The 55855-nt window shown below is 50.3% G+C and carries 64 protein-coding genes, 2 tRNA genes, 1 other RNA gene and 1 other annotated feature (1 of these 68 cut by a window edge); of the genes, 47 read left to right on the forward strand and 20 right to left on the reverse strand.

Going from position 1 to position 55855, the window contains the following annotated elements; genetic code table 11:
* Positions 1 to 33: the beginning of a YaaC family protein gene (locus NST23_RS00215; RefSeq protein ID WP_281869174.1), read on the reverse strand. The gene continues 1017 nt to the left of window position 1, outside the view; the window shows 33 of its 1050 coding nt (coding positions 1–33); its start codon is at positions 31 to 33; its stop codon lies beyond the left edge, outside the window.
* 167 nt (positions 34 to 200) lie between these two features.
* Here NST23_RS00215 and guaB point away from each other — a divergent pair, with 167 nt between their 5' ends.
* On the forward strand, positions 201 to 1661 hold the full coding sequence (gene guaB / locus NST23_RS00220; RefSeq protein ID WP_122966896.1) for an IMP dehydrogenase: 1461 nt from the start codon (positions 201 to 203) through the stop codon (positions 1659 to 1661).
* Positions 1662 to 1750: 89 nt separating this feature from the next.
* Here the strand turns inward: guaB and NST23_RS00225 are convergent, their stop codons facing one another.
* Positions 1751 to 2203, reverse strand: a complete 453-nt coding sequence (locus NST23_RS00225; protein WP_122966895.1) for a hypothetical protein — start codon at positions 2201 to 2203, stop codon at positions 1751 to 1753.
* A gap of 202 nt (positions 2204 to 2405) precedes the next feature.
* Between NST23_RS00225 and NST23_RS00230 the strand changes: the two genes are divergently transcribed.
* From NST23_RS00230 to aceA, 6 genes are all read left to right on the forward strand, one after another.
* Positions 2406 to 3713, forward strand: coding sequence for a D-alanyl-D-alanine carboxypeptidase family protein (locus NST23_RS00230; protein ID WP_173598240.1), 1308 nt, complete (start codon positions 2406 to 2408; stop codon positions 3711 to 3713).
* Positions 3714 to 3822: 109 nt separating this feature from the next.
* On the forward strand, positions 3823 to 4707 hold the full coding sequence (pdxS, locus tag NST23_RS00235; protein ID WP_122966893.1) for a pyridoxal 5'-phosphate synthase lyase subunit PdxS: 885 nt from the start codon (positions 3823 to 3825) through the stop codon (positions 4705 to 4707).
* A 10-nt stretch (positions 4708 to 4717) separates the two neighbouring features.
* A complete protein-coding gene (gene pdxT, locus NST23_RS00240) occupies positions 4718 to 5293 on the forward strand; it encodes a pyridoxal 5'-phosphate synthase glutaminase subunit PdxT (protein WP_122966892.1) in 576 nt (191 codons plus the stop codon).
* A 138-nt stretch (positions 5294 to 5431) separates the two neighbouring features.
* Positions 5432 to 5652: a binding site (T-box leader), on the forward strand.
* 49 nt (positions 5653 to 5701) lie between these two features.
* A complete protein-coding gene (gene serS, locus NST23_RS00245; protein ID WP_173598241.1) occupies positions 5702 to 6982 on the forward strand; it encodes a serine--tRNA ligase in 1281 nt (426 codons plus the stop codon).
* A 498-nt stretch (positions 6983 to 7480) separates the two neighbouring features.
* Positions 7481 to 9088, forward strand: a complete 1608-nt coding sequence (aceB, locus tag NST23_RS00250; RefSeq protein WP_173598242.1) for a malate synthase A — start codon at positions 7481 to 7483, stop codon at positions 9086 to 9088.
* Between the two features lie 33 nt (positions 9089 to 9121).
* A complete protein-coding gene (gene aceA, locus NST23_RS00255; protein ID WP_173599959.1) occupies positions 9122 to 10411 on the forward strand; it encodes an isocitrate lyase in 1290 nt (429 codons plus the stop codon).
* Positions 10412 to 10490: 79 nt separating this feature from the next.
* Here the strand turns inward: aceA and NST23_RS00260 are convergent, their stop codons facing one another.
* Positions 10491 to 10859, reverse strand: coding sequence for a hypothetical protein (locus tag NST23_RS00260; protein WP_340962942.1), 369 nt, complete (start codon positions 10857 to 10859; stop codon positions 10491 to 10493).
* Positions 10860 to 11093: 234 nt separating this feature from the next.
* On the opposite strand from NST23_RS00260, the gene NST23_RS00265 reads away from it, so the two are divergent.
* From NST23_RS00265 to NST23_RS00310, 10 genes are all read left to right on the forward strand, one after another.
* Entirely contained in the window at positions 11094 to 11219 is a 126-nt protein-coding gene (locus tag NST23_RS00265; protein WP_267901892.1) for a hypothetical protein, read from the forward strand.
* 78 nt (positions 11220 to 11297) lie between these two features.
* Positions 11298 to 12269 (forward strand): hypothetical protein, encoded by a 972-nt coding sequence (locus NST23_RS00270; RefSeq protein ID WP_340962943.1) that lies wholly within the window; start codon positions 11298 to 11300, stop codon positions 12267 to 12269.
* Between the two features lie 482 nt (positions 12270 to 12751).
* Positions 12752 to 13849 carry an ABC transporter substrate-binding protein gene (locus NST23_RS00275; protein ID WP_173598246.1) on the forward strand — a complete coding sequence of 366 codons (1098 nt, stop codon included), beginning with the start codon at positions 12752 to 12754 and terminating at the stop codon, positions 13847 to 13849.
* Positions 13839 to 14678, forward strand: coding sequence for an alkaline phosphatase family protein (locus NST23_RS00280; RefSeq protein WP_122966078.1), 840 nt, complete (start codon positions 13839 to 13841; stop codon positions 14676 to 14678). Before NST23_RS00275 ends, NST23_RS00280 begins: the two co-directional genes overlap by 11 nt.
* A 36-nt stretch (positions 14679 to 14714) precedes the next feature.
* Positions 14715 to 15560, forward strand: coding sequence for an ABC transporter permease (locus NST23_RS00285; RefSeq protein ID WP_173598248.1), 846 nt, complete (start codon positions 14715 to 14717; stop codon positions 15558 to 15560).
* Entirely contained in the window at positions 15557 to 16345 is a 789-nt protein-coding gene (locus NST23_RS00290; protein WP_063230261.1) for an ABC transporter permease, read from the forward strand. The genes NST23_RS00285 and NST23_RS00290 overlap by 4 nt, the downstream gene beginning before the upstream one ends.
* Entirely contained in the window at positions 16345 to 17367 is a 1023-nt protein-coding gene (locus tag NST23_RS00295; protein WP_309539282.1) for an ABC transporter ATP-binding protein, read from the forward strand. Before NST23_RS00290 ends, NST23_RS00295 begins: the two co-directional genes overlap by 1 nt.
* Positions 17351 to 18151 carry a DeoR/GlpR family DNA-binding transcription regulator gene (locus NST23_RS00300; RefSeq protein WP_122966075.1) on the forward strand — a complete coding sequence of 267 codons (801 nt, stop codon included), beginning with the start codon at positions 17351 to 17353 and terminating at the stop codon, positions 18149 to 18151. The genes NST23_RS00295 and NST23_RS00300 overlap by 17 nt, the downstream gene beginning before the upstream one ends.
* A complete protein-coding gene (locus NST23_RS00305) occupies positions 18145 to 19143 on the forward strand; it encodes a histidinol phosphate phosphatase domain-containing protein (RefSeq protein ID WP_340962946.1) in 999 nt (332 codons plus the stop codon). Before NST23_RS00300 ends, NST23_RS00305 begins: the two co-directional genes overlap by 7 nt.
* 287 nt (positions 19144 to 19430) lie before the next feature.
* Positions 19431 to 19507, forward strand: a tRNA-Arg gene (locus NST23_RS00310).
* Positions 19508 to 19593: 86 nt separating this feature from the next.
* On the opposite strand, the gene NST23_RS00315 is transcribed toward NST23_RS00310, so the two are convergent.
* From NST23_RS00315 to NST23_RS00325, 3 genes are all read right to left on the reverse strand, one after another.
* Entirely contained in the window at positions 19594 to 20802 is a 1209-nt protein-coding gene (locus NST23_RS00315) for an ABC transporter permease (RefSeq protein ID WP_340962947.1), read from the reverse strand.
* Positions 20803 to 21200: 398 nt separating this feature from the next.
* Positions 21201 to 22082 (reverse strand): ABC transporter ATP-binding protein, encoded by an 882-nt coding sequence (locus tag NST23_RS00320; protein ID WP_173599953.1) that lies wholly within the window; start codon positions 22080 to 22082, stop codon positions 21201 to 21203.
* A 313-nt stretch (positions 22083 to 22395) separates the two neighbouring features.
* Complete coding sequence (locus tag NST23_RS00325) at positions 22396 to 22659, reverse strand: hypothetical protein (protein WP_309539280.1); 264 nt, start codon at positions 22657 to 22659, stop codon at positions 22396 to 22398.
* Between the two features lie 40 nt (positions 22660 to 22699).
* Between NST23_RS00325 and NST23_RS00330 the strand changes: the two genes are divergently transcribed.
* The gene (locus NST23_RS00330; RefSeq protein WP_309539279.1) at positions 22700 to 23839 is read left to right on the forward strand and encodes a hypothetical protein; all 1140 of its coding nucleotides are present in this window, start codon (positions 22700 to 22702) and stop codon (positions 23837 to 23839) included.
* 88 nt (positions 23840 to 23927) lie between these two features.
* Here NST23_RS00330 and NST23_RS00335 read toward each other — a convergent pair whose 3' ends face one another.
* Complete coding sequence (locus NST23_RS00335; RefSeq protein ID WP_167470366.1) at positions 23928 to 24095, reverse strand: hypothetical protein; 168 nt, start codon at positions 24093 to 24095, stop codon at positions 23928 to 23930.
* A 48-nt stretch (positions 24096 to 24143) separates the two neighbouring features.
* On the opposite strand from NST23_RS00335, the gene NST23_RS00340 reads away from it, so the two are divergent.
* A complete protein-coding gene (locus NST23_RS00340; protein ID WP_173597999.1) occupies positions 24144 to 24800 on the forward strand; it encodes a hypothetical protein in 657 nt (218 codons plus the stop codon).
* A gap of 54 nt (positions 24801 to 24854) precedes the next feature.
* Here the strand turns inward: NST23_RS00340 and NST23_RS00345 are convergent, their stop codons facing one another.
* Positions 24855 to 25265 carry a DoxX family protein gene (locus NST23_RS00345; protein WP_122966069.1) on the reverse strand — a complete coding sequence of 137 codons (411 nt, stop codon included), beginning with the start codon at positions 25263 to 25265 and terminating at the stop codon, positions 24855 to 24857.
* Between the two features lie 200 nt (positions 25266 to 25465).
* Between NST23_RS00345 and NST23_RS00350 the strand changes: the two genes are divergently transcribed.
* Positions 25466 to 25813: a winged helix-turn-helix transcriptional regulator gene (locus tag NST23_RS00350; protein WP_122966068.1), complete on the forward strand. Its 348-nt coding sequence runs from the start codon at positions 25466 to 25468 to the stop codon at positions 25811 to 25813.
* Between the two features lie 120 nt (positions 25814 to 25933).
* Here NST23_RS00350 and NST23_RS00355 read toward each other — a convergent pair whose 3' ends face one another.
* Positions 25934 to 26296 (reverse strand): helix-turn-helix domain-containing protein, encoded by a 363-nt coding sequence (locus NST23_RS00355; RefSeq protein WP_122966067.1) that lies wholly within the window; start codon positions 26294 to 26296, stop codon positions 25934 to 25936.
* A 167-nt stretch (positions 26297 to 26463) separates the two neighbouring features.
* Between NST23_RS00355 and NST23_RS00360 the strand changes: the two genes are divergently transcribed.
* On the forward strand, positions 26464 to 26682 hold the full coding sequence (locus tag NST23_RS00360; protein ID WP_122966066.1) for a helix-turn-helix domain-containing protein: 219 nt from the start codon (positions 26464 to 26466) through the stop codon (positions 26680 to 26682).
* A 371-nt stretch (positions 26683 to 27053) separates the two neighbouring features.
* Here NST23_RS00360 and nagE read toward each other — a convergent pair whose 3' ends face one another.
* From nagE to NST23_RS00390, 6 genes are all read right to left on the reverse strand, one after another.
* Positions 27054 to 28493 carry an N-acetylglucosamine-specific PTS transporter subunit IIBC gene (gene nagE / locus NST23_RS00365; RefSeq protein ID WP_173598000.1) on the reverse strand — a complete coding sequence of 480 codons (1440 nt, stop codon included), beginning with the start codon at positions 28491 to 28493 and terminating at the stop codon, positions 27054 to 27056.
* A 151-nt stretch (positions 28494 to 28644) separates the two neighbouring features.
* Positions 28645 to 30354 carry a phosphoenolpyruvate--protein phosphotransferase gene (gene ptsP / locus NST23_RS00370; protein ID WP_340962950.1) on the reverse strand — a complete coding sequence of 570 codons (1710 nt, stop codon included), beginning with the start codon at positions 30352 to 30354 and terminating at the stop codon, positions 28645 to 28647.
* 27 nt (positions 30355 to 30381) lie between these two features.
* Entirely contained in the window at positions 30382 to 30645 is a 264-nt protein-coding gene (locus tag NST23_RS00375) for an HPr family phosphocarrier protein (RefSeq protein WP_063230279.1), read from the reverse strand.
* A 40-nt stretch (positions 30646 to 30685) separates the two neighbouring features.
* A complete protein-coding gene (locus NST23_RS00380; protein WP_063230280.1) occupies positions 30686 to 31183 on the reverse strand; it encodes a PTS sugar transporter subunit IIA in 498 nt (165 codons plus the stop codon).
* A 146-nt stretch (positions 31184 to 31329) separates the two neighbouring features.
* A complete protein-coding gene (gene glcT, locus NST23_RS00385; protein ID WP_340962952.1) occupies positions 31330 to 32190 on the reverse strand; it encodes a glucose PTS transporter transcription antiterminator GlcT in 861 nt (286 codons plus the stop codon).
* A 351-nt stretch (positions 32191 to 32541) separates the two neighbouring features.
* A complete protein-coding gene (locus tag NST23_RS00390; protein WP_063230282.1) occupies positions 32542 to 33039 on the reverse strand; it encodes a ribonuclease H-like YkuK family protein in 498 nt (165 codons plus the stop codon).
* Between the two features lie 285 nt (positions 33040 to 33324).
* Between NST23_RS00390 and tadA the strand changes: the two genes are divergently transcribed.
* Positions 33325 to 33804 carry a tRNA adenosine(34) deaminase TadA gene (tadA, locus tag NST23_RS00395; protein WP_217023333.1) on the forward strand — a complete coding sequence of 160 codons (480 nt, stop codon included), beginning with the start codon at positions 33325 to 33327 and terminating at the stop codon, positions 33802 to 33804.
* A 61-nt stretch (positions 33805 to 33865) separates the two neighbouring features.
* Here the strand turns inward: tadA and NST23_RS00400 are convergent, their stop codons facing one another.
* Entirely contained in the window at positions 33866 to 34585 is a 720-nt protein-coding gene (locus NST23_RS00400) for a pseudouridine synthase (protein WP_063230283.1), read from the reverse strand.
* 159 nt (positions 34586 to 34744) lie between these two features.
* Here NST23_RS00400 and NST23_RS00405 point away from each other — a divergent pair.
* The 3 genes from NST23_RS00405 to NST23_RS00415 all read left to right on the forward strand — a co-directional run bounded on the left by NST23_RS00405 (position 34745) and on the right by NST23_RS00415 (position 36121).
* A tRNA-Ser gene (locus NST23_RS00405) sits at positions 34745 to 34833 on the forward strand.
* Positions 34834 to 35009: 176 nt separating this feature from the next.
* Positions 35010 to 35699 (forward strand): hypothetical protein, encoded by a 690-nt coding sequence (locus NST23_RS00410; RefSeq protein ID WP_340962954.1) that lies wholly within the window; start codon positions 35010 to 35012, stop codon positions 35697 to 35699.
* Entirely contained in the window at positions 35696 to 36121 is a 426-nt protein-coding gene (locus NST23_RS00415) for a toxin-antitoxin system TumE family protein (protein WP_173597994.1), read from the forward strand. Before NST23_RS00410 ends, NST23_RS00415 begins: the two co-directional genes overlap by 4 nt.
* Before the next feature lie 53 nt (positions 36122 to 36174).
* On the opposite strand, the gene NST23_RS00420 is transcribed toward NST23_RS00415, so the two are convergent.
* On the reverse strand, positions 36175 to 36603 hold the full coding sequence (locus NST23_RS00420; protein ID WP_173598004.1) for a DUF4275 family protein: 429 nt from the start codon (positions 36601 to 36603) through the stop codon (positions 36175 to 36177).
* Between the two features lie 293 nt (positions 36604 to 36896).
* Between NST23_RS00420 and NST23_RS00425 the strand changes: the two genes are divergently transcribed.
* The 8 genes from NST23_RS00425 to NST23_RS00460 all read left to right on the forward strand — a co-directional run bounded on the left by NST23_RS00425 (position 36897) and on the right by NST23_RS00460 (position 42222).
* A complete protein-coding gene (locus NST23_RS00425; protein WP_217023302.1) occupies positions 36897 to 37481 on the forward strand; it encodes a sulfurtransferase TusA family protein in 585 nt (194 codons plus the stop codon).
* Between the two features lie 14 nt (positions 37482 to 37495).
* Positions 37496 to 38647, forward strand: a complete 1152-nt coding sequence (locus tag NST23_RS00430) for an MBL fold metallo-hydrolase (RefSeq protein WP_340962957.1) — start codon at positions 37496 to 37498, stop codon at positions 38645 to 38647.
* Between the two features lie 22 nt (positions 38648 to 38669).
* Positions 38670 to 38894 carry a sulfurtransferase TusA family protein gene (locus NST23_RS00435; RefSeq protein ID WP_122966055.1) on the forward strand — a complete coding sequence of 75 codons (225 nt, stop codon included), beginning with the start codon at positions 38670 to 38672 and terminating at the stop codon, positions 38892 to 38894.
* 324 nt (positions 38895 to 39218) lie between these two features.
* On the forward strand, positions 39219 to 40007 hold the full coding sequence (locus NST23_RS00440; protein WP_122966054.1) for a sulfite exporter TauE/SafE family protein: 789 nt from the start codon (positions 39219 to 39221) through the stop codon (positions 40005 to 40007).
* 92 nt (positions 40008 to 40099) lie between these two features.
* Entirely contained in the window at positions 40100 to 40582 is a 483-nt protein-coding gene (locus NST23_RS00445) for a DsrE/DsrF/DrsH-like family protein (protein WP_122966053.1), read from the forward strand.
* Positions 40583 to 40677: 95 nt separating this feature from the next.
* Complete coding sequence (locus NST23_RS00450) at positions 40678 to 40944, forward strand: metal-sensitive transcriptional regulator (RefSeq protein WP_063230289.1); 267 nt, start codon at positions 40678 to 40680, stop codon at positions 40942 to 40944.
* A 21-nt stretch (positions 40945 to 40965) separates the two neighbouring features.
* Positions 40966 to 41355, forward strand: coding sequence for a rhodanese-like domain-containing protein (locus NST23_RS00455; RefSeq protein WP_063230290.1), 390 nt, complete (start codon positions 40966 to 40968; stop codon positions 41353 to 41355).
* Positions 41356 to 41586: 231 nt separating this feature from the next.
* Positions 41587 to 42222 (forward strand): NAD(P)-dependent oxidoreductase, encoded by a 636-nt coding sequence (locus tag NST23_RS00460; RefSeq protein WP_122966052.1) that lies wholly within the window; start codon positions 41587 to 41589, stop codon positions 42220 to 42222.
* A 91-nt stretch (positions 42223 to 42313) separates the two neighbouring features.
* On the opposite strand, the gene NST23_RS00465 is transcribed toward NST23_RS00460, so the two are convergent.
* Positions 42314 to 42622: a DUF4870 domain-containing protein gene (locus tag NST23_RS00465; protein WP_122966051.1), complete on the reverse strand. Its 309-nt coding sequence runs from the start codon at positions 42620 to 42622 to the stop codon at positions 42314 to 42316.
* Positions 42623 to 42863: 241 nt separating this feature from the next.
* Between NST23_RS00465 and NST23_RS00470 the strand changes: the two genes are divergently transcribed.
* Positions 42864 to 43451, forward strand: coding sequence for a class I SAM-dependent methyltransferase (locus NST23_RS00470; RefSeq protein ID WP_122966050.1), 588 nt, complete (start codon positions 42864 to 42866; stop codon positions 43449 to 43451).
* Positions 43452 to 43476: 25 nt separating this feature from the next.
* Positions 43477 to 44133 carry a DedA family protein gene (locus tag NST23_RS00475; RefSeq protein WP_122966049.1) on the forward strand — a complete coding sequence of 219 codons (657 nt, stop codon included), beginning with the start codon at positions 43477 to 43479 and terminating at the stop codon, positions 44131 to 44133.
* Positions 44134 to 44187: 54 nt separating this feature from the next.
* Here NST23_RS00475 and NST23_RS00480 read toward each other — a convergent pair whose 3' ends face one another.
* The gene (locus NST23_RS00480) at positions 44188 to 45078 is read right to left on the reverse strand and encodes an EamA family transporter (RefSeq protein ID WP_280649218.1); all 891 of its coding nucleotides are present in this window, start codon (positions 45076 to 45078) and stop codon (positions 44188 to 44190) included.
* A gap of 226 nt (positions 45079 to 45304) precedes the next feature.
* Between NST23_RS00480 and NST23_RS00485 the strand changes: the two genes are divergently transcribed.
* The 10 genes from NST23_RS00485 to NST23_RS00530 all read left to right on the forward strand — a co-directional run bounded on the left by NST23_RS00485 (position 45305) and on the right by NST23_RS00530 (position 54014).
* Positions 45305 to 47083: an HD domain-containing phosphohydrolase gene (locus NST23_RS00485; RefSeq protein WP_173599722.1), complete on the forward strand. Its 1779-nt coding sequence runs from the start codon at positions 45305 to 45307 to the stop codon at positions 47081 to 47083.
* A gap of 45 nt (positions 47084 to 47128) precedes the next feature.
* An RNA gene (gene ffs, locus NST23_RS00490) (signal recognition particle sRNA large type) lies at positions 47129 to 47393 on the forward strand.
* Between the two features lie 249 nt (positions 47394 to 47642).
* Positions 47643 to 49073 (forward strand): PAS domain-containing sensor histidine kinase, encoded by a 1431-nt coding sequence (locus NST23_RS00495; protein ID WP_122966046.1) that lies wholly within the window; start codon positions 47643 to 47645, stop codon positions 49071 to 49073.
* 129 nt (positions 49074 to 49202) lie between these two features.
* Entirely contained in the window at positions 49203 to 50927 is a 1725-nt protein-coding gene (gene dnaX / locus NST23_RS00500; protein WP_122966045.1) for a DNA polymerase III subunit gamma/tau, read from the forward strand.
* 40 nt (positions 50928 to 50967) lie between these two features.
* Positions 50968 to 51279 carry a YbaB/EbfC family nucleoid-associated protein gene (locus tag NST23_RS00505; protein WP_063230366.1) on the forward strand — a complete coding sequence of 104 codons (312 nt, stop codon included), beginning with the start codon at positions 50968 to 50970 and terminating at the stop codon, positions 51277 to 51279.
* Positions 51280 to 51307: 28 nt separating this feature from the next.
* Positions 51308 to 51904 carry a recombination mediator RecR gene (recR, locus tag NST23_RS00510; RefSeq protein WP_005830525.1) on the forward strand — a complete coding sequence of 199 codons (597 nt, stop codon included), beginning with the start codon at positions 51308 to 51310 and terminating at the stop codon, positions 51902 to 51904.
* 67 nt (positions 51905 to 51971) lie between these two features.
* Positions 51972 to 52466, forward strand: coding sequence for an SRPBCC family protein (locus NST23_RS00515; protein WP_122966044.1), 495 nt, complete (start codon positions 51972 to 51974; stop codon positions 52464 to 52466).
* Positions 52467 to 52516: 50 nt separating this feature from the next.
* The gene (locus tag NST23_RS00520) at positions 52517 to 53491 is read left to right on the forward strand and encodes a CPBP family intramembrane glutamic endopeptidase (RefSeq protein ID WP_122966043.1); all 975 of its coding nucleotides are present in this window, start codon (positions 52517 to 52519) and stop codon (positions 53489 to 53491) included.
* Positions 53492 to 53504: 13 nt separating this feature from the next.
* Entirely contained in the window at positions 53505 to 53735 is a 231-nt protein-coding gene (locus NST23_RS00525) for a DUF2508 family protein (protein WP_063230301.1), read from the forward strand.
* A 12-nt stretch (positions 53736 to 53747) separates the two neighbouring features.
* Entirely contained in the window at positions 53748 to 54014 is a 267-nt protein-coding gene (locus NST23_RS00530; protein WP_063230302.1) for a pro-sigmaK processing inhibitor BofA family protein, read from the forward strand.
* A gap of 9 nt (positions 54015 to 54023) precedes the next feature.
* On the opposite strand, the gene NST23_RS00535 is transcribed toward NST23_RS00530, so the two are convergent.
* Positions 54024 to 54551 carry a hypothetical protein gene (locus NST23_RS00535; protein WP_173598008.1) on the reverse strand — a complete coding sequence of 176 codons (528 nt, stop codon included), beginning with the start codon at positions 54549 to 54551 and terminating at the stop codon, positions 54024 to 54026.
* A 69-nt stretch (positions 54552 to 54620) separates the two neighbouring features.
* Between NST23_RS00535 and NST23_RS00540 the strand changes: the two genes are divergently transcribed.
* Entirely contained in the window at positions 54621 to 54806 is a 186-nt protein-coding gene (locus NST23_RS00540; protein WP_173599725.1) for a hypothetical protein, read from the forward strand.
* Positions 54788 to 55810, forward strand: a complete 1023-nt coding sequence (locus tag NST23_RS00545; protein WP_229049785.1) for a hypothetical protein — start codon at positions 54788 to 54790, stop codon at positions 55808 to 55810. Before NST23_RS00540 ends, NST23_RS00545 begins: the two co-directional genes overlap by 19 nt.
* Positions 55811 to 55855 lie beyond the last annotated feature (45 nt).

The raw sequence follows: 55855 nt of genomic DNA on the forward strand, positions 1-55855 counted from the left end.
AAAATAGCGGAACAGGTTCCATTCAGAGTTCATTGCAACCACCTTTCATTAACTTTCGTGATCTGATTATCTGCACTCGTTATTTTTTTGATTTATCTGTCTAATACACTCTATACCCGAACGTTTTACACATTCCTTGACAGTAAATTATGCCGTTTGTTACACTGTCTTAAAATATTTGCCGAGAGGGGCTTTCTACTGTGCGGGAAGATAAATTTGTCAAAGAAGGACTAACATTTGATGACGTGCTGCTTATCCCAGCAAAATCCGAGGTTTTGCCAAGAGATGTCGATCTTCGGGTAAAGCTCAGCGAGACAGTTAGTCTGAACATTCCTTTGATCAGTGCCGGAATGGACACGGTAACAGAATCAGCACTCGCGATCGCGATGGCCCGCCAAGGCGGCATTGGCATCATCCATAAAAACATGACGATTGAGCAGCAGGCGAGCGAGGTAGATCGCGTAAAGCGCTCGGAAAGTGGCGTCATTACCAACCCGTTTTCTTTGAGCCAGGATCATACAGTAGCAGAAGCGGATGCTCTGATGGGCAAATACCGCATTTCCGGCGTGCCGATTGTCGATGAAGAAAAGCATCTTATCGGGATTTTGACCAACCGTGATCTGCGCTTTGTTCATGACTACTCCACACCAATCAAAGAAGTGATGACAAAAGACAATCTGGTGACTGCTTCTGTAGGAACAACGCTCCAGCAAGCAGAAGCGATTCTTCAAAAGCACAAGATTGAAAAGCTGCCACTGGTTGATGAGAACAATATTTTGCGCGGACTTATCACCATTAAAGATATCGAGAAGGCGATTCAATACCCGCAGGCAGCCAAGGACCCACAGGGACGCTTGCTGTGTGGCGCGGCGGTCGGTGTATCTGCTGATACGTTCGAGCGTGCAGCGGCGCTTGTACAGGCAGGTGTGGATGTCCTGGTGGTCGATACAGCACATGGACACTCCAAAGGTGTAATCGAAACCGTAAAAGCCATTCGCAAAGAGTATCCAAACTTGACGATCGTAGCGGGAAATGTTGCGACAGGACAAGCTACCCGCGATCTGATCGAAGCTGGCGCATCTGTTGTAAAAGTCGGTATCGGTCCGGGTTCCATTTGTACTACTCGCGTCGTAGCAGGTATCGGTGTACCGCAAATTACCGCGATTCACGATTGTGCCCAGGTAGCTCGCGAGTACAATATTCCAATTATTGCCGACGGCGGTATTAAATACTCCGGCGATTTGCCAAAAGCGATCGGCGCTGGCGCTTCTGCGATCATGATCGGCAGTCTGTTTGCCGGAACGGAAGAAAGCCCAGGCGAATTTGAGATTTTCCAAGGCCGCCGTTTCAAGGTATACCGCGGTATGGGCTCGATTGGCGCCATGAAAGCAGGAAGCAAAGACCGTTACTTCCAGGAGAACGAACAAAAGCTTGTTCCAGAAGGAATCGAGGGCCGCGTTCCTTACAAAGGGCCGTTGGCAGATGTGACCTACCAACTGATTGGCGGTTTGCGTGCAGGGATGGGTTACTGCGGAGCGAATACGATCGAGGACTTGATCCAGAACTCCCAGTTCGTCCGGATCACGGGAGCCGGCTTGCGTGAAAGCCATCCACATGACGTGCAAATTACCAAGGAGTCGCCGAACTACTCGATTTCTTAGTTTATAAGAAAATCCCCCCTTCTAGAAAGAAAGGGGGGTTATTTAATTTGTAGGCAAAAATTTAAAAACTGGTCGCAGTTAACGTACAGCTATCTTCTATAAATAGCGATTTCTCCGTCAGAGGCAATATTTCCTACTATCTTGAGGCGATAGTTCCCTGGGACGACAGATACTGGGTCGGTATAATCAGTATTGCCTTTTGGCGCAGTTAATCTTCCTAATTTAATTGTTTTCTCTACTTTTCCATTCTCGCTTAATTTTTCGATGTAAACTGTTACATCGCAGTTACTATTTGAAGCATCTAATCCAGCGTTAGCCTTTCCAAAGAGATGGAATGTGTCACGGCCAATATATGTACCTCCCTGTGTTACGCTGAAAGACCTCCAGTCAAGTTCAATGCTCATGGTACTAATATCCTTTTTAGTTTGCTGTTCCACTAGGGAATCGGTGTTCCTTTTTTCGACTGCGGCATGAGCAGAAACTGGATTCATAACAACCAAACCAAGAGCGAGTGAAGCAAAAGTGTATAAAACCTTATTCACGAGATAAGCCTCCTTAAATATTGAATATATTGCCATTTATACCATAATATAATTTAATTTCAATTATATTTTATATATCCAATCAATTACCTACTAATGAGTCTATTTGGACTTCAATGAGATCGTAATGGTATGTTAAACTTACACTTGGTGCTCAATTACCGTATGAATTTATGACAGAATTGGAGAGTGAGAAGAAACTATGAAGCGAACAACATGGAAAAAGCGACTGACAGGTCTGATCCTTTCTCTCGCAGTGTTTGCAACCGCAATGGGAGGAGCGGCGACGAAGGCCGATGCAGCACCTGCAGCCGATCTACAACTGGCAGCGAAATCTGCCATTCTATTAGAGGCATCAACAGGAAAAATATTGTACAGTATGAATCCAGATGCCTCACTGCCACCTGCCAGCATGAGTAAGATGATGGCGGAATACCTGGTGCAAGAAGCAATCAAGGAGAAGAAAATCAGCTGGGATGAGAAGGTGCCCGTAAGTGAGTATGCCTTCTATGTGGCAAGAATCTCCGATACGTCTGGCGTATACCTAAATCTAGGTGAGTCCTTCACAGTCAGAGAGCTGTACAATGCGATGGCTGTCGTTTCTGCTAATGACGCAACTGTACTGCTTGCTGAAAAGATTGCGGGCAGTGAAGCAAACTTCGTGCAGATGATGAACAAGAAGGCTGCAGAGTTTGGTATGAAAAACACGTCTTTCGTAACATCTAGCGGTTTGCCAGCCAACGAGTTGGGACCATATTCCGTTAAGACAGATCAAGTGGAAAACCTGATGTCTGCTCGCGATTCGGCCATCCTCGCTAGAAACCTGATTCGTGATTTCCCAGAAGCTTTGGAAGTATCCAAGATCCCACGGTTTACGTTCCGTCCCGGTTCTAAAAATGAGCTGAAAATGGCGAATAACAACTGGATGCTGCCTGATCTCCCGAATTACTATCAAGGTGTAGACGGATTAAAGACTGGTTATACCCAAGCAGCAGGCAATTGTTTTACTGGTACGGCCGTTCGTGATAACATGCGCTTGATTTCTGTTGTCATGGGAACAGACAGCAAAACAAAGCGCTTCGTAGAAACCAAAAAGCTTTACGACTACGGTTTCAGCAATTTCAAATTAACCAAGCAGTTGGACAAGAATGCTTCTGTAAAAGGCTTTGAAACTGCACCTGTAAAGAACGGGGTAGAACTGACAGTACCAGCAGTAACAGGCAGCGAAGTAAACGTACTGACCAAAATTGGCGGGGAAGCAAAATTCACCCCAACAGTTACCTTCCAAGACTTGAACGCGCCAATCAAGCAAGGCCAAGTAATCGGTAAGCTCGTACTGAAAGAAGAAGGGGCAAAAGACACCGATTACCTCCAGCCGGAAGACGCGGCAAAAGCAGGCGTGGATGTAGTGGCAAGCCAAGAGGTGGAAGAGGCGAGCTGGATTCGTTTGTTCTTCCGCAGCATCATTCAATTTTTCAGCAACTTGTTCAGTAGTGGAACAGGAAATTAAATAATAGTTGTTTTCCCCCTCATCTATCGTTTACAATGACGGTAACAAGGAACCATAACAGAGCATAACAGTTACGGTTCTGACTTCATGATGTAGGGGGAATTTTCATATGGTACAAGTAGGAACGTCCCGCGTAAAAAAAGGTATGGCTGAGATGCAAAAAGGCGGCGTTATCATGGACGTCGTAAATGCTGAGCAAGCAAAGATTGCTGAAGCTGCTGGCGCCGTAGCTGTTATGGCGCTGGAACGCGTACCTTCTGATATCCGTGCTGCTGGCGGAGTAGCCCGTATGGCTGATCTGGGCATTGTGGAGGAAGTTCTGAACGCTGTTTCTATCCCTGTTATGGCAAAAGCTCGTATCGGACATTTTGTCGAAGCCCGCGTACTGGAATCAATGGGTGTAGATTACCTGGATGAAAGTGAAGTTTTGACCCCAGCCGATGATTTGTACCACATCAACAAAAAAGACTTCACTGTGCCGTTCGTATGTGGTGCGCGTGATCTGGGCGAAGCGCTTCGCCGCATCGGAGAAGGAGCTTCCATGATCCGCACAAAAGGTGAGCCAGGGACCGGGAACATCGTAGAGGCAGTTCGCCATATGCGCACGATGATGGCTCAAATCCGCAAAGTGCAGGCGATGTCTTACGATGAGCTGATGGCAGAAGCGAAAAATCTCGGTGCTCCATACGAACTGCTGGAACAAGTACATCAAACTGGCAAACTGCCTGTCGTGAACTTCGCGGCTGGTGGCGTAGCTACCCCGGCAGATGCGGCACTGATGATGCAATTGGGCTCTGACGGCGTATTCGTCGGCTCAGGTATTTTCAAATCGGAAAATCCGGAAAAATTCGCGCGGGCAATTGTCGAGGCAACTACCCACTACACAGATTACGAGCTGATCGCACGCGTATCAAAAGGCTTGGGCAGTGCGATGACGGGAATCGAGATTTCCAAAATCCGCGAAGCTGATCGCATGCAAGAGCGCGGCTGGTAAGGTGAGTCAAATGAAAATCGGTGTACTCGCGCTGCAAGGGGCTGTGGCAGAACACTTGCGCATGCTGGAGGAAGCAGGGGCGACAGCCGTTCCTGTCAAAAAAGCAGAGGAACTCGCAGACCTCGACGGATTGGTTCTCCCAGGCGGAGAGAGCACGACGATCAGCAAGCTGATGCATAAGTACGGATTCATGGATGCGCTTCGTGAGTTCGGAAGCGCCGGAAAGCCAATCTTCGGCACTTGCGCGGGAGCGATTCTCTTGGCCAAGCAGATTCAGGGGCAGGATGAGTGCCATCTGGGGCTGATGGATATCAAGGTGGAGCGGAACGCGTTTGGTCGGCAAAAAGAAAGCTTCGAGGTCACAATGCCCGTAGCTGGTGTCGGTGCAGATTACCCGGCAGTGTTTATCCGCGCTCCTTACATCGTAGAAGTCGGAGAAAATGCTGAGGTGCTTGCCAAGTACGATGAAAAGATCGTCGTTGCCCGAAACGGTCACTACCTGGCGGCTGCTTTTCACCCGGAATTGACCGAAGATGCACGGCTGCACAAATATTTCCTCGAAATGGTCAAAGAGTACAGAAGCTAAAGCCAATCAATAAACATCCTCGAAAGAAGATCGGCATGAACAAGATGCCGGTCTTTTTTTGTATGAAGATCATCGCGGAGTAGCCTTTACATACGTATAGAACCTGTAGTACAGTTAACAATAGAAGTATGCATGAATGAGAATGCGATGATGAGAACAAGTACCTCATGAAGAATCTGGTGCAGAGAGTCGGTGGTGGGTGCAAACCGATCCGGTCTGTGGGGGAATCCATCTCGGAGTGGCAAAGGAATGAACTTTGTCCGGAACCGTCCCGTTACGACGGATTGAGTGGATACATGTGCAGTCTTGGCGTGTATCAACGAGGGTGGCAACGCGGGTATACAACACTCGTCCCTTATGGGGACGGGTGTTTTTTGCATTTTATTATCGATTCGGAGGGATTCGAACATGTTGGACGTAAAAGTATTGCGTCAGGATTTGGAAGAAGTAAAACGCCGTTTGGCGCATCGCAACGAAGATATTTCCGCTCTGGATCAGTTTGCAGAAGTGGACGAAAAGCGCCGTCAAGTCATTCAGGAAGCGGAAGCTCTGAAAAATAAACGCAACACGGTATCTGAGCAAGTAGCCATCATGAAACGGAACAAAGAGAACGCCGACCATTTGATCGCGGAAATGAAAGAAGTAAATGAGCGCATCAAAGCGTTGGATGAGGAACTGCGTGGGCTGGATGAACAGCAAGAACTGATTTTGCTGAGCCTGCCTAACCTGCCACATGAAAGCACACCAATTGGTACTTCGGAAGATGACAACGTGGTGGCTTGGACGTGGGGCGAGCCTCGCAACTTTGGTTTTGAGGCGAAACCACACTGGGAAGTAGCCAGCCAGGCAGGGATTCTCGATTTTGAAACGGCAGCGAAGGTAACCGGAAGCCGCTTTGTCTTTTACAAAGGACTGGGAGCGCGTCTGGAGCGGGCGTTGATGAACTTCATGATGGATCTCCATTCCAATGAACACGGATATGAAGAAGTCATCCCGCCATTCATCGTGAACCGTGCGAGCATGACCGGAACCGGACAATTGCCTAAGTTTGAAGAAGATGCTTTTAAACTGGAAGGTCCTGATTACTTCCTGATTCCTACCGCAGAGGTGCCAGTGACGAACATGCACCGCGACGAAATCATGGATGGAGCAGACTTGCCTAAATACTATACGGCGTTCAGTGCTTGTTTCCGTTCGGAAGCAGGTTCGGCAGGGCGCGACACGCGCGGTCTGATTCGTCAGCACCAATTCAACAAAGTCGAGCTGGTGAAGTTCGTCAAACCGGAAGATTCCTACGATGAGCTGGATAAACTGGTGAAAAATGCGGAGAAGGTGTTGCAGCTGCTTGGACTGCCATACCGCGTGCTGAGCATGTGTACCGGAGATCTCGGATTTACTGCGGCGAAGAAATTCGACTTGGAAGTTTGGATTCCAAGCTACAATACGTACCGGGAAATCTCGTCGTGCTCGAACTTCGAGGACTTCCAGGCTCGCCGTGCCAATATCCGTTTCCGCCGCGATACAAAATCGAAGCCGGAATTTGTGCACACTTTGAACGGATCGGGTCTTGCGATCGGCCGTACAGTAGCAGCCATTTTGGAGAACTACCAGGAACAAGACGGTTCCATCACCATTCCGGAAGTTTTGCGTCCGTATATGGGTGGAGTAGAAAAAATCTCCCCGAAATAAGCGAGCAAAGAAACGCATAAAAGCATAAAAGCATATGGAAAAGCAAAGCAGCCTTCTGATTCTGACGGGTCAGGGGCTGCTTTGTTTTTGCCAAAAAGAGCTGTAAATCAAGGACAAGGGCATGTTTTGATAAAATGTGTTCTAATACAGTGTGATTTTTTTGAAAATTGTGTTGCGCTGTATTAGTGTCTGTTATATAATAAAAACAAATTTAAAGAATATTGTTTTAATACAGATATGGAGGGAAAGAAAATGGACTGCTATCGGTGTGAAGGAAACGGCGAACAAAATTGCCCAAGATGTGGAGGCGTTGGTCACGATGACAACGGAGCGGCTTGCCATCATTGTTTGGGAGATGGGCATGTGAGTTGCAGTCATTGCAGCGGCAGCGGATATCAGGATTAGATCATTTTTTTTGCACCCACTGTACTATAATAACTTTTCGAAAACGAATCTGTACCATAATAATTCGGACGTTATCAAGGATGGTGACCAGTTTTGACTACGATTCCAACTAATCCATATCCGCTGGAGATTCAGATCACTGGCGAGATGCATTCCGGCTATCAGGACATCCTCACGCCAGAGGCGGTTCAATTTGTGATCAAGCTGGAACAAAAGTTTGGCGACAGACGGCAGCAACTGCTTGCCGATCGCAAGGAACGTCAGCTGAAAATTGATGCGGGACAACTGCCTGACTTTTTGCCGGAAACAGCCGAGATTCGCAACGGAGATTGGACGGTTGCTCCACTGCCGCATGATCTTTTGGATCGAAGAGTGGAGATCACCGGGCCATCTGGCGACCGCAAAATGGTGATCAATGCGCTGAACTCAGGCGCTCGCATGTTCATGGCCGATTTTGAAGATGCCAATTCGCCTACATGGGAAAACTCGATCCAGGGACAGATCAACATGAAGGACGCGGTTCGCCGCAACATATCATACACCAGCCCGGAAGGAAAACAGTACACCCTGAATGAGAAGACGGCTGTATTGATCGTACGGCCGCGTGGCTGGCACCTCGATGAAAAACACATACTCCTTGACCAACAGCCGATTTCCGGCAGCCTGCTCGACTTTGGGCTTTATTTTTACCACAACGTCGATGCCTTGATCGCGAACAAGACGGCCCCGTATTTTTACTTGCCGAAACTGGAAAGTCATCTGGAAGCGCGCCTCTGGAACGATGTGTTTGTTTTCGCCCAGGAGGAACTGAATATTCCGCGGGGGACGATTCGTGCGACGGTGCTGATCGAAACGATTCTCGCTGCTTTTGAAATGGATGAAATTTTGTATGAGCTGCGCGAGCACAGTGCGGGATTGAACTGCGGGCGTTGGGATTACATTTTCAGCTACATTAAAAAGCTGCGCAATAGCCCGGATGTCATTACGCCTGACCGGGCACAAGTGACGATGACGGTTCCGTTCATGAAAGCCTACACCACTTTGGCGGTGAAGACTTGCCACAAACGCCAGGCACCTTGCATTGGCGGAATGGCAGCGCAAATTCCGGTGAAAAACGACCCGGTCAAAAATGAAGAAGCGATTGCCAAAGTACGTGCCGACAAAGAGCGGGAAGCATACGACGGGCACGATGGTACATGGGTAGCTCATCCGGCATTGGTGCCAGTTGCCATGGAGGTTTTCAATCGTTTGATGAGAGAGCCGAACCAGATCTGGTATAAGCGCGAGGACGTGCAGGTGCAGGCGAGCGACCTTCTGGCTGTACCCGAAGGCACGATCACAGAGGAAGGCGTTCGTACCAACATCAGTGTCGGTTTGCAATATATCGAGGCATGGCTTCGTGGCTTTGGGGCTGTTCCGATCCACAATCTGATGGAGGACGCGGCGACGGCAGAAATCTCCCGTGCACAAGTATGGCACTGGATTCGTCATCGACATGGCGTTCTTCAGGATGGCAGAAAGATCACGGAAGGCTTGGTGAAACAGTGGCTGAGTGAAGAATTGCAAGCGTTGAAACAAGCGATTGGCCAGGAGCGTTATGAAAACAGCAAATTCCAGGTCGCGGGCGAGCTTTTCTTGAGGCTGGTGACGGAAGACGATTTTGAAGATTTTCTGACTGTGCCGGGCTATCGCTATCTCTAAATAAAACAATAAAAATGGGTGGGGGAAACGTAAATGAGCAAACAAACAAAACAGGAAGCTATTCAACAGATCGAGCAAAGCTGGCAGGGCGAGCGTTTTCAAGGGATTACCCGGACGTACACGGCGGAAGACGTTTTCCGGCTGCGTGGTTCGGTTCAAATCGAGCACACACTGGCTCGTCTCGGAGCGGAGCGGCTGTGGAACTTGCTGAATACAGAGCATCATATCAAGGCGTTGGGGGCATTGACCGGGAATCAGGCGATTCAACAGGTAAAGGCCGGCTTGAAAGCCATTTACCTGAGCGGCTGGCAAGTAGCGGCTGACGCGAACCTTTCCGGACAAATGTATCCTGACCAAAGCCTTTACCCGGCGAATAGCGTTCCTCATGTTGTGAAAAGAATTAACCAGGCATTGCAGCGTGCTGACCAGATTGATCAGTCCGAAGGCGGCACAGATACGTATTGGTTTGCTCCGATTGTCGCTGACGCCGAAGCGGGCTTTGGTGGACCGCTGAACGTGTTTGAATTGATGAAAAGCATGATTGAAGCGGGGGCAGCAGGTGTGCATTTTGAAGATCAGCTGGCTTCCGAGAAAAAATGCGGACATATGGGCGGAAAAGTTTTGATCCCGACGCAGGCTGCTGTCCGCAATCTGATTTCGGCCCGTTTGGCAGCAGATGTCATGGGAGTGCCGACTATCATTGTAGCTCGTACAGACGCTAACGGCGCATTCCTGATCACGAGCGACGTTGACCAGCAAGACCAGCCGTTTTTGACAGGCGAACGGACGCCAGAAGGATTTTTCCGTCTGCGTGGCGGGTTGGATGCAGCGATTGCCCGTGGACTCGCCTATGCACCTTATGCCGATCTGATCTGGTGCGAAACGTCCGAACCAAATCTGGACGAAGCACGCCGATTTGCCGAAGCGATTCATGCCCAGTACCCAGGCAAGCTGCTCGCTTACAACTGCTCGCCTTCGTTCAACTGGAAGAAAAAACTCGACGAGGAATCGATTGCACGCTTCCAGGAAGAGCTGGGCGAGATGGGCTACAAGTTCCAATTCGTGACGCTTGCGGGCTTCCATGCGTTGAACTACGGCATGTTCGAGCTGGCACGCGGCTACCGCGATCGTGGAATGGCTGCTTACTCCGAATTGCAGCAAGCTGAATTTGCCACAGAGGTGAACGGTTATACAGCTACTCGTCATCAGCGTGAAGTTGGTACCGGCTATTTCGATGAGATTGCACAAGTGATTGCCGGCGGAACTTCCTCGACCACAGCACTGACTGGTTCGACAGAAGAAGAGCAGTTTGCGCACCAGTAATCAATGAAACAAAAACGGACTAGGGGGAATGCCTCCTAGTCCTTCATTTTTTGCCGATAGGTTTGTGTGCCTCCCCATTTTATTTTAGGGTAAGCTCGATTTGCTGGTTGTCTGGGCCGCTACGCGACGAACTGCTTTGCCGCACGGACATTCCCCCTCCAGAGGATGGATTGGAGACTTCCAGTGCGATCCGGCTAGTTGTTTCGTTGAGGTCGATTTGCAGTGCTTCTACGCTACCCGCTGGAATGAGCACTGTCTGATCGATGGGAATGCCGTTTGTGTATGCGATGAGTGGTTCTTTTGTATCTGCGTCTTCCACCCTCAGGTTAAGGCTGCGATCGTTAGCGCTCCGGTTGTTAATCATGATGGTCAAAGAGGAATCGGTCCCTCTTCGCGACAGAACGAAGCGCGTTGTCGAGTAGTTGGAGGAATGGTTCGTCGATGCCATGTTTTGTCCCTCTCCTTCCTTAAACGACTTCAATTGTTGGAATGATTGTTTTGCTGCAAAAGATTGAGGATGGTTTCGCGATTTTGCGTTTCTTTCTCCAGCAATTTTTGAAGCAAAGATTCGAATGAGCTGCCCCCTTCGATACAACCACAAGGAGAAGCGCTGCTTCCGCCTCCCTGGTTGGGTGGGCAAAAGCATTTGACTAACTGTAGCAATAACAGGAGCAGAACGGTGTTGTCGCTGAAGTTAATCAAAGTGCTGTTTCCTACCGTGAAGGAATTTCCGTTGGATATCGTATTGGCGGAGTTGTTGGCAGAGCTGGCGATCCCGTTTGCTGTGCTGGTCAGAGCGCTGTCGTGATTAAAAGTATTATTGGAAGTGCTCAGGTTGGCCGAGTCATTGCGGGCGCAGCTGGTAGAATCAAGGGTACTGTTGGCGTTGCTGTTGTTGTCATTTGTGGAAGAGTTATCTGCCGAACTGGTATTGGTCGTTGTGTTGTCGCCTGTAGTGGCTGTGGCATCGGTATCCGATGTATTGTCCGAGTCGCTGGTGCTTGTAGATGAATTGTCGCCCGTAGTGGAAGTGCTTGGCCCGGCGGAAGAGGTTGCATCGGTATCGGAAGAGTTGGTGGCATCGCTGTTGCTGGTGGACGAATTGTCGCCCGTAGTGGAGGTGCTTGGCCCGGCAGAAGAAGTCGCATCGGTATCGGAAGAGTTGGTAGCGTCGCTGTTGCTGGTGGACGAATTGTCACCCGTAGTGGAGGTGCTTGGCCCGGAGGATGAGGTCGCATCTGTATCCGAGTTGTTGGCGGAATTGCTGTTGCTGGTCGAAGTCTCGGTAGCAGTAGAGCCGCTGTCGGTGTCGGAATTGTTGGTAGAATTGCTGTTGCTGGTGGAGGTTTCGGTAGCAGTAGAGCCGCTGTCAGTGTCGGAATTGTTGGTAGAGTTGCTGTTGCTGGTGGAGGTTTCGGTAGCAGTAGAGCCGCTGTCGGTGTCGGAATTGTTGGTAGAGTTGCTGTTGCTGGTTGAAGTTTCGTTGGCAGTAGAGCCGCTGTCAGTGTCGGAGTTGTTGGTGGAGTTGCTGTTGCTGGTTGAAGTTTCGTTGGCAGTAGAGCCGCTGTCAGTGTCGGAGTTGTTAGTAGAGTTGCTGTTGCTGGTGGAGGTTTCGGTAGCAGTAGAGCCGCTGTCAGTATCGGAGTTGTTGGTGGAGCTGCTGTTGCTGGTCGAAGTTTCATTTGCTGTAGCTTCGCTGTCCGTATCAGAGTTGACAGTGGCATCACTGGAGCTGACCGATTTGTCGATGGATTTGGCAATGATACAGCGGAAACGCCGCCTCCTGGAACGACATTTACGCCGCCGTCGCCTTTTGCAGCGATATCGCGATTTCAAACATTTAACCCTTCTTTTATGACACTTGCACTTCCTGCGGCATCGTCTTCTTCGTTTGATTCGGCACCGTTTGGAAAGCTTTCTTTTCGCCAATGGTTGTCTCACCTCACATGGCAAAAGTATGGTTATACGAGTAGTATAGGTTGGCAAGGCAAAATGGGAACGGCGTTTGTCCTACTAGAAACGCACACATTTGATGGACATCAAAAATGTGGGTACGGATTGTAGCGCGTTGCCGAGAGCACAAAGCAAAACGCATGGCACTGATCAAGCTGAAAAAAGTCAGCGACTGTTTTGCGAAAGAGTACGATCCAATTGCAACTCTTGTTTTTATGCGGTTCTCTAGCAGTCAGAGAGCCGCTTTTTGCGTTCCCTTCGCTTTTTCACACAGTCTTAATAGCTTCTTAACAACCCATTTATATCAGTTTCATTTTGGTTGTTTACGATTAAAAGCGAAAAAACCAAAAGATCAAACACAAATAAAAACGAAAAGGGGCCTTAAAGATGAGAGGGAACCAGTTGAGCTGGAAACGAACCGTTGTTGTCATGACATCCTTTTTTCTGCTTGCCGGATGCGCCACCGAGACGAAATCAGACACTGCTCTGGATGCGTCGCAATTGACCCTGGATCAAATCGTAGAAAAAGCGAAGAAGGAGGGCGAAGTCAACTCTGTAGGGATGCCGGACACGTGGGCAAACTGGGGGGAGACTTGGGGCAATCTCCAGAAGGAATACGGCTTGAAGCATATGGATACCGACATGTCGAGCGCAGAAGAATTGGCCAAGTTTGAAGCAGAAAAAGATAATGCCACAGCAGATATCGGCGATGTGGGCATCGCTTTTGGACCGTTAGCCAAGCAAAAAGGGCTGACGCTTCCTTACAAAACCTCTTACTGGAACGACATTCCCGCCTGGGCAAAAGATGACGAAGGACACTGGGTGCTAGGCTATACCGGAACGCTGGCTTTTCTCACCGACAAGACAAAAGTGCAAAATCCTCCGAAGTCCTGGGCTGATTTGAAAAGTGGAAACTACAAGATCGCGATCGGCGATGTCATGAAGGCAAATCAAGCGCAGTTTGCCGTGCTGGCTGCTGCTTATGCCAACGGGGGAGACGAGAAAAATATCCAACCAGGCGTCGACTTTTTCGCTGAACTTGCCAAAAACAAGCGACTCAGCACGAGCGACCCTAGCCTGGCCAACCTGGAGAAGGGCGAAGTCGAAGTCGCTATCTTGTGGGACTTCAACGCACTCGGGTATCGGGACAAAATCGACAAAAACCGTTTTGATGTCCTCATTCCGGAAGAAGCATCGGTCAGCAGCGGGTACGCTACTTTGATCAATAAATACTCCAAGCATCCGCACGCTGCCATGCTTGCTCGTGAATACATCCTCTCCGACGCAGGCCAGTCCAATTTGGCTCGTGGCTACGCTCGACCTATCCGCGCGAACGCCAAGCTTGATGAATCTGCCAAAGCGAAACTGCTCCCGGAAGATATGTACAAAAATGCCCGTCCTGTAGGTGATCTGGCTGCGTGGGAAGCGACGGCCAAAAAACTGCCGCAGCTTTGGCAAGAGCAGGTGTTGATCCATGTCCGCTAACAACAAGCTGGCCATGATTGTGCTGGACGGACTGAGATTCGACACAGCTGTCTCGCACATGGGGTATATGCATCATCTGGTCGAGTACGGCATCGCGGCCCGCTTTCAGGTACGCTCGGAATTGCCGAGTCTCTCTCGTCCTTTGTACGAAGTTCTGTTGACGGGAACTCCTGCGTGGAAAAATGGAATTTCCAGCAATCAGGCGGCGCGGCTTTCGCACCAGGAGAGCCTTTTTCACCTGACGCGGAAAAACGGGATGTCCAACGCGGCTGCCGCTTATGGCTGGGTAAGCGAGCTGTACAACAAAGCGCCGTTCAGTCCGTTTCACGACCGAATCCAGCTGAACACGGACAGTCCGATCCAAAACGGGATGTTTTACTGGGAGGATCATTACCCGGATACACACTTGTTTGCTGACGCCAACTTTTTGCTGAATGGATACCGTCCGGATTTTCTCTACGTCCACTCCATGAATATCGATGATGACGGTCACAAGTATACGGCTGATTCTGCGCAATATCGTAACCGCGTTCTGGCGGCAGATTCCATCCTGGCAAATGTGCTTCCTGCGTGGATGGATGCGGGCTACCAAATCATCGTGACAGCCGATCACGGGATGACAGCGGATGGGAATCACGGCGGCACCTCCAGCGCTGACCGGGACGTCCCTCTGTTTGTCATCAGCAACCAAGTATCTCCCGGCATTCGCGAGGAGGTCATCCCGCAATTGCAGGTGGCTCCGCTTGCCTGCCAGTTGCTAGGCATCTCCCCTTCGGAAGCGATGCAGCCATTGACCGTATGCGGGCAGAGTAGTAAGACGTCTCCCTGAGGGGGCGTCTTTTCCTCTCAGAAAGGAGCTTTTGCGATGAAACGATTTGCCAGCATGCTTTTGGTCACGACAATTCCGTTCTTTGCGATGATCGCTCTGTTTCTGCTCGTCCCGTTGCTTTCCATGATCGAGGGGAGCTTTCAGGCCGAGGGGGGCGGCGGTTTTACGATCAGCCACTATCAGGAGATTTTTTCTAATCCATATTACTTGCAGGCTTTTGAAAACAGTGTGCTCATCTCGTTCCTGTCGTCTCTTATCGGAATCATCGCTGCTGTTTTCGCTGCCTATGCGATTACCCGTTTCCCGCAGTCTCTGCAACAGCGAGTGCTTGTCATTACCAATCTAACCTCGAACTTTGCGGGGATTCCGCTCGCTTTTGCCTTTATTGTTCTGTTGGGGAATAGTGGTCTGTTTGTATTGCTTGCGAAGCAGCTGGGGATTGATTTTGGCCAGTCTTTTACTCTGTATTCGTGGAGCGGTTTGACGCTTGTTTATGTTTATTTTCAACTGCCTTTGGCAGTGATGCTTTTGTATCCTTTGTATCACGCCATTCAGAAGCAGTGGATGGAAGCGGCCGAGCTGCTCGGGGCAAGTCCCTGGCATTTTTGGCTGCGAATCGGTTTCCCGGTACTGTTTCCGGGCATCGTCGGCACATTCAGCATTTTGTTTGCCAACGCAATGGGTGCCTATGCTTCGGCCTACGCGCTCACGGGCAGCAACTACAACCTTGTGCCGATTCGGATTGGCGCGCTTGTCTCCGGCGACATTTTTGCCAGACCGGAGCTGGGTAGCGCTCTCGCCGTACTGCTCGGCCTGACGCTTGCCGCCGCCCTGGTCGTGAACGAGTGGCTGACGCGGAAGATTCGGAGGGATTTGTCTTGAAGCGAATTGGTTTGCCATCCTTGTCGTTTGCGTTGGTCATGCTGTATTTGTTTTTGCCTGTAGCGGCTACCGTACTTTATTCGCTGGCAACCGAGTGGAACAGCACGGTTTTGCCGGAAGGGCTCACGCTAAAATGGTTCGCGGAGCTGTATGGCGATCCCCGATTTTTGCAGGCATTCGGGCGCTCTTTTGTGCTGAGCTTTTTGACGACAGTTGTTGCTGTCGTGATTATCGTCCCGGCTGTTTTCTCCATTGTCGTTTACGCTCCCCGGATGGAGAAACTGGTTCAGCTTTTTGTGATGCTGACCTACGCTGTACCTGGCGTCATTATGGCGGTCGGCTTGATTCGTACTTATTCAGGCAACGGGATTCCGATGATCGTTATTACAGCCGGGGCGTATCTGGTCGGTCTGCTTCCGTATCTTTATCAAGGAACGCGAAACAGCCTGCTTGCCCTGCACGCCCGTTCATTGATGGAGGCGGCCGAGCTGCTGGGTGCGAGTCGCTGGCAGGCGTTCGTCCGGATTATCGTGCCGAATATCATGTCCGGAATTTTCGTGTCGGCGCTCCTGTCGTTCTCCATCCTGTTCGGTGAATTTGTCCTGATCAACATTCTCGTGGGAGGAAGATACGAGACCCTGCAACTGTATTTGTACAACAAGCTATCGGCAAGCGGGCATGTCGCCAGCGCGATTACTGTCACTTATTTTGTCCTGATGGCGATCATCACCAGCCTGATTGTCAGATTCACACGCCGAAGCTTCGCACGCAAGGAGGTCTCCTGATGAGCTACGTCCAAATCGAACACATGTCCAAAACTTTTCACGGCCAGCACGTGTTGAAGCAACTCGACCTTGCGATTGAAAAAGGCGAGCTGGTTGCGTTGCTTGGCCCTAGCGGGTGCGGCAAAAGTACGCTGTTGCGCATCCTCAGCGGTCTGACTGCCCCTGACACGGGCAAGATTTACATTGACGGCAAAGATGTGACTGACGTGTCGCCAAAAAACAGGGAGATCGGCATGGTGTTCCAATCGTATGCGCTTTTTCCCAATCTTACGGTCAGTCAAAACATTGCCTTTGGCCTGGAAATGAACAAAGTCCCGAAAGCGGATATTCGGCTGCGTGTCCAGGAAATGATCGAGCTGGTCGGGCTTGCGGGAAAAGAGCAAAACTATCCGCGCGAACTGTCTGGCGGCCAGCAGCAGCGTGTAGCCCTCGCCCGTTCGCTGGTTACCCGGCCAAAAGTGCTTTTGCTCGATGAGCCGCTCAGTGCCCTGGATGCCCAGATTCGCAAAAACTTGCAAAAACAGCTGCGCACCATCCAACGCGAGCTGAACATGACGACTGTGCTGGTTACGCACGATCAGGAAGAGGCCATGGCTGTCAGTGACCGCATCTACATCATGAACGGCGGCCGTATCGTGCAGCACGGCAGTCCTCATGAGATTTACACCCAGCCACACTCTGAATTTGTCGCTCGCTTCATTGGAAATTACAACGTGCTGAGCGCCGAGCAGCTGAACCAAATCGCGCCTGATCTGTCCATTCGGGAGGTAGCCGAGCGGTTCGCCATCCGGCCCGAGACATTTCGTGAACAGCCTGTAACTGCGGAAGACATCCGCTTGACCGGGAAGATTGCTCATGTATCCATGCTCGGCAACGTTACCCGTTACGAACTGAACATTGGCGATGTTTCTGTACTGGTGGACACGCTGCACATGTCCTTCGAGTCCGAGCAGACAGGCACAACCAAAACATTGTATTTATGTCCCAAGGATGTGATTCCGCTCTATGACACTATTGCCTGAAGAACGACAGCAAGTGATTCTGGACGAACTGAACCGACACGGTAAAATTCAGGTGATGAATCTGGCAAAAAGCCTGGCAGTAACACCAGAGACCATTCGACGCGATCTGGACCAGTTGGAACAGCAACGCATGCTAAAACGGGTGTACGGCGGAGCGATCCCTTATCATTTGCCAAAACGAGAGCCGCATTTTGAAAAGAAACAAGCGATCCAACAGGCGGCAAAAACGAAAATCGGCCAAATCGCGGCAGAGCTTTTGGCTGACGGAGACACGATCGCGCTCGATGTCGGAACGACAACACTGGAGCTGGCACGTGCCATCAAGGGCCTCAACCAACTGACGATCGTCACCAATTCGCTCCCTGCTGCCGCTTTGTTGAACGAGTTGCTGGAAGCAAATCAATTCAACGGCCAGGTGATTATGCTGGGGGGTCTGACCCATCCGGCTCAACAATCGGTTGCCGGGGCGTTTACTTGCGAGCTGCTCTCGCGCTTTCATTTTGACAAAGCTTTTATTTCCTGCGGAGGAATCACCGCTGATGGCTTCACCGACTACGACATGGAAGAAACTTTGTGTTCGACCATGATGGTACAGCGCTCGGAGCAAGTTTATGTTTTGGCAGACACATCGAAAATCGGCCAAACGCAATTTTCCCGTATATGCGGCTGGCCGGATGTCAGCGCGGTCGTTTGTGACCAGCCGATGCCGGATGAATGGCTTTCGTCAGGCATTCAAACTACCTGGATAAGCGAACATCCGCTAAGGAGAGACTTCACATGCTGATTGACTATCATCTTCATCTGGAAGAAGGGCCCTATTCACTGCGCTGGCTTGACCGCACCAATGCGGCCCTCGATCACTTTCATCCATTAACTCAACCTCGACATACCCGTGCCTGGCTGCTGGACAGCATGGCGCGATTAAATAACCGCTTGTCTCGCGGGGCATACGACCCGGCCTGGATCGATCTGTATTTGCGTGAGGCACTGAACAAAGGCTTGAAAGAAGTAGGGATTGTCGATCATTTATACCGTTTTCGCGAAGCACGCCCTTACTTTGAAAGGTACATGGAGCTGGGCGATACCGATTTGGGTCGCTTGCAGCGCACTTGGCTTGATCAGGTATGCACGGAGAGCCTCAGCGACTTTTGCACGGCGATTGAGGCAGCAAAGCCGCATTGGTCGGCAAGCGGCGTGGAGTTGCGGCTGGGGATCGAAGCGGATTATTTTATCGGCGGGGAAAAAGAGTTGGAAAGCTTGCTGGCTGGCGCTTCGTGGGATTATGTGATCGGCTCTGTCCACTTTTTGCACGGGTGGGGCTTTGACAATCCCGAGACACGCCAGTTGTTTGAGCAGCATGACCTGAAACAGCTGTATGCGGACTTTTTCCACACGGTTGAATGTATGATCAGGAGTGAGCTGTTTGATTTTGTCGCCCATCTGGACAATTTGAAAGTGTTCTCCTATCGGCCTGTGGAAGCGGAGCTTGTGCCCCATTACAACAGGATCGCGACTGCTTTGAAAGAAACGAATACAGCGACCGAAATCAATGCGGGCTTGTATTACCGCTATCCCGTTCAGGAAATGTGCCCCAGCCCGGCTTTTCTGGACGTTCTGGTGGCGCATGGCGTGCCGCTGACGCTCTCGTCCGATGCGCATTTTCCCGACGATATTGGAAAGTATGTGGCAGCGAATTTGGATACGATTCGTTCGCTGGGGGTGGCGGAGGTTGCTACTTTTTCTGGGCGTCGACGGATTATGAAGGCGGTTAGGTAAGCGGCAGGTATTGCAGGCTGCAGGTGAGAGTTGCTTGTAGGAGTTGGAATGGGACAGATGGGATAGGTTGGTGTTTTTGGTTTGGGGTGGTCGCTGGTCGTATATATTGTCTGGATATGACTGGCGGCATGTTTTGATCAGGAGCATTTTCGGGATGCGAAAAAACCTTGGAAAGCCAAGGTTTTTTTGCGTGGAATTTGCCAAAAGATGTGTACCTGCATATAATAAGAGGGTAGGTGAGGTGTCAGAAGAGGGTTCTTTGCCGCTTTTTGAAACAGCCCATACTTGTCCCCGTAGCTCAGCAGGATAGAGCAACGGTTTCCTAAACTGTAGGTCGGAGGTTCGAATCCTCTCGGGGACGCCATGCAGATGAAAAGCCTTGATTTCTCAAGGCTTTTTCTTTTTGAACATGCTATGTCGGTTAAATGCTCACCTCAACTCCTGTAAAACCTACCGCCTAACCTGCCTTCCCCGCCCCCAAACAACCAACACAAGAAGCCCAACCGTCACCATCAAAAAAACATAAGGCACCCCCGCCTCAATCGTCCCGTCAACAACGCCCATGAAATCCATCCACTTCTCCTTGTTCAACGTACCAGTAAACATAATCAGCAAATAAAACGCCTCAAATGCCTTATTACTGCGGGTCCAGACACCCATTGCAAGAGCAAGCGAGGGAATAAACAATGCACCAATTCCCCAGGCCAACAACCCGCTCGCATCGCCTTCCACCATATATCGCACGGCAAGACCGCTGCCTGTCAAAACAGCAACGATCAACCCCGCCAGCCACGAAACAGGGATTTGCCTTTGCAGAGGGGCTGGGCTGGAAAAAATGATATCCCTCGTGTTGTAGCGTATCTCTCTAACCCCCATGTTCGACCAAAGCAACACGGGCCAAAGCCAAGCGAGGGGAGCGATGATTCCTTTTGCCAATGGAAGCGGTGCAAACAGCGTAAGAACAATGAACAAAAAGGCAATGGCATACCACCACAGCGGTTGGCCTTTGAGCATGAGCTTTAACTCTACCTTCAACATATCCCATGCATGAAACCGCATCGTTACCTTGCTTAAAGCAGCCACGCGCCCATTTGACGATTCAATCCATTTATTTTTGTCATTTTCCACATAGCTGCTGACTTCCTTGCGAGAGAAAAAGCCAAGCTGCCATTTGCCCGATTTTCTTATTGGTTTATCGAAGCCACGAAATGCCACAGCAGCCAGCAGGAGCAACGGAATGGCGATGATGATCCAAAAAATCCGGCTGATAAAAATATCCCAACTCCAGTTCACGCCGCTCCAGAGGAATGTTTGTAGCGGCTCCTCTACTAACACGACGCCGTCTGACAGAACTCCTGGCGTTTGGGGAAACAAGTGCTTATAAGATTCACTGATGCTGTCTTTAAAAATTTCTCTTCCGGTAAAGCTGCTGACAGGGAGGCCGAAAATATCAAAGGTGGGGATGCTGATCAGCACAGTAGGAGCCCAGATGCAGAAGAAAAACAAGATGTTCCCAAAGCCGGTTCGAAGCACGGGGAGTGTTTCGAAAAGTACGGCAAGTGCGGATAAAGCAAACATGCCAGGCAAAATGATAATGACCATCGGCAAAACAAACGAGCCAAGGTCGATAGTCAGGTCTTCCTGACGCAGCAGCTGCATGACGATGGCCATCGTAAACGTCAAAATGACAATGATCGTCAGTATCGCAAAGTTGCTCAGAAACTTGCCAGCCATATAGTCAAGCTTGCGGAGCGTTGTCGTTGAAATGATTTGGCCGACTCTAGTTTGCCGATCGCGCTCGATCGTATTTTTTATCAAAAAGAAGCCAAACATCGTCAAAAAGCTCATGACGGAAATGGAAACGGCTGCTCCGATCCAGGCAGAATTAAGGACACCGCGATATTGGTCTATTAACAACACGGCGTATGTCGCCTGACTGTTGGGAACGAACAGAAAGGCGCCGATGATGGAAAGAAACAAGGTAACCAAAAATCCATAGCCGCGGGTGCGCTCTAACAGGTCAGCTCGTGCGATATGATAAACTTTGCGAATCCTGCTCATTGCCGCACCTTCCCGTGGTTGGAAATGCAGTGCAGATAGGCGTCCTCCATACCGGGCGAAACTAACTGGGCGTCATTCGACGGCGACTCGTCCGAGACAATGCGGAGCAAAACACCGCCACCAGAGCGAACCGTACTGCTGATCATCCATTTTTTGCGCAGCTCCTGAACTTCGGACGAGCTAACGTTCCATTCCCATACCTTGCCTTGCACAGTTTCCAGCAGCTCATCCGGCGAGGAATGATGCAGGAGGTGTCCTTTTGACAAAATCGCTATGGATTCGGCAGTAGCCTCCACATCGGACACAATATGCGTGGAGAAAATGACGATGCGATCACCGGAGAGGTCCGACAACAAGTTTCTGAAACGTACCCTTTCAACGGGATCAAGCCCGACAGTCGGCTCGTCTACGATTAAAATTTTCGGATCATTGAGCAGCGCCTGAGCAATTCCGATACGCTGCCGCATTCCTCCCGAATAGCCCCCGATTGCCCGTTTGCGCACATCGTACAAGTTAACGACGTGCAGCAATTCCTCAATCCTAGTCTTGGCTTCTTTCCTGTGGACCCCTTTGATCGCTGCCATGTATTCGAGAAATTCCACGGCATTGAGGTGAGGATACACGCCGAAATCTTGCGGTAAATACCCGAGATTTTCACGAATTGCATCAGGATTTTGAAAAATATCGACGCCGTTCCATAAAATCGTGCCGGTCGTTGCGCTCGTAATCGTCGAGATGATGCGCATCAAAGTGGACTTCCCCGCACCGTTTTCACCAAGCAGCCCGAGCACGCCTGGTTTCAACTGCAAACTGAAATCTTTAAGTGCCCAAAAATCTTGGGAATACTGCTTGCCGACACAATTCAATTCCAGTTTCAAGCTCCGATCCCTTCTCTCTGTATACTCTCCACTCCAAAAGACATTTGATCGATAAAAAACAAAGTATTCAGGGTTGTTTTTAATGATATGACAAAGCTGTTTTGCAAGCAATTGAAAACTGAAAGGGCGTTGTTTTTGTTTGTCATGGTAGAGGAAAACACAATTATGCAAGTTTTGTAAAAATATGTAGTGTTACGTCGGAGGGGGATGGTAATATCTTCTTGTTCTAATATGAATGACAAGTTTTGGTCTGGAAAGGCAGGCATTACATGCGAAAACAGATGATAGTAATGTTGGCGGGAGCACTTGTGGGTCAATTAGTCATCGCGGACGGGTACGCGGCAGCAGGGTCGTCTTCTTCTAGCAGAAGTTCCAGCTCCTCGGGCAGCAGCAGTTCTTCAAGCAAAAGTTCCAGCTTCTCGGGCAGCAGCAGTTCTTCAAGCAAAAGCCCCAGCTCCGCGAGCAGCAGCACCTCCAGCAAAAGTTCCGGCTCTTCAAGCGTCAAATCATCGAGCAACAGCAAAAGCTCGTCCTCGAAAAGCACAAAAAGCTCAAAAAGCACCTCTAAATCGAGCAAAGTAAAATCCAAAACATCGAAGAGCGCAACTCCTTACTACGTGGATCACGACGACGATGATGATGACGACGATAATTACTACGAATACAACGCGGAGGAAGATACAGGGGAAGAAGAATGGAGCAGCGAAGAGGAGAGCGAAGCCGATGCTAATGCCGACGCCAATGCTGCTTCCGAAGAAAGCAGCTCCGCCTCCAATAGCCAACCAGCACCTCCTGAGGAAGCGGTCAGGAAGGATCTGATCCAGTTACTGCCTGCGAATCCCCCTTTTTCTATAGACATGCAGGCAAATATTTTGGCTGACATGAAAAAGCATCAGTTGCTGCCGAACCAGATTTACCGTATCTGGATTGACGGGCAACACCGTTACTTTTTGCTGCAAAAGAACGGGAAGGTCGAAGAAGTGAGTGGAAACCAACTGCAAAAGCGCCAGCTTCCGGTATACGATTTGGCACTTTTGTCTGCGTCATTGCTCGATTATTACAGGGACAAGTTCACCAGCCACAACCTCCCGACCAACCAAATTTACACAGTGGAAGAGGATGGCGGGCTAAAAGCCCATCTGTTCCTGCAATCGAACGGAGCGCTGGCATTCTTTCCTGCGTATGAAGCTGTCAAAAAGAAAGTTCCGATCGTGGAGGCGTCTTCGCTGCTCGTTTCCGATGAAATCCTTTATTCGTACATCAAGGAGATGAGGGAAAATCAATTCCCGCTCAACATGGCTTACCGCAAAAAGATCGGCTCCATCGAAAGATACATCTACCTCGACGAAAATGAAAACGCCAAGCTGATCAGCACCACAGAAGCGAAAAAGCACCAGGTGGCAGACTACGAGCAGATGCTGATTCCCCAGGCAGCCATAGAGAGCAGCAAGCTTGCCATCATGCAGTCAGGAGTCCCGGTGCAAAAAGTTTATGCCATGCAAGTGAACGGCTTGCCCAAGCTGTTTCATTATAAGGACAACCAGACGGTAGAGTTGATCACCAGAAGTAACGCAAGCAAGTATGAAACTATACCATTCGATCAGGCCGTCCAGACGGTTCAGGAAGAAGAAGAGAAACAACTCTTCTTCGAGAGCGTAAAAAAATGGTCGATGTTTGGTCTTTTTGTCCTTCTTCTTGCACTTATCGGGCTTGTGCTTTTCTTGAACAAAAAAGGAATCGTTGCGCGCAAGAAATAAACGCGATGAAGCAGCGCTTCCCAGTAAAAAAATGGGACTTCGTTCATCTCTGTGCTGGTAACGGAACAAGCATTTACAGCGTCTTACTTTACATAGGATCATCGCGATTTCTTGGGTCGTAGCCCTCGTCGATCGAGTGATTTTTGTCCTTGTCGATGAGCAAGGTTTGTTTCTTCCTTTTTGCACGCCAGTCAATCAACACTCCAACCAGCAAGATAGCCACACAAATGATTGTGAACAGCAGCCAGAAACGCATTGGTATCACCTCAATTTTTTATGTGAAGGAATACAGGAGGAATGGCAGTTGAAACGATTTATTTATGTGGCGATTGCAGCGAGTATGTTGGTAATCGGCTGTTCGCCCGGGGCAAGCGAGCCTGTCGCATCGAAAGACACACCGCCAGCAGGGAAGCAAGAGCAACAGCCGAATCCGGCCCCTCAAGATGAAGGGACAAAACCGGAGCAGGGATCAGAAGAAGCAAAAGAAGGAAATGAAACAACAACAGATGACGCACCGAATGGCTCCAAAATCATTATCGACGGCAACTTTTTGAAGCAGCTCGCCAGTAACGAAATCAACGGTTTCGACATAGCGATCGGGATGACCAAGCAAGAGGTCATCGAGCTTTACGGGCGTGTAATCAAAGAGGATTATTACGATGGCGGACGTTATCAAGCTTTTGAAAATCTTTCCGGCGGCATTGTTTATTTTGATGGGAAAAACCGCGTCTATGCGATCGATCTGGCCGGGGAACACTTGAATCAGACTAACCTCAATGTGATTCGCCAGCAGCTGGGAACGCCTGTTGCTCAAGGGCAAAGCATGGTAGACGAAAAATTTGACCTGTACTATGAAGCGGGGGAAAACTCCGTATTTATCAGTGCGAAGGACGAACACTCGCCTGTAGAGAAAATCAGGATCATCAACAAAAAAATGCTCGATGAGTCTCCACAGGATTAGGATAGCAAAAAAAAGCAAAGCCAGCAGGAAGCAGTTCTTCCGCTGGCTTTTTCATTATTCTACAGATCGTTTTCCAAACAGAATGTGATCGAGCCCAAACTTCGAGCTGCCGCTAATGCTAAGCGCAATCAAAATCGCAAAGAGAGCCAGCTCCAGCTCATAGCCAGCGCCACTTTCTCCGCCCATGAAGCCGGCCGCCAGCTTGGCTTTGGCAATGGCACCGATCATGACAACAGCCAAGGCGGCAGAGAAGATACGTGTGCCAAGTCCCGCAATCAGGGCAATCCCGCCGACAACTTCAAGGAACGCGACCAGGTAAGCGATAAAGGCAGGCAGACCGAGGCTGCCAAAGAATCCGGCGACATTGTCCAAGCCCATTTGGAACTTGGCAATCCCGTGGATAGCAAAAGTAAGACCTACCACAATTCGTAAAATCAAAGCGCTCCACTCAAAACGATTTTCCATGTATAATGACCTCCGATTTAGTTTATATCAGTAACGTAGTTACTTTTCGTTAGTAAGTATACATTAATTATTATTTATGTCAATACGATCTGGAAAATTTACAAACGTTGGAAAGTGCAGATTATTAGGTACAAAGTAATCATTCATTTTGATGGAATGCAGAAAGAGCGGTATACTGAAAGGAGAATGAGGTGATACCAATGAAACAGTCTTCCCTCTGTCCTAAGTTTGAAAAAGGGATGCAGCTGCTGGGGAAACGGTGGACAGGGCTAATCTTATACCAGCTGCTTTCTGGACCACAGCGCTTCTGTGCGTTGGAAGGGGCCTTGCCCGTAAGCGGAAGGCTACTTTCTGAACGGCTGAAGGACTTGGAGAAGGAAGGTCTTGTACATCGGCAAGTGTTTACGGACTCAGCTCCGGTGCGGGTAGAATATTCGTTGACGGAGATGGGGAAGGCTCTGGAGCCAGTGATCAAAGGGATCGAATCGTGGGCCCAGAGCTGGATCGAGCTTGATGCCGCAGATATGGCAGATCACAGCGTAGAGTAGAGCAGAATATACACAGTTGCAAAGCAAGACCTTGTCCAAGCTGTTGACGGGGTTCAGGTTGCACTTACCGAGATACATGCAAAAAACCCCTGAATCCAGGGGTTTTCTTCTTATGTGCGTCTAGTTGTCTTCTTGTGTCTCACTTTGTCTTGACTTCCACTTTATAAATTCGATGTGCCGTTTGATCTCAACAAGCTCCTCTTCCGTTAGCCCGTCAATATCCAGAAAAGGGACGGGCGTCTCCCGAACGGATGCTTGCCGCCAGAATGGCGTCGGGTTATCTGTTCTTCCATGAAGGTAATCGGTCGAGACATCAAACAGGTCAGCGACTTTGGAAATCAAGTGAAAATCTACGCCTTTCTTTTCGCCCGATTCAATTCGCGACAAAACTGTGTTATGGATGCCGAGCTTTTCAGCCAATTGAATTTGTGACCATTGCCTTTGCTCGCGCAGCCACTTTATGCGTTGACCGACTATGGACATCGTGAAACCACCTTTTTGTTTTTGGCAATTTCATTCTAACAATTTTCCATAACGGAAAAAACAATATTGCTAAAATGACAAATAATGTGTTGACTTTGCTGAAATTGAAACGATATCATGTAACTATAAATATTTGCCATTTCTGCAAAGAAGGAGGGAAGCTGGATATGGAGCGTCTGAACCTCCCCTTTATCGCAAAACGACGAAGTGAGTGTAAGCTTACGCTACAAGAAATGGCGGAATCACTTGGTTTTCGCAATGCTTCCACGTATTTGAAATACGAAAAAGGCGAATACGACTTCAAGGCGAACCATCTGCCTATTTTGGCAAAGAAACTCAAGTGTGGCTTGCACGAGTTGTTCATGATTATCTTTTTGTTGTTTTAGCAAAGATACATTAGATAAGGGGTGGGTAGATTGGAAGCGTGGGAGGCGAACAAGAGGCAGCTGGAAGTATGGAAAAAAACGCTGGAGTACGAAATAGAGATGATGGCACCTTACAGCAAGTCGGCGTGCACAGCGTTTATGGATCGGTTGGTACGATTTGAGTTGGAGCTGGAGCAACAAGCGATGTTCCCCCCAGAGAAAGTGCTCGTTAGCTCCAATGTCCCACATTATTAAAAAAGATGTGCCTCTTGTGTCGGGTTCATAAGGCAGGACTTATCAGACTTCATCATTCATACGAGGAGGCTTCATGCCCATAATAAAAAGCCCGGTACGGCAGATGCCAGCCCCGGGCCTATTTTATTGGTTCGACGTTACAGTTTCTTGATTTCGTCCTTCAACAGCTCGGACTGTGTTCCGAATACGACTTGCACGCTGCCTTGACCCAGCTTCATTACGCCTGCTGCGCCAATATCTCTCAGCCCTTTTTCATTGACGATTTTGTCGTCCTTCAGCACGAGACGCAGGCGGGTAATGCACGCGTCAACACTGATGACGTTTTCTTTTCCGCCGATCAGAGCGAGTACCCTTTGCGCCTTGTCTTGCGTCGAATTGCTGCTGGCAGTTGTAGTTTCAACGGCGTCATCGTCTTCTCGTCCCGGCGTTTTGATGTTGAACTTGACGATCAGGATGCGGAACAGGAAGTAGTAGACGACGGCGAACGCCAAGCCGATCGGGATGATCGACCAAGCATTGGTGGAAAGCGGGAAGTTCAACCCGTAGTCAATCAGACCAGCGGAGAAGCCAAATCCGTGCTTGATTCCCATTGCCGTTACGATATACCCGGAAACCCCGGTCAAAATCGCGTGAAGCACGTACAGCGCTGGAGCAGCGAACATAAATGCAAATTCAAGCGGCTCGGTAATCCCTGTCAGGAACGAAGCGAGCGCGGTACCGATGAAGACAGAAGCGATTGCTTGGCGCTTTTCCGGCTTGGCAGAATGAATGATGGCAAGCGCGGCTGCTGGCAATGCGAACATCATGATCGGGAAGAAGCCTGTCATGAACATGCCGGCAGATTTGTCTCCGGCGAAGAAGCGATGCAAGTCGCCATGTACGACTTTGCCAGTTGCATCGGTAAAATCACCGATTTGGAACCAGGCAATGGCGTTGAGTACGTGGTGCAGACCGAATGGAATAAGCAAACGGTTAAAGAAGCCGAACAGACCTGCTCCAAGAGCGCCAAGGCTTACAATCCAGTTACCCATACTGTTGAGCGCGTCCTGAATCGGCCCCCAGATGATCCCGAAAACAAGACCGATGACGACCATGCTAAGCGAAGTGACAATTGGTACAAAGCGTTTGCCGCCAAAGAATCCGAGCCATTCCGGCAGCTTGATGTTATGGTAGCGGTTGTAACAATAGGAAGCGACTCCGCCCGCCAAAATACCGCCAATGACACCCATGTTCAGCTTGACGTCGTCTGCGATGAACGGCATGGCTGCAGGGACTTTGGAAAGTACGGTGGTCAACACCATGTAGGCGATCACAGCAGCCAGGGCGGCTACGGCATCCCCAGCGAGTCCGATCGCAACACCGACAGCGAAGATCAGCGGCAAGTTGTCAAAAATCGCAGATCCGCCTGCAAACAAAAATGGCGCGATATACTGGTTCAAAAATCCACCAACCGATTCTCCGAGATGAAACTCGGTCACGTAGTTGATGGCGCCGAAGCGGAGCAAAAGCGCCGCAGCAGGCAGTGTGGCGACTGGAAGCATGAGTGCTTTCCCAATCCGTTGCAAAAAGGCGAGCATAGGAAAAACCTCCTTAGAATGAGATGTCTATCAAAAAGCTGCTCTCCGGATGAATGCAAGAGATGAGGGCACGAGAATTGGCCGGAGAGAAGCTGTTCTGATCAAGAAAATGAATTTGAAATCGCTTTCAAATAGGCAGGGACAAAACCGTTTATTCGGTTTTGTCTTGCAAAAGCGCCACAACCTCTTCCACAGTCGCAAGAGCAAGAACTTGCTCCGCCAGCTGCTGCGCTTTTTCCATACTGGTGTTGCGAATGCGCTCTTTGACCTTCGGCATAACCGAAGCGGCACCACTGAACTCGTCGAGGCCCATGCCAAGCAACAGCTCGGTAGCGAGCGGGTCGCCAGCCATCTCTCCACATAGCCCCGTCCAGATTCCTGCCCGGTGGGAAGCGGCGATGACGTTGGAGATAAGCCGCAGTACCGCAGGGTGGTAGTAGCTGTAGAGATCGGCAACGTTCGCGTTCATTCTGTCGACCGCAAGCGTGTATTGCACGAGATCGTTGGTGCCAATGCTGAAGAAATCGACTTCTTTGGCAAAAGCGTCAGCTTGCAGGCAGGCACCGGGAATTTCCATCATCATGCCGACTGAGATTTGCTCGTTAAAAGCGACGCCTTTTTCCCGCAGCTCGGCTTTTGCCTGTTCAAGCAAACGTTTGGCTTCCCGCAGTTGCCCCAGGTGGGAAATCATCGGGAACATGATCAGCAGCCGTCCAAAAGCACTGGCGCGCAATAGCGCTCGTAGTTGAACCAGGAACAGTTCCGGGCGGGCCAAGGAAATGCGCATCGCTCTGAAACCGAGAAACGGATTGTCTTCCTGGGGAAGCTCAAGCGCTGGCAAATGCTTGTCGCCGCCAACATCGAGAGTACGAATAATGACCGGCTTGTCGCCAAAGGCTACAGCAACTTGCTTGTAGGCGGCAAACTGCTCTTCCTCGTCGGGCAAAGTGCTGCGATCCATGAACAAAAACTCGGAGCGGAACAGGCCGATGCCTTCTACGCCAGATGCGGCAAGCGCGTCTGCTTCTTCGGGAACCGCCATGTTGGCCATCAAGTGAACGCGGTGTCCGTCAGTCGTTTCCGCAGGCAAATCCTTCAATGCCGCGTAGGCAGCGCGTTCAGCTGCTTCCTTGGCGGCCTTTTCCTCGTAGCGCGCCAACGTTTCCGTGTCGGGCGAAACAATCAGGTCGCCTGTGGCACCATCGAGGATCAGCAAGCTTCCGGCAGAGACTTTTTCCATCAACTGTTCTCCGGCTCCCATGACCGCCGGAATCCCCAAAGAACGAGCCAGGATAGCCGCGTGCGAGGTCGCGCCCCCTTTTACCGTGACGATGCCTCGTACAGATGCGAGCGGGAGTTGAAGCGTCTCCGAAGGGGTGACATCCCACGCCGCCAAAATAAACGGTTCCTCCGGGAAAACTGCCTCCTCGTCTGTGCCTGAGAGGTTGCGGATCAAGCGGCGGCTTACATCGCGGATATCGTCTGCCCGTTCTTTCATATAGGCGTCATCCATGCTTTCGAACAGGCCGACGAACTGGTCAGATACTTGCTGCACAGCAGCGGTGGCAGCCAACTGTTTGTTTTCGATCAGCGAGGACATTTCCCCGACAAAAGCCGGGTCTTCCAGAAAAGCCATATGCGCGGAAAGAATCGCTGCTTTTTCTGCGCCTAATTGCTCTTCTGTTTGTTCTCTCAGCTTTTCCAGCTGCTCGCGTGCTTGCTCGACGCTTCTGGCGAGCAGCTCCATCTCTTTGCTCGTGTCTGCTGGCGCAGTTTGCGCGGGAGCGGACGGGGCAGCGTGTGCCAAAATGACGACTGGGGCGATCGAGATGCCGGAAGAAACCGGGATTCCTTTTAACATGTTTGCTTCACCTTCTTTCGCTGCGAATTAGCTCTGAAAAGATTGCTCAAACAATTGCTGAATGGAAGCTGCCACCGTTTCCTCGTCAGCGCCGTCCACGGATACGAGCAGCTTGTCGCCCTGGGTTGCGCCCAAGGTCATGATCCCCAAAATGCTGCGGCCATCCACCTGTTTCTCCCCTTTGTTCAGGGTGATTTTTGACTGGGTTTGCGCCGAGCGATTGACCAAAAGAGCGGCGGGACGAGCGTGAAGCCCGCCCTCGACCGTGACTGTTACTTCAAACTGAATCATGTGTACCTCCCCCAAACAGATGCTTCTTTGTCCAATCCGGTTATTTCAGGACGACTGTCATCAGCGGCTGCTGACCAGCTGCGACATTTCCTTGCGCCACGACGTTCTTTTCCGCAACGACATCGCCGTTAGTAATGACAATCGGGGTAACGATCGGGCATCCGGACTCTTGCAATACGGCGATATCAAATTGAATCAGCTTGTCGCCCGCTTTTACCTGGTCGCCGACAGAGACGAAGGGGGTAAAGCCTTTGCCCTGCAATTTCACGGTATCGATCCCGATGTGCATAAGCAGCTCCAGACCGCTGTCGGTCGACAAGCCAATCGCATGATGGGTAGGGAAGAGATGGGTGACTTTTGCGTCAACCGGAGCGTACAAGACGCCCTCAGTAGGCAAAATCGCAGCGCCGTCGCCTACGACTTTCCCGGCAAATACGGGATCGGGTACTTCTGACAAAGGGACAACACTTCCGGTCAAAGGAGCCAGGAAGGTGATTTCTTGTTGTTGTTTTTTACGGGAAAACAGATTGCGTAGCATAAGTTCCTCCTTTTGCGTCTGAACGAAAATAGGCATGAGACGGTCTGAGCATACGACGACATACTTACTATGTCCGTATGATCTCACCGCTCATGCCTAGTCGAGCTAGTAACACGCAGGATTATCATCGATTTTGAGTTGTTGATTCAAGGCTGTTGCTGCAACAACCGATAAACATGCAAGGCCATGTAGCCGACTTCGTCTTCCGGGACTATGACTTCCAGCCGGTTCGAGATATAGGCAGCCAACTCGGACGCTAGTTCGTACGCTTCCGGAATCGTGGTTTGGACCCGGTCCAGCAAGGGGTTGTGAATGGTCTTTTGCTGGCGAATGCGCTCTACAGCAAAACGCAGATGAGTAATGAGACGGACGTAATCGACCGTGCTTCGCTCGATGGTTCTGTCTGTCCGCTGCTCGATCATGCTGACCAGTTCGCTGATCACATTCGTGAACTGAACGGCCTTTTTCACTGGCAGGTAGCTGATCGCCGAATGAATGTGCAAGGCGAGAAAACCGATTTCGCTATCTGGAATATCCAGGTCGAATGCCTTCTTGAGCATGTCCGCAGCCCGTTTTGCCAGCGTGTACTCTTTGGTGTAGAGCGTCTGGATTTCAAACAGGAACGGGTTCACGATCTCCATGCCATTCCGCAGGCGGTAAATGGCGAACTGGATGTGGTCGGGCAGGGCGACGTGGACGTGTTCGTTAAGTTGCGGGGTAATTTCACTGGCGATAAGCGCGATAATCTCTTCGGCTATTCCTACCACGGCAGGATCGACCTGACTGAGTATCGTTTGGTACTGTTTCTGATGGTTTTCATTTTCCAGCCTGAAGCGCTTCTCCACACGCGGGTCATGGGCGGGGATGGTGTTCCCAGGCTTTGCGCCAAATCCGATTCCTTTTCCGAACAGCACAATTTCCAGCTTGGTGCCGGGTTCTTCCACAAGTACGACATTATGGTTCAACACACGCGTAATCGCATATGTTTTTTCCTGTTCACGGGACAAGCCATTCCACCACCTTTAAACAAAAAAGAGCCGAAAAAACCTTTTTAACAATTAAAAAGATCTTCTCGGCTCATGCCTGCATTACCAGTAACACGCCTTGTGAAAACGCTTCAATTAATGCTTATAATAGCTCAGCTTCACAAGCGTTGTCAATCACCCTGTTTGCATCGGAAAGTTATGGTTGAGTATAGAAGAGAGTATATGTATTTTCGCTGATTCTGGCAGCAGGATTTCCCCCTGCTTGTCCAGAAGTACGTGAACCGCCTATGGAAAAGAACTCAAACAAAGCGGGCGGATGCGTCCGAAGCAGTCCGCCTGCACGCTTTGTTCAAGGAAGAATCAAGATCTTCACTACTTGGTAAACTTGTCGGCAATCGTGGAAGCACAGAAAGAATTTGGCTTGATTTCCGCCCGGAAGTGATTGGTTTCAGCCAAACTCAGCAACGCCTGGATAAACTTGCGGGTAGGCCCGTTGGCACCGATGTCAAAGTGCAGACGTATCGGAGTATCGAGTTGATGATCGCGCAAATATTGGCGGACTTCAGTTGCCAAGCCTACCGCGTACATGGCTTCCTGGAAAATGCGCTGCTGCAAGGATGAATAACGGCGTTCCTGAAACTTGTGATAAAAGAAGGTCCCACCGTGTCCGGGTCGAATAACCGTGATGACCAGGGCGAAAAAGGTTCCGCGACTTTTCAGCTGGGAATCGGCACCCACAATAATCTCGAATGGACCTGCCATCGACGAGATGGTTTGTTCAATGTGGGAAAATACGTCTTCTTTTGCCAGCTGTCCTCTCGTCGGACTGTGAAAACGATCAAACAACGTGCTTGCAGAGGTTAAGCCCACTCGCATCCCTCCAGATAGAGGCTATCTGTGAATTACAAACATCTTCCGTACATCATTAATGTATGTAATCTGGCAGAGAGTATGTGAACAGGTATGGACAAAAACTTCGCGAATCAACATTTTGATTGGCACGCGTCTGTTTTTATGCGGCGAATGTCTGGTGAATGGAATCGCGCTTGTGGCGTTTTGCCTGCGAGCAAGCTGAGAATTGACCGGGAAAAAGAAAGCGGCTATTATGTGTGACTGCAATCGGAAAACATCTATAAAGGAGTTTTTACAATCGTGATGGAATCAGGTAAACACGAAGAATATATGAGAGCGGCGATGGAAGAAGCACAAAAAGCAGCGGCGATCGGAGAAGTGCCAATCGGGGCAGTCATCGTCCGCAACGGGGAAATCGTCGGCCGCGGCTACAATTTGCGGGAAACGCAAAAAGACCCGACTTTGCACGCGGAAATGATCGCGATCCGCGAGGCGAGCGAGCGACTGGGCGGCTGGCGGCTGATCGGCTGCACACTGTACGTCACGCTGGAGCCTTGCCCCATGTGTGCGGGTGCCATCGTGCAGAGCCGCATCGAGCAGGTCGTGTACGGCGCAGGCGATCCCAAGGCAGGATGTGCCGGGACATTGATGAACTTGCTTGCTGAGCCGCGCTTCAATCATCAGGTTCCGGTGGTGGAAGGAGTCCTGGCAGACGAGTGCGCCCAGATGCTCAAAGATTTTTTCCGCGGCTTGCGCAAAAAAAGACAGTCAGATCAAAAGTGATCCAACTGTCTTTCGGGCATCGCCCGGTACTGTTTCTTACGTAACATGCCGGGCAGACGTATTATTTGTTTACATTTTGCAGCAGGTTCAGTTCTTCTTCGGTCAGCTCGCGGTATTCGCCGGGAGCGAGTGCCGGGTCGAGATGGAGCGGGCCCATGCGAATGCGTTGCAGATAGGCGACATGCAGACCGAAGGCGGCAAACATCCGTTTGACCTGATGAAATTTTCCTTCCATAATGGTGACGCGAATCTCGGAGACTTCACCGGACGAGAGAATTTCCAGCTTGGCAGGCAAGGTAGTGAAATCCTCCAGTTCAACGCCTTTGGCAAATTCCCGGACGTGTTGCTCGGTAACGACGCCATCAATGCGGGCAAAATACTCCTTGTCCACTTTTTTCTTCGGGGAGAGCAGACTGTGGGAGAGCTGTCCGTCATTGGTCAAAAGCAAAAGGCCCTCTGTGTCGATGTCCAGTCTGCCTACCGGGTGAACCTTGACCGCCCACTCGTAGGGAAGCAGGTCGACTACAGTTTGATGCACGTTATCTTCAGTAGCGGAAACTACCCCAGGGGGTTTGTTCAGCAGGACGTACACCCAGCGCTTGAAATTGATCGGCTCTCCGTCCACGGTAATTTCCTGTTCTTCGGCTACGACGTGCATGCCAGGATCGGTTGCGACTACGCCGTCCACAACAACCAGCCCTTGCTTCACCAGCGCTTTCACTTCCTTGCGCGTGCCAAACGCCATATTCGCCAGCACCTTGTCCAAACGTTCTCGTTTCATGTATGTTCCTCACTTTTCCTCTGGTCAAAAAAACCTGACTCGTGTTGTTAATAGTTTGGCCTAATGCGGCGAGCAAATCAAGGGGAAGCGTACAAGTTGAGTCTTGCACTTTTCGCGCAGATTTGCTATAGTTAATAATGTTTCTGACAAACCATTCATGGAGAGATACCCAAGTGGTCATAAGGGGACGCACTCGAAATGCGTTAGGCGTCGTGAGGCGTGCGTGGGTTCGAATCCCACTCTCTCCGCTTACAAGTGGCTCAACGGATAATTCCGTTGGGTCATTTTTTGTTGTCAAAAAAGGCAGTGGAGAACAGGGATAATTGCGCAAAGCCTTGACTATATTGAGAAAAGAAGGTTGCAGTTGTGTTGCAGTTTTTCTTGTAGTTTACTTGCAGTTTGATTAGAATAGGGGGTGAGTGAGGTGACGTATATGGCTATAAGTGAAGCAGAAAGAAAAACATTTGAACGTGTTATTGCAGAGGTAGGCAGCGATCCGGAAAAAGCTGAAGCTACTCTCAAAGTGCTGTTTAATGTCATAAAAAAAACGACACCAATATCGGTTGAGCTCCAGAGCCAGGTAAAGAAAATTCTCGACCAATATCCGAATCAGACAATTCATGCTGAAATACAAAAAGATTTGCAAAAGCTTGGGGCAATATTGATGCATGTTGCTCAAGAAGAAGAATTTGGGAGAACGTATTCAACAGGCCAGTTGGCGAAAATTTTCGGAGTCAGCATTACGACAATAAATAACTGGATTTACGCAGGGCGTTTTATCGGCGTAGAACGCTCTCAGAGAAACAAGCAAGCTCGCATATCTGAAAACACATTGTGGGTCTCACCTTCAGAAGAAAGAATACCTGTACGGGAATTTGCAGAGATTTATGAGCAAAAAGAACAAATAGAAAAGACGTTGACATCCATCCAAGATGGAAATTTGCATCGCATCCGTTTTATCGTAGAGACGATAGATTTTTATGAAAAACGTTACGGAAAGCCGTATCACGAAGTAGTTGTCGAAAAAGGAAATCCAGATGATTCCGAGGATTGGATTTGGGCGAGGGAAGGGAAAGAATGGAAGTCTCTGCTTAAAGAGATTGGGGATTTATGATCGGCAACCCTGCTACAAATTTGGAGGTGCTAAAAAAGACTTTCGGTCATGCGATACAATTCATACGGAATACCGACAGTACAGGCATGCCAAGTTCGATATACGCCCAACGAGCAACCATTGTCTTCTCTGACAGCTCCAAATTATATGTAACGGAAAAGCTGAATAAACAACAGTGCATCGAAGAATATTGGTACGATTGGATTGCCGCGGACGATAAAACAGTATTGGGTAAGTATCATGGCGAGCCACACGAAGATGAGTCGTATCAGACAGCAACGGAACCGTATCATGTCCACCCGCCAGAGTATGCCAAATTGACCAATCAAACACGTTTCCCCAATTATTATTACAACGATTTGTTCTCCATCGTTGAGGGAATTTTTTTATTTTATTTATTGCCCAATCGATCTCAAATCTAATGCTTTTTAAAGGACAGAAAGACAGTGAGTTCAACACTGTCTTTTTTGCATCATCATCTCCTGCAAAAATAAGGCCCGCACCATTCCTTTTCATGAGTCCTCACATACGTCCACGTAAACTGCTTGTCGACGACATACACATCGCACTCCTCTGCCAAATCCTCTACAGATAGCTGCGACGGGCTTTCCATGATCCACACCTTGTTGGAAAGCTGATAGAACACATAACAAGACTCGCCGGACACCTGGCGAAAAGCTTGATCCGCTTCTTCCCGCTGAAGACAGTCCCGCATCCGATAGCTGAACAAGTGCCACAGATAGCCTTGGAAGCCGCCACGACGGTTCAGGTTAATCCTTTGCTTTTCTTCCTCAGACAAATGCGAGGCAAAATGATTCTCCCATTCTTTGCGCAAATAAGGCCCCCATATTTCCAATTCCGTTGCTTTTAGCTTCTTTTCCTTAATGCAGTCCGTCAGTTTCATCGTGTGCCTCCGTGGAAGTAACTGAAACATTTTTGCCGTTCTAAAAAGGGGACGACTAGACCACCTGCTTTGTCACACAAAGAGATTCACGTATAGCCAGCCGGTATCCGCCGCATGCCAACCGCCAAACAACCTGGAAAGCAAAGCATCGACGAAGAAGAAGAAGTTCAATTGCCTGTTGACAAAGAGAAGCTCGCTACATACTATAATACCTATAGGGGTATATGTATAAAACAAAAAACACCGACCATCCCATTGCAATACATCGCAAATCTTTTAGGAGGGAACACAACATGTCTGCGACACAACCGAGCTTTTCCGTTGATAAAATGTTGGACTGCAAAGGCTTGGCTTGCCCGATGCCTGTCGTTCGCACCAAAAAGGCGATGGAGCAACTCGCTCCCGGCCAGGTTCTGGAGGTGCAAGCGACTGACAAAGGCTCGCTGGCTGACATGAAAGGCTGGGCAAACAGCACAGGGCATCAGTATTTGGGCACCGTTCAGGAGGGAGAAGTCTTGAAGCATTTCCTTAGAAAAGCAAGCCAGCAGGAGACGAAGGCCGAGACGAAATATCCGCATACGATCACGAACGAAGAACTTCAAGCGAAGCTGCAATCCGGCGAGCCGTTTACGCTTATCGATGTGCGGGAGCCTGCCGAATATGCCTTCGAGCGTATTTCTGTGGCCAAATCGATACCTATGGGGGTATTGGAGCAGCGATTGGCTGAGTTGCCGACCGATCAGGACATTTTTGTCATCTGCCGTTCCGGCAACCGCAGCGATCTCGCTTGCCGGCTGCTTGCCGACAAAGGCTTTTCGCGAGTAAAAAACGTCGTGCCGGGCATGGCCCGCTGGGTTGGCCCGGTAGAAAAACAGTGAGGAGGAGATAAGCAATGAGCAACCAACAAGGAAAGGTACAAAAAATGTCGGCGCATGATTTGACTGAATTGCTGTTTGCCCAGGAGGAGCTGTTTATTCTTGATGTGCGCAACCAGGAGGATTACCAAGACTGGCGCATCGAAGGCCATCGGGTAGACTCCATCAATGTGCCGTACTTCGAGCTGATCGATGGAGTCGAGGCTGTCGTCGGGAAGCTTCCTGCCAGCCAAAAAATACTGGTCGTTTGCGCCAAGGAAGGCTCCTCGCTTTTTGTAGCGGAGCAACTGGCGGATGCCGGACTTCATGACGTGTACTACCTCGAAGGCGGGATGAAGCAGTGGAGCGAGCATCTCGCGCCTGTCAAAGTGGGGGATTTGCGCGACGGCGGGGAAATTTATCAATTCGTCCGGATAGGCAAAGGCTGCTTGTCCTACATGATCGTCTCCGGTCAGGAAGCAGCTGTCGTTGACTCGGTACGCATGACAGACGTGTACGAAGCTTTTGCCAAAGAGCGTGGCTTGTCCATCAAACATACGATCGACACCCATTTGCATGCCGACCATATTTCCGGTGGCAGAAAGCTCGCCGAAAGCACAGGAGCTACTTACTGGCTGCCGGAAAAGGACGCGGAAGAAGTCGTTTTTGCCTACGAAAAGCTGGAGGAAGGAAAAAGCATTCAAGTCGGCAGCACGAGCATCTCCATTTTGCCGCTCTATTCCCCGGGACATACGATCGGGAGTACGTCGTTGATTGTAGATGACACCTACTTTTTGACAGGCGACATTTTGTTTGTGGCATCGATCGGGCGGCCGGATTTGGCTGGCAAAGCGCAAGATTGGGTGGGAGACCTGCGTGACACCCTGTATAATCGTTATCAGGAGCTGTCAAAAGATCTCCTGGTACTGCCCGCGCATTTTGGCAGCTATGTGGAGCTGGGAACAAACGGCGTTGTCTCAGCACGTTTGGGCGATCTGTACCGCAACAATCCAGGGTTGAACATCGCCGATGAAGGCGACTTCAGACGCACGGTTACCGAGGAGCTGCCGCCGCAGCCAAACGCCTATCAGGAAATTCGTCAAGTAAACATGGGCAGATTGAAGCCTGATGAAGAAGAACAGCGCGAGATGGAAACGGGACCGAACCGTTGCGCGGTTCACGATAAATAAAATCAACAAGGGGGAAAACGACATGGCAGATGTTGTTGTGGATACAAAAGGTCTTGCTTGCCCGATGCCGATTGTCAAAGCGAAGAAAGCGCTGGATACGTTGCAGCCAGGACAGACCATGGAAGTGCTCTCTACCGATAAAGGGTCGCTCCATGATTTTACGGCATGGGTGAAGCAGTCGAAAAACGAACTGGTGTCTCATGAGTTGGAGAACGGCGTATACAAGTTCCTGGTGAAAAAGCTGTAAGAAAAAGACTAAGCGGGCACGATGCAGAAGTGTTCGCTTAGTCCTTATTTTCATATACAATGCGAACGCCGAGGTCGGGGTAGGTTTCTTCGCGAAAATGGCCGTTCGGGCAAATCTTTTCACAAAGCAAGTGGCTTCGCACAGAACGCAGAGGTTCTTTGCAGACAGGGCAGCGATGTTGAAAAATGGCTTTTAAATAACGAACCATTTAAATCACCTTAATCATAGTTATTTACTTGGTTTTTATTGTACCTGAAAAATGCGCATTTGAAAAGTGGCTACGGCATTCTTGTGCGATTTGGGCGGAGAATGCGGGGAGGGCATATGGACGTCTTGCTGTATTTACTCATGATTTCTCTAGGATTTGTCGGTTCCTTTTTCTCCGGGATGCTGGGGATTGGCGGAGCGATTATCAATTATCCATTGCTGCTGTTTGTTCCGGCAGGCCTTGGATTGGCTCATTTCTCCGCTCAGGAGGTGTCGTCGATCTCGATGTTCCAGGTCTTTTTTGCTTCGCTGTCAGGGGTAATCGCTTTTCGCAAGCGAAATGGCAAAGGGTCGCCCCTGGTGCATAAAGGACTGGTCAGAGATATGGGAATCGGCATCCTGGCAGGAAGTTTGTTGGGTGGCCTGGCTTCCAAATACATGTCTGGTGACAGCATCAACCTCGTTTACGGTATATTGGCTGTCGTAGCGGTCATTTTGATGCTGAAGAAAAACAAAGGGACTCAGGAGCAGGCAGCAGAGATCGTCTACAATCGGTTCGTCGCCATCCCGATCGCTTTTGTGGTAGGTGTTGTCTCCGGAATTGTCGGAGCGGGGGGTGCCTTCATCCTGATCCCGATCATGCTGACGATCCTCAAGATTCCTACGCGCGTCACGATTGCCTCGTCACTCGCTATCGTATTCATTTCCGCCATCGGTGGTGTCGCAGGCAAATTGTACGCGGGACATATTCCGTTGGTTCCGGTCCTGTTTACGGTCATTGGCAGTGTCCTGGGTGCGCCTTTGGGCAGTGTGGTCAGCGCCAAGATCGATGTCAAATATTTGCGGTACGGTCTGATTGTGCTGATCTGCGCTACGGCGATCAAAGTGTGGAGCGATATTTTGTAAGTGAGAAAAGAAGCATGGAGAGTCGAGAGCGGCTTCTTTTCGCTCATTTTTATACCTATAGGAGTAACAGTATTTAACGGGAGGGCTTAACGATGGAAAACCAGAAAGAGAAAACGACGATTGTTCTTTTCAGCGGCGATTTGGATAAAGCGATCGCGGCTTTTATCATAGCGAACGGGGCTGCTGCCTACGATCACGACGTCACGATCTTTTTTACCTTTTGGGGCTTGAACACGATGCGCAAGGACGAGATCGTCAAAGTCAAAAAAGGCTGGCTGGAGAAAATGTTTGGCTGGATGATGCCGAGAGGGGCGCAGAAGCTGGGGTTGTCCAAAATGAATATGCTGGGGATGGGCCCGGAAATGATCAAGCATGTCATGAAAAAGCACAATGCCCTGACGCTGCCCCAACTGATCGAGCTGGCGCAGGAGCAAGGAGTCAAGCTGGTTGCTTGCACGATGACGATGGATTTGCTGGGCTTGCAGCAGGAAGAATTGCTGGACGGAATGGAGTACGCGGGCGTGGCAGCCTACTTGGGCGATGCGACACAGGCGAAGGTGAACCTCTTTATTTAAGAGGTGAAAAGCAGACAGGCTTGCTTGACAAAGCCTGTCTTTTGCATAATATACCTGTATACGTATCCGCGATCCTAAAAACGGGAGGACTTCACATGGATTACAACTACGGTGACGATATTAAAAGACGTTTGCGAAAAATTGAAGGACAAATCCGTGGCGTGTTGAGAATGATGGACGAGCAAAAAAGCTGCAAAGAAGTAGTCGCCCAGCTATCTGCTGTCCGCAACGCGTCTGACAAGGCAATCGCGCAGATCGTAGCGGAGAATTTGCAGCGCTGTCTGTTGGAGGAGCAGGCACTCGGAGGCGACACAAGCAAGATGGTAAAAGAAGCGGTAGAGCTGTTGGTGAAAAGTCGCTAATTCACTAGGAAGGATGTTCAAATGGACTTCACGACGATTTTGCTTATTATTGTGTATGCATTGACAACTTGGTATTTGATTTCCCGCTTCATGCCTGTAAAAGGGCTGGAAAACCTGCGAGCCGAGCAATTCAAGGAGCGGGTGAATCAAAAAAGCAGAGTGATGCTGATTGACGTGCGCGAGCCACACGAGTTCAAGAAGGGTCACATTCCTACAGCCGTCAACATCCCTCTGTCCCAGTTGAACAGCCGGGTGAAGGAAGTTTCCCCGAAAAACGATATTTTGTTGTACTGCCGCAGCGGGATGCGCAGCAAGCAAGCGGCGAAAATCCTGAAAAAACACGGCTTTACGCAAATGGCGCACCTTCAGGGTGGACTGGTCACCTGGCAAGGACCGACCAAACAAAAGTAACGAAAAAAGAAACGAGCATCTGCGAAAGCGGGTGCTTTTTCATTTGCACAAAAAATACATGCTTGACAGATGACTTGGTTGTAACTAAAATGATTACAACAAGACGAGCAAGCCCAGGCCATTATTTTTTTGCAACCGATGTAACTTGTTTAGTTACAACTAAAGTGGCGGCCTATCATTCATAACCCGAGTTTTGGTGACTCAATCTAAATACATGGAGGGAATAGAACAATGAAAATCGCAATCGTAGGCGCAAGCGGCAAAGCAGGAAAATGGATCATGAAGGAAGCGTTGGATCGCGGCCATCAGGTGACAGCGGTTGTTCGTGACGCATCCAAAATCGACGAACCGAAAGCAGCTGTTCTGGAAAAAGACGTGTTCGCTCTGACAGCAGCCGATTTGAAAGACTTTGATGCAGTAGTCAATGCATTTGGCGCTCCTGCCGGAAAAGAACACCTGCACGTCGAGGCTGGCAACGTATTGATCGAAGCGATGAAGGGAGCACCTTCGACTCGTCTGCTTGTGGTAGGGGGAGCAGGGAGCTTGTTCGTAGACGAAGCGAAGACGACTCGTGTCATGGAAACTCCTGATTTTCCGGGAATCTACCTGGCAACAGCGCAAAACCAGGGAGAAAACTTGCGCATTTTGCAAGAAACGACGGGGATTCAATGGACCTTTATCAGTCCATCCGCTTTCTTTGATCCAGAAGGAGCCAGAACAGGCACTTATCAGCTTGGCAAAGATCATTTGCTCGTCAATGCAAGCGGACAAAGCTATGTCAGCTACGCGGACTACGCCATTGCCGTTCTTGATGAAATCGAAAATCCGCAACACCTCAACCAACGATTCACCGTTGGGTCCAACTAACAAAATAGAGTCAGGCATGCAGAAAAGACCAGCCATCCCGGATCGGGCGCGCTGGTCTTTTTTTGTGTGCGAAACGGCTGTCTCGCTGTCCTTATCTGACAATAGAGCCGATAATTGGGTAATGGAACGGTCGTCCTTGCAAGGAGTAGATGATCCCTTTGATCGGGTAGTAAAGCGCCATCAGGCCAAATACGATCAGGAACGGGATTCCGATCAGCACGAAAACGAAAAACCAGGAGATGCTGATGAGAATACTCATAAACAGATGGAACAGCAAGGCTTGGAGAGCCATATTTTTCGCCTCACGATCTTGCATCAGCAGCCAGACTACGATTGGCACTAAAAACGGTGCGAAGAATGCACTGGCGTGGGTAATTGCTTTTACACCTCTATAATCCATAGAATAGTCCTCCTCGTCGTGTATGACGAATGATGTTGTTGAAGCTATTGTAACGCACAAGCAGAGCTGTTCGTAACCATCAAAAGCGTGATCTCTTGCTCCGACTATAGACGGAGGTGTTTTGATTTCCAATCGTTTACTGTTATAGTATTAAGAAAATCTTTCGTTTTTGGAAAGATAATTCTAAATGTTTTTTGGATATGATGAATGATAAGCATACAACGAAGGGAGCGTTTGAAACATGATGATCGATTGTCATCATCCGGTTAGCATCAAGGATCGGTTGATGTTCTTCTACAACTTTTTACAGTCACCTGGGCAAGTAGGCAGCATCACACCTAGCTCCCGAGCGTTGGCAAAGCAAATGATGAATCCGATTGATTGGAGTCAGGCCAATACGATTGTGGAGCTGGGCGCGGGCACAGGTATTTTTACGACCTGGATTGAGCAGATGAAGCGACCGGAGGCCACACTGGTTTCCTTTGAAAAAGAGAGCAAGATGCGCCAAAGGCTGGAGACGCTTTTCCCTAACGCCCTTTTCCATGAGGATGCCGTCGATTTGACGCGTGTACTCGCCGATGCCGGCTTGGGCAAAGCGGACTGTATCGTGTCGGGGTTGCCTTTTGCCAACTTCCCGCAGGAGCTGCGCGATCAAATCATGGCAGAGGTTTACGCTGCGCTGAAGCCGGGCGGGGTATTTGTCGCCTTTCAATACTCTCTCCAAATGAAGAAGCAGCTGTCCACCGTCTTTGAAAACGTGACAGTAAAGCTGGTGCCTCTCAACCTTCCGCCGGCATTTGTGTATGTATGCCGCAAAGAGCGCGGGTAGCCTGCCCGTATAGGAGGATAACGTGATGATCGTGGATATGCTGACTGAATCAGTTGGTCAGTTTGGGTATTTTGCTCTTTTTTTCATGCTCTGGCTAGGAATTGTCGGTATGCCGATTCCTGACGAAGTGATTGTCCTGTCTGCGGGAGTATTGACCTCGCTCGGGATTTTGCATGTTTTTCCGGCTTTTGTCGCGACTTATCTGGGGGTTGTTTCCGGGCTGTCGCTAGGATATGTGCTGGGGAGATGGCTCGGTGCTCCGGCATTGAACTGGATTGGCAAGAAAAAAGGAATGAACAAGTACGTGGACCGGGCGCAGGCGCTGCTCGACCGTTATGGCAGCTACGCCTTGTGCATCAGCTACTTTTTGCCGGTCGTCCGACATGTGGTTCCGTATTTGGTCGGCATTGGCAAGATGACGTTTCGCCGCTACGCGCTGTTTTCCTACACGACCGGGCTTGTCTGGACACTGGTTCTGTTTTTTGCCGGGAATTTGATGGGCAACAATGTGGAGAATCTCAATGCATTTGTCGGGATGTTCAACCAGACGATGGTCGTCACCGCAGTGGGACTGGTCATACTGGCTGCCATCAGCTATTACGGGTATACGCTTTGGAAAAGGCAAAAGAGCGAGGCTTCAAGCGCGCGCTCGCTGACGGTCGAACGCGAAGGGAACGAATGAGAAAACCCATCCACTTGCAGAAAAAGGCTGCAAAGGATGGGTTTTTTGGCATGCTTAGCTGAGCGAAGACTTCAGGCGCTTGTGACGTTGGCGCAACCATTCCGGGAGGATCATGCCCAGCAGGATGACGACCACACCTGTCACTTGCAGCGCCGACACGGTTTCACCGAGAATGATGAACGACGAGAATACAGCCATCGGCAACTCGGCAGCTCCCAAAATCGCGGCCATTCCCGGCCCTGTATGCGGAACGCCGAAGTTGAAGAAAACAGTCGGAATGAAGATCCCGAAGAAAGCGAGCAGGAAGACGTAAGGGAACAATCCGTCCAAGAGTGCGCCGTTCCAGAGGAACACGGGCGTGTAAACCAGTCCAGCCAGCAAAAAGGAGCCGGTAGACATGCTCGCGCTGCGCACCCAAGGATTGAGGCCGATCGCCGCCTTGCCGCTAAACAGCAAAAACATGGTGTAAGAGACGGCAGACAGCAGGCCAAGCACGACACCCGCGATATGAAACTGGGCGATTCCGTCTGTTTCAAAAATTCCGCCGGCAAGCAATGTGCCGAACAGGAGCAGCACGAGCGAGAGCAGCGTAGGTTTGTCGGGCATCTGTTTCGTCATGATCGCCTCGGCCAAGACCCCCATCCAGGTGAACTGGAACAACAAGACGATGGCGATGGACGCCGGAATGAACCGGAGGGCATTGTAGTACAAAATCCCCGTCGAACCGATAGCCAGACCGACGCTGACTAAAAGCAGCAGTTGTTTTTTCCCCGGTTTTGTCCGCAAGAAAAAGAGAGCAGGTATCCAGGTGAGCACAAGCCCGAAGAACATTTGTCCGCCGATGACCTCTGCTGGCGAGTACCCCTGCCCGTAGGCAAGCTTGACAATCGTCGACAAAATCCCGTAGCTGCACGCTCCTAAAAATACGAGAAGGATATATTTCATTCATGTATCTCCTTACATATAAGTAAATGACCCTTAGCTAGGATAATATGTGCAGGACGACTTTGTCCATTTGTCCAGTGTAAAGAAAAGCGGCAAAAACCCCAAAATAAGGTTTACCATTGGTCCTAGCGCGGTAATAGGGAAAAGGACACGAAATAAGCATACCCAACAGCAGAAGGTATAGCTTTGACGAGCGCGATCAACCAGAGGAAAAGGGGGGAGGCTTGTGTTGTTGAAGTTGAAAGACCGATTGTTTGCGACCTTTTTATTGCTGAGTCTGTTCCCCATCCTGCTCATCTGCTTCCTGTTTTATCAGGAGGCGCAAAAGGCCGTTCTAGAGCAGTATGAGACGAGCATTGGGGGGCATCTTGATTCCGTTGACAGGCGGCTGAATACTTTGTTTCAAACGATCCAACACGATACGAATCAGTTGGCAAACGACCCGGTCTTGCGAATGACAATGCCCAAGTCTCTGGAGAATCGGTTGGACCCTCTCGCCAAAAGCGAGTGGACAGCTCATCAAAGCAAGATACGCGATGCTTTTGATCATTTTACTTACTTCCGCGACCTGATCGGCAACGTTCATTTTTTGCGCGATGATTCGCAAGTGATATCGTTGCGAAAAGAAGCGGGTTGGGACGAAAAGGAACGGCCGATATCGCTGCAAAAAGAGCCGTGGGGAAAAGGCGAGGGCCAAATCTGGCTGCTTAACCGTTCCGATGAAAAAGGCAATCCGAAAGCGTTATATTTTTCGCAGCGAGTTGAGGATGAAACCAAGCAATCGTCAGGTCTTTTGCTGGTGGAGCTAAAGCTGGACGCACTGGCTAACTGGTTGAACAAAAGCTCGCTCCCCAAGTACAACAATCTGATGGTGGTCATGCCTTCCGGAAAAATCCTGATTCACCCGGATGCGGATCGGATCGGGATGAACGTATCCGCTACTCCTGACCAGGAGATTCTGAACAAGCACTTACTCGGTTTCGAGGAGGAAACGGTGTTTGCCGCCACAATCAACAGCGAGAGTGTCTATGCGTACCATCAGACTTCTGCGGCGAGCGGGATCACCTATCTGGAATGGTTGCCGGGCCAGGATATCGCCAATCGGCTGGACCGGATGAAGTTTATTTTATGGTGCACGATTTGTCTCGTCGTCATCTTCTCCGGCTATGTGGCTCACCGCATTTCCCGGTGGATTGCCAAGCCGATCTACACGTTGGTTGATGCCACTGACGCTTTGGTAAAAGGGGATTTTTCCATACGCGTACCGATTGAGGGCATGCAGGAAATCACGTTCCTGGAGAAAAAGTTCAACATGATGGCAGAACAAATGCAGTCTTTGATCGAAAGGGAGCGGGAATATTCCCAAAAGGGACTGGATCAGATTGTGCGCAGCTTTTATCTGGCGGTCGAAATGAAGGACCCGTACACAGCCGGCCACACGGAGCGAGTGACCCATTACGCCCTAATCATGTATGATCACATGACGGAAAAAGAACAACTGGAATTTACCCGTGATGACCTGCGCTATGCGGGCCTGATGCACGACATTGGCAAAGTGGCGATTCCTGACCATGTGTTGCTGAAAAATGGAAAGCTGACTTTCGATGAATACGAGTTTATGAAAAGGCACCCTTCGATCGGGGCCGACATCGTGGAGCAGATTGAAAGCCTGTCCCATGTCAGTCCGGGCGTGCGGCATCATCATGAGCGGTGGGACGGGAAGGGCTATCCGCACCAGCTCCAGGGTGAAGAGATCCCGTTGATCGGACGGATACTGGCCGTTGCAGATACGTTTGATGCCATGACCTCTACGCGCTCTTACCGAAATGCCATGTCCGGCAAAGAGGCGTACGAGGAAATCATACGCTGCAAAGGTACGCAGTTTGACCCGGCAATCGTTGCTATTTTTCAAGAAGCGTATTTGAGTGGAGCGATTCAAGTGACACAATCAAAGGACAGTTGTGTCATTCTTGTCAAAGAAAAGACAGCTACCAGTATTGGATAGGTTTGCAGCTTGCTATCAGCCATTATCTTTGGTATTCTTATCGTACCGTGCTAGACGGGGAGGTTGCGGTGCCCTGTAACCTGCAATCCGCAATAGCAGGGTTGAATTCCTATCCTAGGTTTTCTTATGTGAGGCTGCCTTATGGCGGCGGTGTTGAGGAGCGGGTCCTGTGCAACGCGAACCCATGAACCTGGTCAGGTCCGGAAGGAAGCAGCCATAAGTGGATCATCGCGTGTGCCGCAGGGTAGCCTGCTCTGAGCTGCTACCATAAGTAACGCTTGGATGAGAATTATCGAAGATAGGTGCACGGTATCTATTTGAACGATCAATAGCATGTTTCCTTCGGGAAGCATGCTATTTTTAGTTTGTCCGCGATTTCTAATTTGCCGATCGATATATTTTTTGTTGTAATTTGACGATAACTAGCGAAACATTTCTCTGCTCATAAGTGCCTAAAAGGGCAGGTTTTGAGCACTTTTTCACGAAGTTTCATAATAGTTGAGAAATGCCATGGGTTTCTTTGCTCATGAAGTACGTCATAGGCCAGGAGGGACAAGCTGTGAGTGCACCTTTTTCGTTACATCTCGTTGGCTCGTCCGGACGATTGCAGCGGTTCATGCATCAACTGCCTACTGCCGTTTTATTGGTGAATCAATCGGGTAGTATCGTGGAAGTAAACGAACAACTGCTTCGTGTAACCGGATATTCACGCGATCAACTGATCAAGCAACCCATCTCCACTATTCTCCCTTATCAAGGCTCGATGGAACAACTGTACGAAGAGCTTTTGCAAAGAGAAGAAGAGTCGGGAGCAAATGTCGAAGTAGAGTGGCGTGATCAACAGGGGAAAAGCAGGAAGACGCCTGTGATGATACTGGTACAGCAAGCAGAGAATCCCTTGTATTTGGTTCATTTTTACCAATTGGCTAAAGAAACCGACCAGGTCTTGTCTCAGCGCCTTTTGACCAAGCTGACCTACGATACCAGTTTGGGTCTGTTTATTCTGGATGAACATTCGCGCATTATCGAGGCCAGCCAGACTGCCTGCAAGCTTTTGGGAATGGAGCGGCTCAATGTCATCAACAAACACGTCGATCACGTATTCAGCGGGATTCCCGAGCCGCATCGGCTGATCAAAAAAGAGCTGTTGGAAGGCGTGAAGCTGCAAAATGTCGCGACTTCCTGGACGAATGACAATCAGCGCTTCGAGTTGATCGTCGATGCCAATACGCTGCAGGACGAGTCGGGAAAAACAGTCGGCGCATTCATTTTGTTCAAGGATATTACCAATCTGCGCTCGTTTGAGCAAAAAATCGAACGGAATGAGCGATTGGCGATGATCGGTCAAATTGCGGCGGGCACTGCTCACGAAATCCGCAATCCGTTGACCTCGATCAAAGGATTTTTGCAGATGTTCCTCAAATCATTCACCGACAGCGGGATGGATCGGGAAAAGACGTATACCGAAATCATGCTGACGGAAATCAATCGCATCAATTCCTTGGTCAGCGAGTTTTTGCTCCTGAGCAAGCCGCGCGATATACAGTACGCGATGGTTGACCTCAATACGGTTTTTGAAGAAATCATGCCAATCGTGGAGTCACAGGCGATTTTGTACGGGATTGACGTACGCTTCCCTTCGCGCGGAAAGCTGCCGATGGTTGTAGGCGATACGGAGCTGCTCAAGCAAGTGTTTATCAACATTTGCAAAAATGGCATTGAGGCGATGGGAGAGCAGGGAACGCTGCAAATTTCCCATCATCTTGACCAGGATGGAGACAAGATGAGCATCGATATCCACGACACAGGCCCCGGTGTTCCACTCTACATCATCGACAAAATTTTCGATCCGTTTTTTACGACGAAGGAAGAAGGGACAGGGCTTGGCTTGTCCGTCTGTCAAAAGATCATTCACGACATCGGCGGTCAAATTCGCGTATCGTCGAAAGGGTACGGAACGACCTTTCATATCATGCTGCCGTACCTGTAGCTGTCCCGGTTTGGATGAAGCGTCCCGCGCACTTGTGAACGGGGCGTTTTCTTTGTACGAACGGTGTCAATCGTGTATAATGAATAGGATATGGAAGAGGACTGTGCAGATGGGGAGTGTCACACGAACATGGCTTATACCGCGCTATACCGCGTATACCGGCCGCAGACGTTTCAGGATGTAGTCGGACAAGAACATGTGACGATAACCTTGCGTAATGCGTTACGCGAAAATAGGCTTTCTCATGCTTATTTGTTCAACGGTCCCCGAGGTACGGGAAAGACAAGTGCAGCCAAGATTATGGCCAAGGCAGTGAACTGCGAGCAGCCAATCGACGGCGAACCATGCAATCAATGCGATACATGCAAAGCGATATCCAATGGTTCTGTAACTGATGTACTGGAGATCGACGCCGCTTCCAACCGCGGGGTTGAGGAAATCCGGGACATTCGAGATAAGGTGAAGTTTGCTCCGAGCGATGTCAGGTACAAGGTGTACATCATTGACGAGGTGCATATGCTGACGACAGAGGCATTCAATGCCCTGTTGAAAACGCTTGAGGAGCCGCCTTCCCACGTCATCTTTATTTTGGCGACGACAGAGCCGCACAAGCTGCCCGCGACGATTATATCGCGTTGCCAACGCTTCGATTTTCACCGGATTCCGTTAAAAGTGATGGTCGATCTGCTTCAGCGGATTTGCCAGTCGCAGGGAGTCCAGGTCGAGGAGCAGGCGCTTCAACTGGTTGCCAAAATGGCGGAGGGCGGGGCGCGCGATGCGCTGAGCTTGCTGGATCAGGCAATCAGCTACAGCAAGGATGAGGTTCGTGCCAGCGATATTATGCAGATCACGGGTACGGTCGCCCAATCGTATTTTTCCGTCCTGGCAAGACATATCGCCGAAAACGATGTGGCACAAGTGATGGAGCAATTTGATCGGGTAATGGTTCAGGGAAAAGACCCTGAGCAGTTCCTGCACGATTTTCTCTACTACTACCGCGACATGCTGCTGTTGAAGACAGCCCCTCAACTGGAGGAGATCGTGGAACGCACCATGATTGACGACCAGTTCCAGGAGGTCGCCAAGCTTTACTCCTTGCCGGCTTTGTATGCCGCGATCGAGACGTGCAACCAGTCGCTTTCCCAGTTGAAATGGTCGACGTATGCGAGAGTGCTGGTGGAGCTGACACTGGTGAAAATGTGCCAGTCAAGCGCTGCAAGCTCTCCAAACACCCAGACTACAGCAGGCGGTGGTGGAGCAGCGGCAGCAAGCAGTGAGGAATGGACAGCTATGGCTGCCCGTCTGAACGCTCTGGAGGAGAGGCTGAGCCAGGTACTGCAAGGGCAAATCAGTCTGCCAGGCCAGCAAAAGACCGAAGAGCCGCGCAAAAGCGAGCCAAGGCGCGTGGTTGCGGCAGCCGCAGGCGGTGGTTCACGGACGTCGATGAATCGCGTCAGGGAAGTAGCCAAGGCGCTTGATGAAAACTTGACCAGACAGGTTCGGGGACAGTGGAGCCAGATTTTAAATGAATTGAAAAAGGTCAAAATACAGTATCAGGCGTGGCTGGTGAACGGTCAGCCTGTAGCCGCCGGAAACGATGCTGTTATCGTCACTTTTACAAGCGCCATCCATTGTGATAAAACGATGGAGCCGGAGTTGAAAGGTGTAGTGGAGCGGGTCATGTCTACTGTGCTGGGAAGACCTTTGCAACTGTTGTCTGTCATGGAAGAAGAGTGGCAAAGCGTCGATCAGCAGACCGCACAAAAGGACGATCCGGGCGGGGAGCAGGAAGACCCGTTTCTGGCAGAGGCGATCAAGCTTGTAGGTGAAGGACTTATAGAAGTAAAAGACTAGCAGTCAAAACCAAAACAGGGAGGACACCTCAATGAAAAACATGCAGCAAATGCAACAAATGATGAAGCAAGTGAAGAAAATGCAGGAAGAAATGCAAAAAACGCAAGAAGCTTTGAAAGATAGAATCGTGGAAGGCTCTGCTGGCGGCGGCGCGGTTGTCGTCAAAGCTGACGGACACAAGCAAGTACGAGACATCGTAATCAAGCCAGAAGTGGTTGATCCGGAAGACGTGGAAATGCTGCAAGACCTGGTGCTGACAGCGGTAAACGACGCGCTGCGCAAGGCAGACGAAATGATGGGCAAAGAAATGGGCAAATTCACCGGAGGCATGAACATCCCGGGCCTGTTCTAAAATCGGGCAGGAAAAGAGGAATTACGCGATGTTCTATCCAGAACCGGTTTCCAAGCTGATCGAAGGTTTTATGAAACTGCCCGGCATTGGTCCGAAGACCGCTGGGCGGCTTGCCTTTTTTGTACTGAACATGAAAGAGGACGACGTGCTTGATCTGGCAAAAGCGTTGGTCAACGCAAAGCGCCAGCTTCATTACTGCTCCGTCTGCAACAATATTACCGACCTTGATCCGTGCCATATTTGCCGGGACAAGCGTCGGGATGGCTCGATCATTTGCGTGGTTCAAGAACCGCGCGATGTCGTCGCGATGGAAAAGACGAAAGAGTTCGAAGGCTACTATCACGTGTTGCACGGTGCTATCTCGCCAATGGACGGGATCGGGCCGGAAGATATCCGCATTCCTGACCTGCTCAAGCGCCTTGGCGATGAACAGGTGAAGGAAGTCATCCTGGCGACCAACCCGAACATCGAAGGGGAAGCGACCGCCATGTACATATCTCGTTTGATCAAACCGTTTGGCATTCGCGTGACGCGCATTGCTCACGGCTTGCCAGTGGGCGGAGATTTGGAGTATGCGGACGAAGTGACCTTGAGCAAAGCGTTGGAAGGCAGACGCGATCTATAGAGCGAAAAAGAAGACGGGGGAAATGCCTGTCTTTTTTTTCGTTTAAGAGACAAGAGGGGGAGCAAGGATGCCCGTCATTCGCATGGAGTTTACGATTCAGGCACCGCAACAGATTTGTTTTGATGCGGCGAGAAGCATTGATTTACATATGGAGTCCACCGCGCGTACACGCGAAAAGGCGATTGGCGGAGTGACCAGCGGTTTGATCAAGCTGGGAGAGTCGGTTACATGGGAAGCCGTTCATTTTGGCATCAAGCAAAATTTGACCGCCAAGATTACCGAGATGGAAGAACCGCGCTATTTTGTCGATGAGATGGTGAAGGGCGCGTTTAAACGTTTCCGACATACGCATGAGTTTGTCGTGCTCGGGGAACATTCGACAAAAATGCTGGACATTTTCGACTATTCTTCTCCTTTTGGCATCGTGGGAAAGGTGTTTGATTGGTTGGTACTGGAAGCGTACATGACTCGCTTTTTGCGGACACGAAATGAATACATCAAAGAGGTTGCCGAGGCGAAGGCGCAGGAGTTGCAGCACATCGCAAAGAAATCGCAGGAGTGACGGACTTTTTTTCGTGGACGAGACATAGAGTGAAGTAGGAGTGTGAGGAAATGCTGACAGGACCAGGACTGTCGCTTGCGAGTTGGGCTGGGCGACAAAAGTCCACTCCGTGGGCGATCATGCTATTCATCGGGTATTGGCTGATGTTTGCGGCCGAGTTTTCCATGATTCGGTTTCATCTCGGGGAGGACGGAAAGTGGGTTGCTTCTACTACAGACGTGCCCGAGGCGTGGATGGGATTGGTCGTCTTCGCAGTGGCAGCGCTTAGCCTCGTCGGAGCGATCGGTTATATGTACAGTCTCACCCGCGAGAGCAAGCAGACTTTGTGGTTATGGGGAAATCACGAGCTGACAGGCAATGATGTGGTGCACATCGTGGCGTGGATGCACGTATTCCAAACCATTGTGCTGGTTGTGTACGGGTTGGTGCTGGAGGACACGCTGTTTGCAGTAGGGACGGTTGCAGGCACGCTGGAATCGGCTGTCTTTCAATTGTTTCTGCTGATCCTGATCCCGCTCTGGTTTCGCGGCAGGCTAGGGGAAATCGGGGTACGTCGTCCTGTCCGGATCAAGCAGATGCTCGTTTTGCTGCTGTTGCTTTTTTTATTGATTGCACTGCTTTTGGACGTGGTGGTGACCAATCCGATAGCCGATTGGTTTGGGCTTTCCTTGTCATCGGAGCGAGAGCAACAAATCGAAAAAGAGATTGTGACGGCAAAAGATACGGATATGCTCGCGGCGGTGGCATCGCTTGTGGTCATTGGGATCATGGTTCCGATTGCGGAGGAGATTCTGTTTCGGGGCGTGATTCAGACTTATCTGGTTCGGCGCATAGGTGCCGTGGCCGGGATTATTCTCAGCAGTCTCTGGTTCGCCCTTTTGCATATTGATGTGGCATTGTTTGCGCCTCTGTTCGTCATCGGATTGGGTCTGGGGTTTGTGCGACACCGTTACCAATCCATCTGGGGAGCGGTTGTGCTGCATGCGGTCAATAACATGATGGGGGTTTTGTACTACTTTAACTGAGGAGGATTTGCAGGTGAGCAGGTGGGGAAAAAAAGAACGGGTTGTCATCGACTGGGATGCCGAGAGTCTGGATGTAGCGGTAAATCAGGCTCGTGAGGATTGGCAGCACGCCCGCCATCTTGTCGAAATCAGCGAGCCGGATGGCGGTCTGGAGGATGTCATCTATTATCTGCACGTTACCGAAAAGCGGTACATGTACTTGCTGGCGCAGGCAAAACGAGAGCGCCATCGCAAGCACGCGTAGGAGGGGGCGTTCATGGCTACGGGATGGATCATTGCGCTGATTATTGTCGGGATTTTGCTTTTGACAGCGGCAAGCAAGTCAGTGGCTACTCCCATCAGGTGGATTGGTTTTGGCGTCATGCAAGTCGTCATTGGTGCCATTCTTTTGTTTTTTACCAATCTGGTTGGCGAGCTGGCCAGCTTCCATATTCCGATCAACCCGGTCACAGCTTTGGTCGCCGGATTTCTCCGCCTGCCAGGACTCGCTGCGCTGATTGTCATCAAGCTATGGATCATGTGAACGGATTGATCAACCGTCTGTCTTCAAAAAGGCAACTCCGCGATTCTCGTATTTAACCCGGCTCCAACCAGGCTGACGCAACGAGGCGATCAAGGCGATCAGGCGCGGCAGTGATACGACGACCACGCCGCCGAGCAACGTAAGTCCATAGCCCGCCGACAGCCAGACGAATGCTCCCGCAGCCAGGAGTGCGGTGCCGACCAATACGGTACTTTCGCTGGCTCGATAAACAGATAACGGAACGGGAAGCACGTAGCCAGCCCCCCACCATGGTGAGACGAGCATGTCAGCGGTTGTCTGAGGTTTTTGCGAGCGCAGCTGGGCGTAGAGCCGAAAAATGATCAAATGGCAGATCGGTATGACAGGCAGGATCGCCAATGTGACGACAAGCGAGGCCACAGGTACTTGCAACAGCATGGAGCTGCCGATCAGGGACAGGCCAATCAGCAAAAGCTGAAGCAAATAGCCGATAAGTCCCCAGCGAAATCGGTAAAGCAGCTTGTAGCTGTAGATCGTATGTTGGGCTTGTCCCTTCATAGAAGTCACATCCTTCGCAGTTCTTTGTCTATTATCGCACAGTCTCCAATCGGGAGAAAGTTGCACCTTATGCAAAAAAAGCCGTTGGTCCGCGCCAAGACTGACGGCTTTTTCGCATGTCCGGCTGGCGGCGATTGTTGCGAAAATGTGATGGACTTGCGGTTTATGGGCAACGATAAAAAGGAACGAAATGGAATCGGCATAAGACTTTTGCCCAAGAAAGCGGGGGAGGAGATGTGCGAGAGCAGCGAATGACGTTATGGGCCGCGTCCGAACAAATCGTGCGCAGCTTGGGCGGTTCTCTGCGCGAATGCGGGATCGATTTGGCATCTGAGCAAACAGGACTTCCGCCAGAAGGCGTCGACGGATTTCTTGTAACCGGGCATGACGATTACAACAAGCTGCGGGCAGCGGATAGAACATGCATGCGTCAGCAAAACGATGCGGACATGTTGGTGATATACGGGGATGAGGCGCCATATGCCTGGGCGGATGAGCTGGCGTTGTCGAGCGAGGCTGGTGATGATGCGAGGAAATGGGAAGTAATCCGCTTGGCATTGTGGTCGGGCAACGAGCGCGCTTTGATCGGGGGAAATCCGTCCGGCAAGCATATGCGCCTGGTTTGCCGACTGCTTGCCGAATACGGCAAAGTGTCCATGATTTGCGGCCGCCGGGAAGTAGATGAAGCGATTCGTCAGCTGCCGCGTTATTTGGCGTGGAAAGAACGCTTTTATTGGGAGCTGGGCGAGTGGTGCGATACCCGGCAAGTCTCGCTCAGGCAAGTGTCGCGAGCTTTAGGTTTGGATACGCGGATCGGGCAAGGCTGGCTTTTTGCGGAGCGTCGGGATCGCTCGCATGTTTGCAAATGGCTTGAGCGGGAGTGCCAGCTTGTACTGGAAAAGGCGAAGGTCAGGCGAGTAGCGCTGATCGGTTCAAACGCTTTGTGGGACAAGATGCCCCAAGGCTGGCTGGCGAAAATGGACGTAGCTGTCTACACCGGAGCGGACGGGCAATATCCGAACGAGGTACACCCCGACTGGCTGCACGGCGATTCGTGGAACGCCGTATTGCAGGATGCCGATTTGCTGGTGATCGGAGACAGGCTCGGTATTGTGGACGAGCTTTCCCTGCAAGAAGTGGCGAAGGTGATGCGCCAGTCGTTGGTCGTGGACGCGGCATCCTGTTTTCCAACCCAGGAAGCCCAGCTTTTTTTCAAAGGTTACCGAGCAATCGGCGAAAAGACGAACGTTTGGGAATGATGCGGATTATAATGGGGTATAATGGTTGGTAGATTGAGGAAAAGG

Origin of the sequence: Brevibacillus sp. FSL K6-0770 (genome assembly GCF_038000275.1) — a bacterium.
In the GTDB taxonomy this organism is placed as follows: Bacteria; Bacillota; Bacilli; order Brevibacillales; family Brevibacillaceae; genus Brevibacillus; species Brevibacillus parabrevis.

Coding starts and splice junctions, on each gene's coding strand:
- ptsP (WP_340962950.1), bottom strand. CDS start 30,354: ATGTTAAAAGGAATCCCGGTTTCTTCCGGCATCTCGATCGCCCCAGTC.
- NST23_RS00360 (WP_122966066.1), top strand. CDS start 26,464: ATGGAGCGTCTGAACCTCCCCTTTATCGCAAAACGACGAAGTGAGTGT.
- NST23_RS00380 (WP_063230280.1), bottom strand. CDS start 31,183: ATGCTACGCAATCTGTTTTCCCGTAAAAAACAACAACAAGAAATCACC.
- dnaX (WP_122966045.1), top strand. CDS start 49,203: ATGGCTTATACCGCGCTATACCGCGTATACCGGCCGCAGACGTTTCAG.
- NST23_RS00430 (WP_340962957.1), top strand. CDS start 37,496: ATGAGCAACCAACAAGGAAAGGTACAAAAAATGTCGGCGCATGATTTG.
- NST23_RS00445 (WP_122966053.1), top strand. CDS start 40,100: ATGGAAAACCAGAAAGAGAAAACGACGATTGTTCTTTTCAGCGGCGAT.
- NST23_RS00530 (WP_063230302.1), top strand. CDS start 53,748: ATGGCTACGGGATGGATCATTGCGCTGATTATTGTCGGGATTTTGCTT.
- NST23_RS00505 (WP_063230366.1), top strand. CDS start 50,968: ATGCAGCAAATGCAACAAATGATGAAGCAAGTGAAGAAAATGCAGGAA.
- NST23_RS00520 (WP_122966043.1), top strand. CDS start 52,517: ATGCTGACAGGACCAGGACTGTCGCTTGCGAGTTGGGCTGGGCGACAA.
- NST23_RS00515 (WP_122966044.1), top strand. CDS start 51,972: ATGCCCGTCATTCGCATGGAGTTTACGATTCAGGCACCGCAACAGATT.
- NST23_RS00415 (WP_173597994.1), top strand. CDS start 35,696: ATGATCGGCAACCCTGCTACAAATTTGGAGGTGCTAAAAAAGACTTTC.
- NST23_RS00350 (WP_122966068.1), top strand. CDS start 25,466: ATGAAACAGTCTTCCCTCTGTCCTAAGTTTGAAAAAGGGATGCAGCTG.
- NST23_RS00295 (WP_309539282.1), top strand. CDS start 16,345: ATGAGCTACGTCCAAATCGAACACATGTCCAAAACTTTTCACGGCCAG.
- NST23_RS00455 (WP_063230290.1), top strand. CDS start 40,966: ATGGACTTCACGACGATTTTGCTTATTATTGTGTATGCATTGACAACT.
- NST23_RS00335 (WP_167470366.1), bottom strand. CDS start 24,095: ATGCGTTTCTGGCTGCTGTTCACAATCATTTGTGTGGCTATCTTGCTG.
- NST23_RS00440 (WP_122966054.1), top strand. CDS start 39,219: ATGGACGTCTTGCTGTATTTACTCATGATTTCTCTAGGATTTGTCGGT.
- recR (WP_005830525.1), top strand. CDS start 51,308: ATGTTCTATCCAGAACCGGTTTCCAAGCTGATCGAAGGTTTTATGAAA.
- pdxT (WP_122966892.1), top strand. CDS start 4,718: ATGAAAATCGGTGTACTCGCGCTGCAAGGGGCTGTGGCAGAACACTTG.
- NST23_RS00475 (WP_122966049.1), top strand. CDS start 43,477: ATGATCGTGGATATGCTGACTGAATCAGTTGGTCAGTTTGGGTATTTT.
- NST23_RS00480 (WP_280649218.1), bottom strand. CDS start 45,078: ATGAAATATATCCTTCTCGTATTTTTAGGAGCGTGCAGCTACGGGATT.
- NST23_RS00465 (WP_122966051.1), bottom strand. CDS start 42,622: ATGGATTATAGAGGTGTAAAAGCAATTACCCACGCCAGTGCATTCTTC.
- NST23_RS00230 (WP_173598240.1), top strand. CDS start 2,406: ATGAAGCGAACAACATGGAAAAAGCGACTGACAGGTCTGATCCTTTCT.
- aceA (WP_173599959.1), top strand. CDS start 9,122: ATGAGCAAACAAACAAAACAGGAAGCTATTCAACAGATCGAGCAAAGC.
- NST23_RS00280 (WP_122966078.1), top strand. CDS start 13,839: ATGTCCGCTAACAACAAGCTGGCCATGATTGTGCTGGACGGACTGAGA.
- serS (WP_173598241.1), top strand. CDS start 5,702: ATGTTGGACGTAAAAGTATTGCGTCAGGATTTGGAAGAAGTAAAACGC.
- NST23_RS00460 (WP_122966052.1), top strand. CDS start 41,587: ATGAAAATCGCAATCGTAGGCGCAAGCGGCAAAGCAGGAAAATGGATC.
- NST23_RS00355 (WP_122966067.1), bottom strand. CDS start 26,296: ATGTCCATAGTCGGTCAACGCATAAAGTGGCTGCGCGAGCAAAGGCAA.
- NST23_RS00435 (WP_122966055.1), top strand. CDS start 38,670: ATGGCAGATGTTGTTGTGGATACAAAAGGTCTTGCTTGCCCGATGCCG.
- NST23_RS00300 (WP_122966075.1), top strand. CDS start 17,351: ATGACACTATTGCCTGAAGAACGACAGCAAGTGATTCTGGACGAACTG.
- NST23_RS00420 (WP_173598004.1), bottom strand. CDS start 36,603: ATGAAACTGACGGACTGCATTAAGGAAAAGAAGCTAAAAGCAACGGAA.
- NST23_RS00260 (WP_340962942.1), bottom strand. CDS start 10,859: ATGGCATCGACGAACCATTCCTCCAACTACTCGACAACGCGCTTCGTT.
- NST23_RS00540 (WP_173599725.1), top strand. CDS start 54,621: ATGCAAAAAAAGCCGTTGGTCCGCGCCAAGACTGACGGCTTTTTCGCA.
- NST23_RS00450 (WP_063230289.1), top strand. CDS start 40,678: ATGGATTACAACTACGGTGACGATATTAAAAGACGTTTGCGAAAAATT.
- NST23_RS00305 (WP_340962946.1), top strand. CDS start 18,145: ATGCTGATTGACTATCATCTTCATCTGGAAGAAGGGCCCTATTCACTG.
- nagE (WP_173598000.1), bottom strand. CDS start 28,493: ATGCTCGCCTTTTTGCAACGGATTGGGAAAGCACTCATGCTTCCAGTC.
- tadA (WP_217023333.1), top strand. CDS start 33,325: ATGGAATCAGGTAAACACGAAGAATATATGAGAGCGGCGATGGAAGAA.
- NST23_RS00470 (WP_122966050.1), top strand. CDS start 42,864: ATGATGATCGATTGTCATCATCCGGTTAGCATCAAGGATCGGTTGATG.
- NST23_RS00375 (WP_063230279.1), bottom strand. CDS start 30,645: ATGATTCAGTTTGAAGTAACAGTCACGGTCGAGGGCGGGCTTCACGCT.
- NST23_RS00315 (WP_340962947.1), bottom strand. CDS start 20,802: ATGCAGCTGCTGCGTCAGGAAGACCTGACTATCGACCTTGGCTCGTTT.
- NST23_RS00275 (WP_173598246.1), top strand. CDS start 12,752: ATGAGAGGGAACCAGTTGAGCTGGAAACGAACCGTTGTTGTCATGACA.
- NST23_RS00400 (WP_063230283.1), bottom strand. CDS start 34,585: ATGAAACGAGAACGTTTGGACAAGGTGCTGGCGAATATGGCGTTTGGC.
- NST23_RS00345 (WP_122966069.1), bottom strand. CDS start 25,265: ATGGAAAATCGTTTTGAGTGGAGCGCTTTGATTTTACGAATTGTGGTA.
- NST23_RS00535 (WP_173598008.1), bottom strand. CDS start 54,551: ATGAAGGGACAAGCCCAACATACGATCTACAGCTACAAGCTGCTTTAC.
- NST23_RS00425 (WP_217023302.1), top strand. CDS start 36,897: ATGTCTGCGACACAACCGAGCTTTTCCGTTGATAAAATGTTGGACTGC.
- pdxS (WP_122966893.1), top strand. CDS start 3,823: ATGGTACAAGTAGGAACGTCCCGCGTAAAAAAAGGTATGGCTGAGATG.
- NST23_RS00285 (WP_173598248.1), top strand. CDS start 14,715: ATGAAACGATTTGCCAGCATGCTTTTGGTCACGACAATTCCGTTCTTT.